We start from the raw sequence: 46,504 nt of genomic DNA on the forward strand, positions 1-46,504 counted from the left end.
ACTTTTGAGTGTTTTTCCATTAAGCCCTCCAAATAAGTTGATAATTTCGACGTTCGTAGTATATCACATTTGCCAAGAAGTTTAATACTCTCTTATTTGTGTCCAGAAACGACTGTTTACAGGCTCCTTTTTTGAATAGAGGTATTAAACTTCTTGGCAAATGTGATATACTACGAACGTCGAAATTATCAACTTATTTGGAGGGCTTAATGGAAAAACACTCAAAAGTAATTCAAAAAATGGCACAAGTAATTCCATTTTCGCAAACGGGTGACTTCTATTTCGAAAAAGCGCTGCAGGCGTTTGAAGAAGAGGAGTCGGATAAAGCGCTCAAGTATTTAACGCGTGCAAACAAAGAAAATGCCCGTAATCCACAGCTTCTTACAAACGTTGGAGTAGCTTTAACGGAGCAGGGAGATTATCAAGATGCCAACGAGCTTTTTCTCCATGTGATTCATCATATGGACGATACATTAGGAAGCTGTTACTACTATATAGCCAACAGCTATGCGCATCTTGGACTGTTTGAAGAATCAAAAAAATACGCGATGTATTACATTGAGCATTTTCCAAATGGTGACCTCTTTCGATCGGCTACAGATCTGTTAGATTTACTATCAATTGATGTGGATGAAGAAGATGAAGAGCCTAAAAATCAGCTAGGCGACATGCTGATTATAAAACAAGAACAAGCAAAACGACTGCTTGAAGCAACGAATTTTGAAGAAGCAGTGGATTTGTTAACTGAAATAATTGATGAGTATCCAGAATTCTGGTCTGCATATAATAATTTAGCGTTAGCTTATTTTTATTTAAATAAAATTGATGAGGCAATGGATTTGCTGAATGAAGTATTGGAGAAAAACCCTGGAAATCTTCATGCGTTATGCAATCAGCTAATTTTCTATTATTATTGCCATAAGCATAAAGAAGTAGAGGAGCTTACAGACGGGCTTAGCCGCGTTTATCCAATGTCATTTGAACACCGCTATAAGCTTGGAGCAACATTTGCATTGATTGGTCAATACAAACTATCATACAGATGGTTAAAAAAGCTTTATACACAAGGATTTCAAGGAGACAACTCATTTCATTATTGGCTCTCATATGCCTCTTACTATACCGGACGTGAAGCGTTCGCTAAAGAAATGTGGAAGCTGGCATTGGAAGACGTTCCTGATAAAGAAGGAGAGGAGCCTTGGCGCATCAGTCAAAAAGCTGCGAAGGTTTTTCAATCGAAAGTGGATGTTACAGCGAAAAAGAAGTGTGCAACAAAAAATGTTCACGATCAGCTTTACAGCTTGTATATGGCGAAGAAGCTTCCTGAACAGCAGCGTCTGCTCCTTTTAGAAGAAATCAAGTCGTCCATACATATGAGTACACTTTTGGATGAAGTATATACGTATGTATGGCAGGATAAACAACATGTGATTTTTGAGGTGGCAGATGTTATTGAACTGGAGATGGAATCGCACAATGAAAGTGATACCCAGGATCTTTTAAGCTTTTGGTTTTATGTATATGTACAGGTATATAAACAATCCTATGATTTTCAGCATGTGAACGTAAATGCATGGGCCGCAGCCGTCACATATATATGGGCGAAAGAACAAAACCAGTCTATTACTCAAGCCGATGCGGCAAAACAATATTCCATTTCCGCTGCCACAGTGAGAAAGTACAGTAAAATTGTGAATACGTTATTAAATTGAGCAAAAAAATAGACGGTAATAGGAAGAACATATTAGGATAGTGGTAACGAAATAATTATCCATAAATTTGGAATCAACTACGAAGGAATTTCCTAAAAGGAGTGTAAAGCAATGACAGAAGAAAAAATTTATGATGTCATTATTATTGGGGCAGGTCCAGCAGGTATGACTGCTGCTGTATATACATCTCGTGGAGATTTATCAACACTAATGATTGAACGCGGAATTCCAGGCGGTCAAATGGCTAATACGGAAGATGTAGAAAACTATCCAGGTTATGATCATATCCTTGGTCCTGACCTTTCTAACAAAATGTTTGAGCATGCAAAAAAATTCGGTGCGGAATATGCGTACGGTGATATTAAAGAAATCATCGACGGAGAAGAATACAAGACAGTTCGTGCAGGCAGCAAAGAATATAAAACACGTTCAGTAATCGTTGCTACGGGTGCTGAATATAAAAAATTAGGCGCGCCAGGAGAAAAAGAACTAGGCGGCCGCGGCGTATCTTATTGTGCTGTATGTGACGGTGCATTCTTTAAAGGTAAAGAGCTAGTTGTTGTAGGCGGTGGAGACTCTGCGGTTGAAGAAGGCGTATATTTAACACGCTTCGCAACAAAAGTAACAATTATTCACCGACGCGATGAGCTTCGCGCGCAGAAAATCCTACAGCAGCGTGCATTTGATAACGAAAAAGTTGACTTTATTTGGAATACGACGGTCAAAGAAGTAAATGAAAAAGACGGTAAAGTAGGAAGCGTAACGTTGGTAGACACAAAAACAGGTGAAGAGCGCGAGTTCGGTGCGGACGGCGTATTCATTTATGTTGGAATGGTTCCACTAACAAAACCATTCGAAAGCCTAAACATCACGAATAAAGAAGGATATATTGAAACGAACGAGCAAATGGAAACAAAAGTACCAGGTGTGTTCGCAGCTGGAGACGTTCGTGAAAAGGCTCTTCGTCAAATTGTAACAGCTACAGGCGATGGCAGCATTGCTGCTCAAGCGGCTCAGCACTATGTAGAAGAGTTAAAAGAAAAGTTAAAAGCTATTCAGCAATAAGGCTGAAATCAATCTTTTACAAAACGTAATTCGGTTTTAACTGTTCTGTAACACCTGTGAAACATTGATGGGGTACTATATAGATAGTAATTGACCCCCTTTTATAAAATATATGTATGTCGGGCATAGGACGTGTTCCTATGCCTCTTTTTTGTGACTATAACAGATTGAATTTACGTATATAACAGCAATGGATTATTTTCAGAAAATTTAGTAATAGTTAGTTCATCTTCGTTGTGAGAGAAGTTTGTTTCGTAGTATAATAAAAGAAAATGTCAGTATACATATGATGAGGTGGAAAACATGCAAAGGGTCACAAATTGTGTATTAATGAAAGATGATAAAGTATTGTTGCTTCAAAAGCCACGAAGAAACTGGTGGGTGGCCCCGGGTGGGAAAATGGAGCAAGGAGAATCTGTAAAAGACTCTGTTGTAAGAGAATTTCGTGAAGAAACGGGAATTTATTTGAAAAATCCCACTGTAAAAGGTATCTTTACTTTTACGATGAAAGAAAACGATCAAATTTCATCTGAATGGATGATGTTTACTTTTTTTGCTACAGATTTTGATGGGACAAATGTGCTAGAATCAGAAGAAGGCAAACTCGGTTGGCATAATTTGAGTGAAGTAAGTGAATTGCCGATGGCACCGGGAGATCATCACATTATCGATTATGTAGCAAAAGGGTCGGGTGTTATTTATGGCAACTTTACGTATACAACGGATTTCGAGTTATTATCTTATCGAATTGATCCTTGTTAATGATAAATAGACATGTATGCATAGATTGAGGGGGATGGAAAATGAGTACTGGGTCTGTAAGCGATATTCAATTAGTGATTATTACTGGAATGTCAGGTGCAGGAAAAACAGTAGCAATTCAGAGTTTTGAAGATTTAGGGTTCTTTTGTGTAGATAATTTACCCCCTACATTGCTACCGAAATTTTTAGAACTCATGAAAGAGTCAGGGAATAAAATGAATAAAGTTGCTCTTGTTATGGACTTGYGAGGCAGAGAGTTTTTTGAAAGCCTGTTTGAAGCATTAGATAACATGAGTGAAACAACGTGGGTCACGCCACAAATTTTATTTTTAGATGCAAAAGATTCTGTATTGGTGACGCGCTATAAAGAAACGAGACGTTCACATCCGCTAGCTCCTTCGGGTTTACCTTTAGAAGGAATTGGTATGGAACGTGAGCTTCTTGAGGAGTTAAAGGGAAGAGCTCAGCTTATTTATGAGACGTCAGAGTTAAAACCAAGAGAGCTTAGAGAAAAGATTTTAACTCAGTTTTCGTCGCACGCTTCACAGGTTTTTACTGTTAATGTGATGTCGTTTGGTTTTAAATATGGTGTACCTATTGACGCTGATTTAGTCTTTGATGTGCGCTTTTTGCCAAACCCTCACTACATTGACCATATGCGCCCTAAAACAGGGCTTGAAGAAGAGGTTTCTTCTTACGTATTAAAATGGACGGAAACTCAAAAGTTCATTGAAAAAGTAGTAGACTTACTTTCGTTTATGCTTCCACAGTACAAGCGAGAAGGTAAAAGCCAGCTGGTCATTGCTATAGGATGCACAGGCGGACAGCATCGCTCCGTCACATTAGCTGAATATTTAGGTCACCATTTCCAGAATGAATACAAAACTCATATTTCTCATCGTGACATTGAGAGGAGAAAGGAAAATCATAGATGAGCAGTGAACAGCTTCCAAAAGTTGTCGTCATTGGGGGAGGAACGGGTTTACCAGTGCTGTTAAGAGGGTTGAAGGAATACCCTCTTGATCTTACAGCCATCGTAACCGTAGCAGACGACGGGGGAAGTTCTGGCCGATTGCGTGATGAACTTGAAATCCCTGCTCCTGGTGATATTCGAAATGTGCTAGTTGCTTTATCAGATGTAGAGCCACTAGTTGAAGAGCTTTTTCAGCATCGATTTGATACAGGAAATGAGCTTACAGGCCATTCTCTTGGCAATTTGTTGCTTGCAGCTATGACGTCTATTACTGGCGATTTTGTGCATGCTATACGAGAAATGAGCAAAGTACTAAACGTCAGAGGGAAAGTACTTCCAGCAGCTAATCAAAGTGTTGTGCTGCATGCGGAGATGCAAGATGGATCCATCGTAACAGGTGAATCTAAAATCCCAGAAGTTAATAAAAAAATTAATAAAGTATTTTTATCTCCCGCCGATGTGAAACCGCTTGTCGAGACAATAAAAGCGATTCGACGCGCTGATTTAATTGTGTTGGGGCCCGGAAGTCTTTATACAAGTATTTTGCCGAATTTACTGGTGCAGGATATTTGTAACGAGCTTTGTTCGACAAAAGCAAAGAAAGTGTACGTATGCAACGTGATGACGCAGCCGGGTGAGACATTGGGTTTTAAGGCAAGTGATCATATTAAAGCGCTTTACAATCATATGCCGTGTGCATTTTTAGATGCGATTATCGTCAATAATGCACCTATTCCAGCGCCTTTGAAAAAGAAATATCAAGTAGAGCAGGCTCAGCCTGTAGAATATGATCGTGAAGTATTGCTAAAATTAGGGTTAGAAGTGATTGAAGATCAAATTATTCAGTATGACGGCAGCGTAATTAGGCATGATACAAAAAAAGTAGCAAAGCTTGTGTATTCTATGCTGACATCGCTGCAAGGTAAAGCGAATACGGGTGTTTAACACTATTTCCGTATGTAGATTGGAGGTGAAGTTATGTCATTTGCATCAGAAACAAAAAAAGAGTTAACGAATTTAGAAGTCAAAGATTGCTGTGCAAAAGCAGAGCTTTCTGCATTAATTCGAATGAATGGTTCACTTTCTTTTTCGAATAAAAAATTCACGGTTGATGTTCAAACAGAAAACGCAGCGATTGCTCGGCGCATTTATGTCCTGCTTAAGAAAAATTATGATGTGTCAGTAGAACTGCTTGTGCGTAAGAAAATGCGGTTGAAAAAAAACAATGTGTATATTGTTCGATTAGTAGAGAAAACGAGAATGCTTTTGGAAGACTTAAAAATTGTAGAAGAAGGATTCACGTTTACACATCGTATTTCACCAGAGCTAGTACAAAAAAAATGCTGTAAACGATCCTACTTAAGAGGCGCATTTTTAGCCGGCGGTTCTATTAATAACCCAGAGACATCATCGTACCATCTTGAAATCTTTTCATTGTATGAAGAGCACAACGAAGCTTTATGCAATTTAATGAACGAGTTTCAATTGAATAGTAAAACATTAGAACGGAAAAAAGGCTATATTAACTATTTGAAAGAAGCTGAAAAAATTACGGAGTTTCTAAATATCATTGGAGCCCATAACGCTCTGTTACGGTTTGAGGATGTAAGAATCGTCCGAGATATGCGAAATTCCGTTAATCGCTTAGTTAATTGTGAAACAGCTAACTTAAATAAAACGATCGGAGCGGCTATTCGTCAAGTGGAAAACATTCGTTATATTGATGAAACAGCTGGCTTAGACATCTTACCAGAAAAGCTAAGAGAAATTGCTCGTTTACGTGTGGAATACCAAGACGTTACGTTAAAGGAGCTGGGTGAGATGGTATCGGGAGGTCAAATTAGCAAATCGGGCATTAACCATCGGTTGCGTAAAATTGACCAAATAGCAGACAAGCTTCGCGCCGGTCAGCCAGTCACATAAGGGGAATTGCAAGGGGGAGGATTTTATCATGGAAAAACAAGTAGAAGTAAAATTAAAAACGGGATTACAAGCTCGTGTTGCCGCACTATTTGTGCAAGAAGCAACTCGTTTTACATCTGATGTGTACTTGAAGAAAGATGAGAAAGTGGTCAACGCTAAAAGTATCATGGGGTTAATGAGCTTAGCGATTAATAACGGTTCTCTTATTACGCTCATCGTTGAAGGGGTAGATGAAAAAGAAGCAATGGATGCGTTAGTAGCTTACGTAGAGAACGATGCATAAAAAAGCCTTTCCCGCTGCGGGAAAGGCTTTTTTTTATTTAGGGTCGCTTTCTAATACTTTGTCAATTAGACCGTATTCTAAAGCGCGTTCAGCAGTCATGAAATTATCACGATCTGTATCACGTTGTAGCACTTCTAACGGTTGACCTGTACGCTCAGCTAAAATTGAATTTAGTTTTTCGCGTAAGAATAGAATACGTTTTGCCGCAATTTCGATTTCAGTAGCTTGTCCTTGAGCACCACCAAGAGGTTGATGAATCATTACTTCGCTGTTTGGAAGAGCAAAACGTTTGCCCTTTTCACCAGCAGCCAGTAAGAAAGCACCCATTGATGCAGCCATACCGATACAAATTGTAGAAACTTTTGGCTTAATGAATTGCATCGTATCATAGATAGCCATTCCAGCTGTAATAGAGCCACCTGGACTGTTGATATAAAGTGAGATATCTTTTTCTGGGTCTTCAGCAGCTAAGAATAGAAGCTGAGAAACGATTGAGTTAGCTACATTATCATCAATAGCACTACCTAAAATAATAATGCGGTCTTTTAACAAACGTGAATAAATGTCATAAGCACGTTCACCACGGTTTGTTTGTTCAATAACTGTAGGAATTAAGTTCATATTAAATTCCTCCTTAACAAGAATAATTTGTTATGTACCTATAATACACGTATGGTCAATAAAGGTCAAACAAAAGAACCTCTACTACACATATTCGCTTAAAAGACTATGTATTCCTCTTTGACATTATTAAAATTTTTCCCCCTTCTAAAAAAAATAAACGTAGTATTCTATTGAAAAGAGAAGTTTTCTCTCCTATAATGGAAGTTGTGACAAATATGCCCTCGTAGTGTAGTGGATAGCACAAGAGATTCCGGTTCTCTTAGGGTGGGTTCGAATCCTGTCGAGGGCGTCTTAAAACGTTGCGGATTACGCAACGTTTTTTAGTTTGAGTAAAAAGGCTCATCTTCTCAAAAAATAATATTTATTTTTCTCCTCCAACCCTTTATACGCGCAAAGAAGCAAGAAATTAATTCCATTGTACCGGTTGCGGAATTTGTCAGAATACTATAAAACAGTATATAAGGAAAAGAAACACGGAGGAGGAATAAATATGAAATATATGAACAAACTTTTCATTGTCAGTGCATCGGTAGCATTATTGCTGTCTGCATGCGGGACGAACGAAGATTCTGCTCAGCCGAAGTCTAATGATCAAGCAGAAAATGTTCAGCAGGACACAGCTTCTAAATCTGATCAAACATCAGGCGCTGCAAAAGAAGATTCGAAAAAAGATGCGGATTCTTCCGAGGTCTCAGCCAAACCTTCAGGAAGTCAATCATCAACTAGCGAAACAGCGGAAGATGGACAGTCAACGTCTTCTTCAGAAACAAAACTAACAAAAAGCCCAGAACAAGATTATTCTATTCAAGTAATGGACGGTTATAAACTAACGGGTGAAGAACCAGGAAAAGATGCGTTAGTATTAACTTCAGATGATTCTCAATTTATGCGTATTGAAATGCTTTCATCAGAAGTATCGATGGATGACGCTGCTCAATCTGTTAAACAAACGGCAACAGCAGTTAATAAAAATGCAGCAGAGAAAAAGAATCTTGAAGAGAATGGAATCTTCAAAGATTCTGTTTGGTATGAAGCCACATCTGGCGATCATACGGTAAACGCCGTGTTGGTTAAAGGAAAGAAACCAATGAAGCTAACCATCTTCACGAAAAATGAAGAAGAAAACTTGGACAAGTTTATGCAAATGGCACAAACCATTCAATAAGCAATTTTTCTATATATTATACACATGCAGAAAATTCGACATGACGAAGAAAACGTCATGTCGGATTATTACTCGGATCATGTGGTTGGTGCGAATTATAATGAAAAGTTATAAAGGTGCATAGCTCTATTACTTTTTTGATGGTTAATAATTAAAAATAGGATGAACCGCTTCGTTAACAAAGGTTGACGAAGATTTTTTGATGAAAAAATTACATATAAAAAATAGTTACATGCTCTTTGAAAGCGTTTTTATAGTAAAATAGATGAAGGGGAGGGGAGAAATAATGGAGATTGGATTATTTCAGCAGCAGTCGTTAAAGCTGACGATGTCAAAAGAATTATCACAAGCTATTTCTCTTTTACAATATTCATCGATGGATATTGTAGCGTTTTTACATGAGCAGGCGCTTCAAAATCCGCTTATAGATTTTTCAGAGCTGCCCGTCTATACATCTCACAATCAAAAAAATCATGCAACTTCTGATTCAACAGATTATATGAGCAGTATACCAGCTCCTAAAGAAACGCTGTACGAACATTTAATGAATCAATCCGCATTATTAAAGTTAGATGAATGTGAGCAGGCAGCCGTTGAGTTTGTTATTAATAGCCTGGATGATGCTGGCTATTTGCACGATGAGTTAATCATACTTGCTAACCAGCTTGGCCAAGATCAGGAGCAGGTTGAAAAGGCTCTCCAGCTTGTGCAGCAGATGGACCCGGCAGGAGTAGGGGCAAGAAGTTTACAAGAGTGCTTAATGCTTCAATTAAAAAGGAATAATCAATGGACAGAAAAAATAGAGCAAATTTTGACACATCACTTTGAGGAATTCGCGTATAAAAAATGGATGAAAATCTCAAAGTTATGTCAAATCTCACTTGAAGCTCTTCAACACTTACATGAACAGATTAAGAAATTAAATCCTCGTCCTGGATCGTTTTATATGAAGTCCAATGAACGATTCATTGTACCGGATTTTATTGTGAAAATTGAAGATGGAAATGTCGTTGCTTATGCAAATGAGGATTTGGAGCCTCGACTTTCAGTGAATGAACAATACAAACTTCAGCTGAAAAATAGGCAGAACCAAGAAATGTTTTCTTATTTGCAAGAGAAATATCGTGAATTCCAATGGATTATGAAAAGTTTACACACACGCAAAGATACATTAAACGCATTAATGAATACCTTACTCGTTGAACAAGAAGCATTTTTTAAAAAAGGTCCTTCGTATTTGAAGCCGTTAACAATGAAGGAAGTAGCGGAACAAACGTCTGTGCATGAATCAACGATTAGCCGTGCTACTCGGCACAAATATATTCAAACGCCTTTTGGCACCTTTTCAATGAAATCTTTTTTTTCAACTAGTATTCAACTGGGCAACAACGAAGCGACTTCTACAACTCACGTAAAAGAACTGCTTAAAAAGCTAGTAGCAGAAGAAAACAAACAGCGTCCGCTTTCAGATCAGCAGTTGGCTAACGTTTTGCAAAGCAATTATAACGTTACTATTTCAAGAAGAACGGTAGCCAAATATCGAGATCAATTAAACGTTCTACCATCCAGTCAACGAAAACTTTTTGTCACGCAGTAAAGGAGTGGGAATGTGGAGGTCGTACTGTATACTAAAAATGGCTGTCACTTATGCGATGATGCAAAGAAGCTGCTTGCAGAGCTGCAGTCGGAGTTTCCCTTTCAGCTTATTGAACGAGATATTTACAAAAACGATGAGTGGCTGGAAAAGTATCACCTTGCCATTCCTGTAGTAGAAATGGATGGAGAAGAAGTAGAATATGGAAAAATAACAGGTATTCTGTTAAGAAAACGCTTACTTTTAAAAATAGGCAACACATGAGTTGAATAAAGGATTCACTCCTGTTAGAATAGATTTTGTAGCAGGGTGAATTTTTTTTGCGCAAGGTGGGACATAATATGTCTATACGGGACAAAAAATGTCCAGCGAGTTTATGCCTTAAGGGGATTTTAACATGCGTTCTTTAATAGAAGTACAACGAAAATTATTACCTGAACTTCTCTCAGTTATGCAAAAGCGCTATCAAATCTTGCAATACATACGTTTAATGCAGCCGATTGGCCGCAGAAACTTAGCTGTAAGCCTTGGGCTAACAGAGCGTGTGTTACGAAGCGAAGTAACATTCTTAAAAGAACAAGATTTGATTGCCATTTACCCTAGTGGAATGACGCTTACAAATGAGGGAGAGCTCCTTCTGGCTGAATTAGAAGAAGTAATGAAGGAAGTTTCAGGACTTCGGTTATTGGAAACAACATTAAAAGAGGCGTTTTCTTTATCAGAAGTTGTTGTTGTATCTGGAGATAGTGATCAGTCTCCTTGGGTCAAAAATGAAATGGGTCGAGCATCTGTTTCGTGTATCAAGGAGCGCCTTGTTGGTCAAAAAAATACCGTTGCTGTTACAGGTGGTACGACGCTTGCCGCCGTTGCCGAAATGATGACACCTGATTTAAAACACCCTGATGTACTTTTTGTACCTGCTCGCGGAGGGCTAGGGGAAAATGTACAAAACCAAGCAAATACGATTTGTGCTAAGATGGCTGAAAAGTCCATGAGTCACTATCGCTTGCTTCATGTTCCAGATCAGCTTAGTGATGAAGCATACCGATCTATTATCGGTGAACCATCTATTAAAGACATGCTTCATTTAATTAAGTCCGCTGGTATGGTTGTTCACGGAATAGGAGACGCTATGACAATGGCAGAACGCCGTAAAACACCACAAGCAGACTTAGAAAAAGTGAAAAATGGACATGCTGTAGGTGAGGCATTTGGATACTATTTTAATCATCAAGGCGAAGTTGTTCATAAAGTTAAAACAGTTGGCATACAACTCGATGATTTAAAGAACAATAAATGTGTTATTGCTGTTGCAGGAGGTTCATCAAAAGCAAAGGCAATTAAAGCGTTTATGCAACAAGCGCATGATTCGATTCTCATTACAGATGAAGGCGCCGCAAAAGAGTTAGTAAGGGATTTTAATTAATCCCTCATATAAAAAATACTTTTTACATTCAAGGAGGAAATACCCATGGCAGTAAAAATTGGTATTAACGGATTTGGTCGTATCGGCCGTAATGTATTCCGCGCAGCTTTAAAAAATGATAACGTTGAAGTAGTAGCAATCAACGACTTAACAGATGCTAACATGCTTGCTCACCTTTTAAAATATGATTCTGTACACGGAAAATTAGATGCAGAAGTAGTAGTAGATGGTAGCAACTTAGTAGTAAACGGTAAAACAATCGAAATCTCTGCTGAACGTGACCCAGCTCAATTATCTTGGGGCAAACAAGGCGTAGAAATCGTTGTTGAATCTACTGGATTCTTCACAAAACGCGCTGACGCTGCAAAACACTTAGAAGCAGGAGCTAAAAAAGTAATCATCTCTGCTCCAGCATCTGACGAAGATATCACAATCGTAATGGGTGTTAACGAAGACAAATACGATGCGTCTAACCACAACGTAATTTCAAACGCTTCTTGTACAACTAACTGCTTAGCGCCATTTGCTAAAGTGTTAAATGACAAGTTCGGTCTTAAACGCGGAATGATGACAACAGTTCACTCTTACACAAACGACCAACAAATCTTAGACTTACCACACAAAGATTACCGTCGTGCTCGTGCAGCTGCTGAAAACATCATCCCAACTTCAACTGGTGCTGCTAAAGCTGTATCTCTAGTATTACCTGAATTAAAAGGTAAATTAAACGGTGGAGCTATGCGTGTTCCAACTCCAAACGTTTCTTTAGTAGACTTAGTTGCTGAACTTGACAAAGAAGTAACTGTTGAAGATGTAAACAACGCTCTTAAAGAAGCTGCTGAAGGCGATCTTAAAGGTATCCTTGGTTACAGCGAAGAGCCACTAGTATCTGGTGACTACAATGGTAACATCAACTCTTCTACAATCGATGCATTATCTACAATGGTAATGGAAGGTAACATGGTTAAAGTTATCTCTTGGTACGATAACGAGAGCGGATATTCTAACCGTGTAGTAGACCTTGCTCAATACATCGCTGCTAAAGGACTATAAGAATAACTTAAAATTCGCTTCTATTTTATTCAATAAGACAGAAATCGACTAGACTTTCCTTTTTTATTGGATATCTGAAAATAGAACGACTATAATAAGACTTGCTAAGGAAGAGAGGGGCATACCCCCTCTTCCTTGATTTATGTATTGGCTTCTACATGAAAAAGCGTCATAAGCAGCTAACTGGAGTTTCACTTTATATAGAAAGGCGCCAATATATAAAATGAAATCTACGGTGGTTTGTGGATTGATGATTACATAGAAGCCTACTTGCTTAGTACCATAAATACTTAAGGAGGCCTTTTAACGATGAACAAAAAAACGTTGAAAGACATCGATGTAAAAGGAAAGCGAGTATTTTGTCGCGTAGACTTTAACGTACCAATGAAAGACGGAAAAGTAACAGATGAAACTCGTATTCGTGCAGCTATTCCTACTATTCAATATTTAGTAGAACAAGGTGCAAAAGTAATTTTAGCTAGCCATCTTGGACGTCCAAAAGGCGAAGTTGTTGAAGAGTTACGTCTAAATGCTGTTGCAGAACGTTTACAAGCTCTTCTTGGTAAAGACGTTGCAAAAGCTGACGAAGCTTTTGGCGAAGAGGTAAAGAAAACAATCGACGGCATGAGCGAAGGCGATGTTTTAGTACTTGAAAACGTACGTTTTTACCCAGGTGAAGAGAAAAACGATCCTGAATTAGCAAAAGCATTTGCTGAATTAGCAGACGTGTACGTAAACGATGCATTCGGTGCAGCTCACCGTGCGCATGCTTCAACAGAAGGAATTGCACAACATATTCCAGCAGTAGCAGGTTTCTTAATGGAAAAAGAGCTTGATGTGCTTTCAAAAGCATTATCAAACCCAGAACGTCCATTTACTGCAATCGTTGGTGGAGCAAAAGTTAAAGACAAAATCGGTGTAATTGACCACTTGCTTGATAAAGTAGATAACTTAATCATCGGTGGAGGACTTTCTTACACATTTATTAAGGCACTAGGCCATGAAGTAGGTAAATCACTTCTTGAAGAAGACAAGATTGAACTTGCAAAATCTTTCATGGAAAAAGCTAAGAAAAACGGAGTAAACTTCTACATGCCAGTGGACGTGGTAGTAGCAGATGACTTCTCAAATGATGCTAATATTCAAGTTGTATCAATTGAAGATATTCCAAGCGATTGGGAAGGCTTAGACGCAGGACCGAAAACGCGTGAAATCTATGCTGACGTAATCAAAAACTCTAAGTTAGTTATTTGGAATGGACCAATGGGTGTATTTGAATTAGACGCATTTGCTAACGGAACAAAAGCAGTAGCAGAAGCTTTAGCAGAAGCAACTGACACATATTCAGTAATCGGCGGAGGAGACTCTGCAGCAGCTGTTGAAAAATTCAACTTAGCTGATAAAATGAGCCATATTTCTACAGGTGGCGGTGCGTCACTAGAGTTTATGGAAGGTAAAGAACTTCCAGGCGTAGTTGCATTAAACGATAAGTAAGTTTATGTTTCAGTAAGACGGAGGACCGACCTGACGACTGATAATATAAAAAATTATCAAGCAGCGAAGATGGATGACCAAGAGATAAAAGGGACCGAATCACTTTTAACAGCACCCTCTTGGACATCTAACGCGTGAAGGGAAAACCCACAATAAACAAAGGACGGTGTTATACATGCGTAAACCAATTATTGCAGGAAACTGGAAAATGAACAAAGTACTTTCTGAAGCAACTAGCTTTGTTGAAGAAGTAAAAGGAGCAGTACCATCTCCTGAAAGCGTAGAATCAGTAGTATGTGCACCTGCACTATTTTTAGATCGTTTAGTAGAAGCGACTAAAGGCACAGACTTAAAAATTGGTGCACAAAACATGCACTTTGAAGAAAACGGTGCGTTCACTGGAGAAGTGAGCCCTGTTGCTTTAGCAGACTTAGGTGTGAACTATGTCATTTTAGGACACTCTGAGCGTCGTGAAATGTTTGCTGAAACGGACGAAACAGTAAACCAAAAAACAATTTCCGCATTCAAACACGGTTTAACACCAATCGTGTGCTGCGGTGAAACAAACGAAGAGTACGAACAAGATCAAACAAAAACAGTTGTAGCTAACCAAGTACAAAAAGCATTAGCTGGTCTAACTGATGAGCAAGTAAAACAAACAGTTATCGCATATGAGCCAATCTGGGCAATCGGTACAGGTAAATCTTCAACTGCTGAAGGTGCAAACGAAGTTTGTGCATACATCCGTAGCGTTGTTGCAGAACAATTCTCTCAAGATGTTGCAGATGCTGTACGTATTCAATACGGCGGTAGCGTAAAACCTGCTAATATTAAAGAATATATGTCTCAATCAGACATTGACGGAGCTTTAGTAGGTGGAGCAAGCTTAGAAGCAGATTCTTTCTTACAGMTTTTGGAGGCTGGTAAGTAATGAGTAAAAAGCCAGTAGCATTAATCATCTTAGATGGTTTTGCATTACGCGATGAAGATAAAGGTAATGCGGTAACACATGCAAAAAAACCAAACTTCGACCGTTTCTGGAACGAGTATCCTCATGCTACACTTGAGGCGTCTGGAGAAGCTGTAGGCTTACCAGAAGGCCAAATGGGTAACTCTGAAGTAGGTCACTTAAACATCGGCGCAGGCCGAATTGTGTACCAAAGCTTAACTCGTGTAAACGTAGCAATTCGTGAAGGCGAGTTTGAACAAAACGAAACGCTTCTAGCAGCTGTAAAGCACGCAAAAGAAAAGGGTACAAATCTTCATCTTTTCGGGCTTTTATCTGATGGCGGTGTACACAGTCATATCGAACATCTATATGCATTATTGCGTCTAGCTAAGAGTGAAGGCTTAGAAAAAGTCTACATTCATGGCTTCTTAGATGGTCGTGACGTAGCACCTCAATCTGCTGAAACGTATTTAAAAGAACTTAATGAAAAAATTGAAGAGTATGGCGTTGGTGAAATTGCAACACTTTCAGGACGTTACTACTCAATGGACCGCGACAAACGTTGGGAGCGCGTAGAGAAATCATACCGCGCAATGGTGTACGGCGAAGGTCCATCATATACAAGCGCTGAAGAGTGCGTAAAAGATTCGTATGAAAATGGAATCTATGACGAATTCGTTTTACCTTCTGTTATTACAAAAGAAGACGGATCGCCAGTTGCGACAATTCAAGACGAAGATGCAGTTATTTTCTACAACTTCCGTCCGGATCGCGCAATTCAAATTTCAAATACGTTCGCAAACGAAGATTTCCGTTCATTTGATCGTGGTGAAAAACATCCGAAAAACTTACATTTTGTATGTTTAACTCACTTCAGCGAAACAGTTGACGGATATGTAGCCTTTAAGCCAATTAACTTGGATAACACGCTTGGTGAAGTATTATCTCAAAATAACTTAAAGCAGCTTCGTATTGCCGAGACAGAAAAATATCCTCACGTAACGTTCTTTATGAGCGGTGGACGTGAAGCAGAGTTTCCTGGTGAAACACGTATCTTAATCGATTCACCAAAAGTAGCAACATATGACTTGAAACCTGAGATGAGTGCTTATGAAGTGACGGACGCGTTGCTTGCAGAAATCGAAGGCGATAAGCAAGACGCTATTTTATTAAACTTTGCAAATCCTGATATGGTAGGCCATTCAGGTATGTTAGAACCAACGGTAAAAGCGATTGAAACAGTAGATGAGTGCTTAGGCAAAATTGTAGATGCAATTTTAGCTAAAGGCGGTACAGCAATCATCACAGCAGACCATGGTAATGCTGATGAAGTGATTACGCTTGAAGGTAATCCAATGACGGCTCATACAACGAATCCTGTTCCAGTAATCGTAACCAAACAAGGCTTAGAGCTTCGTGAAGACGGTATTCTAGGAGATCTAGCTCCTACGATGCTTACTCTTCTAGATGTAGCACAGCCAAAAGAAATGACAGGTAAAACATTAATTAAATAATTAATTATAAAGGAGAGTTTTAAAATGCCAGCAATTCTTGACATTTATGCACGCGAAGTATTAGATTCTCGCGGTAACCCAACAGTTGAAGTTGAAGTATATACTGAATCAGGCGCTTTCGGACGCGCTTTAGTACCAAGTGGTGCTTCTACTGGTGAATACGAAGCAGTAGAATTACGCGATGGTGACAAATCTCGCTACCTAGGTAAAGGTGTATTAAAAGCAGTAGAAAACGTAAACGAAATTATCGCTCCTGAATTAGTAGGTATGGACGTAACTGATCAAATCGGTATCGACCGACTTATGATCGAGTTAGACGGTACTGAAAACAAAGGTAAATTAGGTGCCAATGCTATTCTTGGTGTATCTATGGCAGTAGCTCACGCAGCAGCTGATTTCGTAGGTCTTCCATTATACCGTTACCTTGGTGGATTCAACGCTAAGCAATTACCAACTCCAATGATGAACATCATCAACGGTGGTTCTCATGCTGATAACAACGTTGACTTCCAAGAATTCATGATCTTACCTGTAGGAGCTCCTACATTCAAAGAAGCAATCCGTATGGGTGCTGAAGTATTCCACGCGTTAAAATCTGTTTTATCTGCTAAAGGCTTAAACACAGCTGTAGGTGACGAAGGTGGTTTCGCTCCTAACTTAGGTTCTAACCGTGAAGCATTAGAAGTAATCGTAGAAGCAATCACAAAAGCTGGTTACGAAGCTGGTAAAGACATCCAATTAGGTATGGACGTAGCTTCTTCTGAGTTCTTCAACAAAGAAACTGGTAAATATGATTTAGCAGGCGAAGGCCGTACAGGCGTAACTTCTGCTGAAATGGTAGATTTCTACGAGCAGTTAGTTAACGAATTCCCAATCGTTTCAATCGAAGACGGTTTAGACGAAAATGACTGGGATGGTCACAAGCTATTAACTGAGCGCATTGGCGGAAAAGTACAGCTTGTTGGTGACGATCTATTCGTAACAAACACGAAAAAACTTGCTCAAGGTATCGAACAAGGCGTAGGTAACTCTATCCTTATCAAAGTTAACCAAATCGGTACATTAACTGAAACGTTCGAAGCTATCGAAATGGCTAAACGTGCTGGTTACACAGCAGTAGTTTCTCACCGTTCTGGTGAAACTGAAGATGCAACAATCGCTGATATCGCTGTTGCAACAAACGCTGGTCAAATCAAAACTGGTTCTATGAGCCGTACAGATCGTATTGCGAAATACAACCAATTACTACGCATCGAAGACGAGCTAGGTGTTCTAGCTGTATACGATGGCGCTAAATCTTTCTACAACTTAAAAAAATAAGTTGAAAGTATAAAAAACGGATGACGATTGTCATCCGTTTTTTTACGTTAAAATCCGTTGTATTTCACTGCCATTACTTGTACGAGAGGGTTTTTTATGATAAATTAACCTTAGCGTAGTGCGCGTACTTTATCCCCGGTAATGCCAATCAGAAGGGATGAAGAAACCCCGCTGATTGACTATTACTTGGTGTAGGAGGTGTGTCTTAGTGCATACATTGCTGATTACTTTGCTAGTGATTGTTTCAATTGCTTTGATTGTTGTGGTCGTTTTACAATCAAGTAAAACTACTGGATTATCTGGAGCTATTTCCGGTGGAGCTGAAACGTTATTTGGGAAACAAAAAGCACGTGGAATTGACTTAGTTTTACACCGTTTGACAGTAGTGTTATCTATCTTATTCTTTGTGTTAACACTTGCTGTATCTTATTTCAAACTTTAATATGTTACTGGATAGACTGCCACCTAATGCATATGTACTTGGTGTATACCAACTTATGTATTAGGTGGTTTTTTAATGGGCGTGTTGAATACTTTAATTTCATTTTTAAGTAATGATATAATATAGCTTTAGAAAAAAGTACTAAATATAGTATAAAAGCGTAAAAGTTGATGGCTACATCTCTTGTTATGTGATGACCGTCACATAAATACATGTTTTTTTCTATTAGGACTGCAGATATTATAACTAAAAGGAGTTAAATGATATATGAAAATTGCACAACCAAAGCCATTTACATTTGAAGGCGGCGAAAAAGCTGTTTTATTACTTCATGGTTTTACCGGAAATTCTGCTGATGTTCGTATGTTAGGTCGTTTTTTAGAGAAAAAAGGATACACATGCCACGCACCTCATTACAAAGGACATGGCGTAGCGCCTGAAGAACTTGTTCATACTGGTCCAAAAGATTGGTGGAAAGATGTCATGGACGGCTATGAGTTTTTGAAAAGCAAAGGTCATGAAAGTATTGCCGCTGTAGGTCTTTCACTAGGTGGCGTATTTTCACTGAAATTAGGTTACACTGTACCTATAAAGGGTATTGTGCCTATGTGCGCCCCTATGTATATAAAGAGTGAAGAAGTCATGTATGAAGGTGTTTTAGCGTATGCACGCGAATATAAAAAGCGTGAAGGTAAATTGTCTGAACAGATTGAACAAGAAATGGAAGAGTTCAAGCAAACACCAATGAACACATTAAAGTCTTTACAGGAATTAATCGCTGAAGTGCGAAATTCAGTTGATATGATTTATGCACCGACATTTGTTGTACAAGGTCGTCATGATCATATGATTAATACAGACAGCGCCAATATTATTTATAATAGCGTCGAGTCTCCTACAAAAGATATAAAATGGTACGAAGAATCTGGTCATACCATTACCTTTGATAAAGAGCGTGATCAGCTTCACGAGGATGTATATGCATTTTTGGAATCACTTGATTGGTGATAGAGATAATACGAATAAAGAAAAAGGAGGGACATGATGTGAAAGAAGAAAATCAGCCCTATATAAATGAAATATTGGATTTTATGAAAAGGGATAATTACAAACCTTTGACTGTCCAAGAGCTTGCAAAAGAATTTAATACTGAGGATGCAGAGTCATTCAAAGAGTTTGTGAAGGCACTTGTTATTATGGAAGAGAAGGGTTTAATTATCCGAGCAAGAAACGATCGCTACGGGCTGCCGGAACAAATGAATTTTGTCAAAGGGAAAGTAAGCGGACATGCAAAAGGGTTTGCGTTCGTAGTTCCTGAAGAAAAAGATGCGGGTGATGTATTTATTCCCCCTACTGAAACAAACAATGCTATGCACGGAGATATTGTGCTTGCAAGAGTGTCATCAGAATCATCAGGTGCTCGTCGTGAAGGAACCATTGTAAAAATCTTAGAACGAGGTACCCAGCAAATTGTAGGTACGTATACGCAAAGCAAAAATTTTGGCTTTGTGATTGCGGATGACAAAAAAATTGCAGGTGATATTTTTATTCCCAAAGCAGCAAGAAACGGTGCGGTTGAAGGCCATAAAGTAGTAGTAGAACTGACAACCTATCCGGAAGGCCGCATGAATGCAGAAGGAAAAGTTGTTCAAATTCTTGGACATAAAAACGATCCGGGGATCGATATCATTTCTGTTATCCATAAGCACGGTCTTCCTCAAGAATTTCCTGCTGATGCTTTAACACAAGCAATTGATACACCTGAAACGATTGACGAAAAAGATATTGGCAACCGCCGCGATCTTCGTGATCAAGTTATTGTAACCATTGACGGAGCAGATGCAAAAGATTTGGATGACGCCGTAACGGTTACAGAGCTTGAAAATGGAAACTACAAATTAGGCGTCCATATTGCAGATGTAAGTCACTACGTTAAAGAAGGTTCTCCGATTGATGTAGAAGCAGCAGAGCGCGGAACAAGCGTCTATTTAGTAGACCGAGTTATTCCGATGATTCCTCACCGTTTATCTAATGGAATTTGCTCATTAAATCCAAAAGTTAACCGTTTTACGCTTTCTTGTGAGATGGAAATCGATCCACAGGGTGAAGTAGTGAAACATGAGATTTTTGAAAGTGTCATCAAAACGACAGAACGAATGACGTATTCAGACGTTAACAAAATCTTAGTGGATAAAGATGAAGAAGTGTTAGAACGCTACGAGCCAATCGTTCCGATGTTTGAGCGTATGGAAAAGCTGGCAGCTATTCTTCGTAAAAAGAGAATGGATCGCGGGGCCATTGATTTTGATTTCAAAGAAGCAAAAGTATTAGTAGATGATGATGGCCATCCTCACGATGTTATTTTGCGTGAACGTTCGGTTGCTGAAAAGCTAATTGAAGAATTTATGCTAGCGGCGAATGAAACAGTAGCAGAACATTTTCACTGGATGAACGTACCGTTCATTTATCGTATTCATGAAGATCCAGATGCAGAGAAGCTTACTCGTTTCTTAGAGTTCATTACAAACTTTGGTTACACGGTGAAAGGAACAGGAAACGATATTCATCCGCGTGCGCTACAGGATATTTTAGAAGAAGTAAAAGGCACGCCTGAAGAGATGGTTATTTCAACTGTTATGCTTCGTTCGATGAAACAAGCGAAATATGAAGCAGAAAGTTTAGGCCACTTTGGTTTATCAGCTGAGTTCTATACGCATTTTACGTCTCCAATCCGTCGTTATCCGGATTTAATCGTTCATCGTCTCATTCGCACGTATTTAATTGAAGGAAAAACAGATCAGCAAACGCAAGAAAAATGGCGCGAGCTTCTGCCTGATGTTGCTGAGCATTCTTCTAATATGGAACGTCGTTCAGTTGACGCTGAGCGGGAAACGGACGATATGAAAAAAGCTGAGTTTATGGCTGATAAAGTTGGGGAAGTATTTAATGGTATTATTAGCTCTGTTACTAACTTTGGAATGTTCGTGGAGCTAGAAAATACGATTGAAGGTTTAGTTCACGTCAGTGACTTAACAGATGACTATTATCGTTACGACGAACGTCACTATGCGATGATTGGAGAAAAAACGGGCAATGTCTTCCGAATTGGAGACGAAATTGAAGTGAAAGTGGCCGATGTGAATAAAGACGAGCGTTCGGTTGACTTTATTATTGTAGGAATGAAAGAAAGTCGCAAACGCTTATCTAAAGACCGTCCTAAAGTGATTAAAGCAAAACAAAAGTCACGCAAAGATGATAAAGGAAAAGGTCGCGAGGGCAGCCGAAGCAAAAATGAAGAGTGGTCTACTCAAAAGCCAAAGAAGAAAAAGAAAAAGAGATTCTTCGAGGGTGCCCCAAATGTTAAGCGCAAAAAGAAAAAGCGTAAATAATCGAAATCGACAGCAGTGAAGCAGAAGGGTATTCCTTCTGCTTCAAAACAGCTCCATTAAACGTTTTAGTTGTTGTTTAGATTTCCATACAGTAAAATGATACATAATATCATACATATACGTAAGTACGGCTGAAGGGAAGGAACGTTTTATGCCAAAAGGTGAAGGGAAATTAATTGCACAAAACAAAAAAGCCCGCCACGACTTTTTTATTGAAGAAACATATGAGACGGGTATTGTTCTACAAGGAACGGAAATTAAATCAATTCGTAATGGGCGTGTAAATTTAAAGGACTCTTTTGCTCGTGTGCAAAACGGAGAAGTATTTCTACACAATATGCACGTTAGTCCTTACGAACAAGGAAATCGATACAATCATGAGCCGTTGCGTACACGAAAGCTATTGCTGCATAAGCGTGAAATCAGCAAGCTAATTGGCTATTCAAAAGAAACGGGTTATTCATTAGTTCCTTTAAAAGTGTATTTAAAAAATGGATACGCAAAGGTTTTACTAGGGCTTGGTAAGGGTAAAAAGAAATATGACAAGCGTGAAGACTTAAAGCAAAAAGAAGCGAAGCGCGATATCGAACGAGCATTTCGTGATCGTCAAAAGATGTAACATTACAAAATCTTACAATTGCAAAATGCTCATTTTGTGATATAATAAGTATTGTTATCAGTTAGATTTCATTTTGCACACTGAAGTCGCTATCTGATGTAAGATTTTTTCTTACACATTCCGACTCCCTTTTATATGGGGACGTTACGGATTCGACAGGGGTAGTTCGAGCTTAGGTTGCGAGTCGAGGAGATGGCCTCGTTAAAACATCAACGCCAATAATAACTGGCAAATCTAACAATAACTTCGCTTTAGCTGCATAATAGTAGCTTAGCGGTTCCTCCCTCCATCGCCCATGTGGTAGGGTAAGGGACTCACTTTAAGTGGGCTACGCCGGAGTTCGCCGTCTGAGGACGAAGGAAGAGAATAATCAGACTAGCGACTGGGACGCCTGTTGGTAGGCAGAACAGCTCGCGAATGATCAATATGCCAACTACACTCGTAGACGCTTAAGTGGCGATATTTCTGGACGTGGGTTCGACTCCCACCGTCTCCACCAATACATATTGTATGGTGGCTTACCTTACTTATAAAAGGAGTTAATCAAATGTATGCTCTTCATTTGATTAGCTCCTTTTTAATTTATAATTTATGTAAAATTGAAAAAAGCAGGAAAGAAATAAAAGGATGCCTGTTACACAAAGAGGCATCCTTTTATTTTTGTTTAAGCTGAACAAAAAGCAGCATAAGAAAGGAAAGAAAGACGATTGAAATAACCCATAGCCAAGCGAGATTCATGTTTCCAGAGTCAATCGCTACGTAGATAGCGGTAGGCACAGTTTGAGTTTCACCTGGAATATTGCCGGCAAACATCAAAGTGGCTCCAAACTCTCCGAGTGCTCTTGCCAGACTTAGCACTCCTCCTGTTACGATGGCTTTAGAAGCTAAAGGGATAGAAATAAAGAAAAAGACTTTCCATTCGCTTGCACCATCTACTCGAGCTGCGTCTTCAATTTCGTAATCAACGCCTTGAAAGCCTGTTTTGGCAGATTGATACATAAGCGGAAACGCAACGACAACGGAGGCAATAACAGCTGCCCACCATGTGAAAATAACGGGTTGTTGAAAGACCCATTCAATTGCCTGGCCGAGCAGGCTGTGTTTCCCGAATATGACAATCAATAAAAATCCAACAACGGACGGAGGGAGCACCAACGGGAGCATTAACGCCGTTTCAATCATCACTTTTCCCTTAAAGTGTTTCCTAGATAACAGTTTTCCTATAACAGTGCCTAAAATAATAACGACAAATCCTGCTACTAATGCAATTTTAAGCGATAGCTGAAGAGGAGATAAAAATTCTTGAATCATAGCGGCCTCAATTTGCAGTGAAACCGTATTTCTTTAAAGTGTCAAGAGCCGTCTTACTTTGTAAAAATTGATAAAAAGCTTTTGCTTCTTGTGGATGTTTCGAATCCTTAATAACGCCTACAGGATATACAATTGGTTTGTGAGTGCTATTATCTGCAGTAGCGACAATCTTCACCTTTTTTGAAATCAAGGCATCGGTTTTATAAACCACCCCAGCTTCAACGTTTCCTGTCTCTACATAGGAAAGCACCTGGCGTACGTCTTTCGCATAGACGGTTTTTGGCTCAATGTTTTTCCAGAGGTTCATGTGTTCAAAAGTCTCCTTCGCATACTGTCCGGCAGGAACGGATTCTGGTATTCCAAGTGCAATTTTTTGAACAGTCGGCTTTGATAGATCTTCAAAATTTGTGATAGCAGACGTATTATTCTTTGGCACGATAAGCACAAGGTCATTGCCAACCAAGTCAGCACCATTCTCTTTGGAGATAGCTCCTGCTTTTACTAGTGCATCAAACTTGTCTTCCGCTGCTGAAAAAAATAAATCAACAGGTGCGCCGTTTGTAACTTGCTGTTGCAGCGAGCCTGAAGCTCCAAAATTAAATTTCAAGTCTATATTTGGATGCTTTTTTTCATATTGCTTTTGAATATCAGTGAGCGCATCTTTTAAGCTGGCCGCAGCGGATATCGTTAAGCTGATGTTTTTGTGCTGAGCTGCGGATTGATCGGTATTTGTTTCGTTCGAACAAGCAGCAGTAAACATAATTAAAAATAATAGTGCGAATAAGGGTTTAAAGTATTGTTGCATCGTGTCACCTCAGTTAGTTGTAGTAAAGCAATTTAGTATAACTATATCACGTTCATTTTAAATTTGACTTCCTAAAAAGAAAACAGCGACTTGAAAGGGGGAAAACTTTCAAGTCGCTGCTTCATTTATTCTTCCAACGCTTTGCCCATTCCTTTTAAAAAGTGAAGCCCAAATCCAATTGCACGATTGACATCTGGATCGTTTAGCGCTTTTATAAGAGCTAATGCACTTACTTTTTTTCCGGTTTTTACATATTCATTCGCTTCGTTCATACCAGCTGTTGCGCTATTTACAAGTTTAGCAGTTACCTCTGGATCTGCCTTCATCAAACCGCTGCTTGCACCCATAAGAGTATTAATTAAATTGGTTACCGGTTCTCTGGAAATTTGATGAAGCGCAATTTTTGAGATTTTTTCTTTTGCTTGAATCATTGAATCAGCAGCTTCAAGAACACCCATGTCGTTAAGTTCGCCAACAATACCGAGAATACGGTTCAATGCTTCTTCATTATCTGCCAGCAGAGAAGTTAAATCTTCTAATTTTTGTTGTTTTTCTTCTTCCTCGCTTAGAAGAGGTTTCTTAATTTCTGTAATAGGTTGTGCCATCTTTTCTCCTCCTATTTACTTGTTAAATGGACGTAGCCAGGACGGTTCCATTTACGCTGAACCTCGACCCCATTTTGAGGATGACGTTTTTTGTTACGCGGATTTGTAGACGGTAAAGGCGTTTCTCCACCTTTACTTAATACTTCCATCCGTACTTTTGTTTGTTTGTAAGCCGGCGTATTTGTTCGTTGGTCGACTGCAGGTCCGGTCAAGAAGTTAATAGCCGAATCTTTATGAACAGAGTGCATTGGAAGATACAGCTCATTTGCTTTTACTCGCTCTGTAATTAATGCCTGTACTTTTACTGCTCCAAATGGTGAGATTAATCTGACAAGCGAACCTTCTTCAATTTCACGCTCCTTGGCAAGCTGAGGTGAAATTTCTACAAATACTTCCGGTACTTTTGATTGGATGCCGCTCGATTTATTGGTCATATTCCCTTCATGAAAATGTTCTAACATTCTTCCATTATTAATGTGTAGATCATATTCTTCTGGGAATTCGGCAGGAAGTACCCAATGTGATAAAGCAAAGCGCGCTTTTTTATCTGGGAAATTAAACCCATCGACGTAAAGTAACGGCGTGCTTTTTCCCTCTAAGCTCCCCCATAAGAAGCTATTCCAGCCTTCAAGGTTTTCGTAGCTGGCTTGGCTGAATAAAGGTGATAGACTAGCCATTTCTGCAAAGATATCACCAGGATGTGTATACGTCCAGTTCGCACCTAAGCGGTTGGCAATCTCTTGAACAATCCACCAATCCGGCTTTGAATCCCCGAGCGTTGGTAATGCTTGATACAATCTTTGGACACGTCGCTCCGTATTGGTAAATGTTCCGTCTTTTTCAAGAGAAGGAACAGCAGGAAGTACAACATCAGCATATTGAGCCGTTCTCGAAAGGAAAATGTCTTGGACGACAAAAAAATCTAAATTTGATAATATTTCGTGTACATGGTTAGCATTTGAATCAACAAGAGCCATATCTTCTCCGACAAGGTACATGGCCTTCATTTTTCCTTCATCAATTGAATGCAGCATTTGAATATTATCAAGCCCTGGCTTATCTTTAATTTTTACACCGTATGCTTTTTCAAATTTCGCTCGGGCGACTGAGTCTGTGACGTGCTGATAGCCTGGAAGCCAAGCAGGAAGAGTTCCCATATCACATGCTCCTTGGACGTTATTGTGGCCTCGGAGCGGATAAGCGCCTGCTCCAGGGCGTCGATAGTTTCCAGTAGCAAGCAACAGGTTTGAGATAGCCGCTGATGTATCAGAGCCTCCCGTATTTTGCGTTACGCCCATGCCCCACAGCACACAGGTTCCATCGGCGTCTCGAATCATTTCAGCTATTTGAATGAGCGTTGCTGCTGGAATACCCGTAATTTGTTTAGCATATTCAAGCGTGTACTTTTCAAGCAAAGAGTGAAAGTCTTCAAAATAGTTGACGTTTTCTTGGATGAATTTTTCATTGTGCCATCCTTGGTCAATCATGTATTTTGTTACAGCCATTAGCCATACTTGGTCCGTACCTTGTTTTGGACTGATGAAAATGTCAGAGCGTTCAGCCATTTCGTTTTTGCGCAAATCTGCGACGATTAGTTTTTGGTCATGAAGCTTGTGCGCGCGTTTGATGCGAGTTGCTAATACAGGATGACCTTCAGCAGGGTTAGCTCCAACGATGATAACCAGTCCAGCTTTTGCGATGTCTTTTATCGTGCCGGCATCGCCTCCCATTCCCACTGTTCGAAATAATCCATCAGTTGCAGGAGACTGACAGTAGCGAGAGCAGTTGTCTACGTCATTTGTTTCAAACATTTGGCGAGCCAGCTTTTGAATAACATAGTTTTCTTCGTTTGTAATCTTAGAAGAAGAAATAAAACCAACTGATCCATGTCCATACTGCTGATTAATAGAGCTTAACCTGCTTGCTACTAAGTCGAGGGCTTCTTCCCATGACGACTCTACAAATGCACCATTTTTTCGGATTAAAGGCTTAGTAATACGTTTTTCAGAGTTTACAAAATCCCAGCCGAATTTTCCTTTCACACAGGTTGAAATGGCATTTGCGGGAGCATCAGAGCTAGGCTGAACTTTAAGGATTTCACGGCCTTTTGTCCATACTTCAAATGAACATCCAACTCCGCAAAATGTACAGACAGTTTTTGTTTTTTTCGTGCGTGTTTCGCGCATAGCGGCTTCCACTTCTGAAACAGCAAAAATTCCGCTGTATCCAGGTTCTACTTCTTTAACTAAATCAATCATTGGATTTAAAACGTCTTTTGGAAGCCCAGTCATAAATCCAGCTTCTCCAAGCATGGATTTTTCCATCAAGGCATTACACGGGCATACGGTTACACATTGACCGCAGCTCACACAAGAAGATTCATTGATTGCTACACCGTCATCCCAGAGAACGCGGGGGCGTTTCGCTTCCCAGTCGATAGAGAGTGTTTCATTAACTTGAAGATTTTGACAAACCTCTACGCATTGGCCACAAGCGATGCATTGATTAGGGTCATAACGGTAGAACGGATGAGACATATCGACTTCATTCTCTGAGGCCTTTGGCGTATAGGGGTATTTTTGATGTTCAATCTCCATCATTTCGGCTGTGTTATGTAATTTACAGTTTCCGTTGTTATTGTCGCAAACGGTGCAGTATAGCAAATGATTTTCTAATAAACGATCCATTGCTTCCGTCTGTGCCGCTTTTGCGGGTGCTGATTGTAATTCAATCTTCATGCCGTTTTCAGCTTTTGTAGAACAAGAACGAACTAACTCGCCATTCATTTCAACGATACATGTGTCACAAGTTTGAATAGGATCCACTTCAGGAACATAACAAATCTGAGGGTGCTCAATGCTTTGCTGATTAATAATTTCGAGTATGGTAGAGCCTGAAGCTGCCTTGTATTCGTTACCATTTATATGAACAGTGATGATTTCACGACTCATTTGTYTTCCTCCTTTATATAAAAACAAAAAACCACCATGAATACACACGCCTAATTAAATAAGGGAAGTGCAATCATGGTGGAATAGTTTACTAGCAGGTCTTACTAATATGCCAATCCAGCCCATTTATATCGTTAAGAAAAAGTGATAGAGTAATAACAATTCATTATTATTATTCCATCTCGGTTATTTATAATTATATCGCTACGTTTTTAAATGCACAACTTTTTTAAATACCCAACTCTCTTCAAAAGTTTTGCTGCAAAGATTTTGGGCTTTTATTTTTTGAAGTGTTGATTTATGATAAAAAAACTGTAGGAATAAAATGCACAATTTAATTTTAATCGGTGGGAGAGCGTTGATTATGTCAAAAACTATTCATGAATTTAATGATATTATTCGGAAGCTTCGAAAAGATTTATTTGGAAAAGGACCGGAAAGAATACATACGGTTTTTGTTGAAAATATGGCTGTCTCAACACTGTATGGAAATTTAACTCCGACAGAAACATTTATTGCAAGCACTGCTGAAGGATGTGACATGGTTCATCTAGCTCGAACAAAAATGATCCAAGATGTATATGCATCGAATCCGCCGGAAGGGTTAGAAGAATTGGTAGGAGCAAAGTTGGTTAATTTATTTTCAGATATGAAAATAAAAGAAAATATAGCGGTTTCCGTATTCGTTTTTGATAAAAACATTATTTAAAAAAGGAGACATCACATGAACTCGACCGTTAAGAAGCGTACAGTTCTTAGATTTAAAAATGGTCAAATGAAAAGCGTGGAAGATAAAATTGTAACGGAGTTTCCTGTGACTGTGAAAATTAATGAAGAAGAGTTTGTCACGATGGTATGTAGCCCACAATACATTGAAGATATGGTAATTGGCTATTTAGCATCTGAAGGGGTTATCCGAGCATACACAGACATTAAAAACATATGGGTTCAAGAAAAAGAAGGGTATGTTCATGTTACAATAGATAAATTAAACCCGTATTTTCGAAACCTTCAAAATAAACGATATATCACGTCTTGCTGCGGGGCGAGCAGACAAGGGTTTGTCTTTATAAATGATGCACTGACTGCTAAAAAAATGAACGATATATCGGTAGAACTTTCAATTAAGGATTGTTTTCAATTGATGAATAAGCTGCAGCAATCTGCTGCTACGTTTCAAGAAACGGGTGGCGTTCATAACGCTGCTATTTGTGATAAAAATGGCTTTATGCTTAGCAGAATGGACATTGGTAGGCATAATGCTCTAGATAAACTATACGGGTATTGCTTAAAACACCATATTTCAATTAGAGATAAAGTAGTCGTTTTCAGCGGCCGTATTTCTTCAGAAATTTTGTTGAAAGTAGCGAAGATCGGGTGTGAAGTGGTTCTTTCAAAATCCGCCCCGACTGAACTTGCTTTAAATCTAGCAGAAGAATTGGGAATTACAACGGTAGGGTTTATTCGAAATGATTCGTTGAATATTTATACATGCCCGGAAAGAATTTTAAGAGAGAGTTAATCTGCTGTGGAGAAGCTGACAGCTAGAGAGAGGAGAGATGAGGCAGATGTCATACGCTATAGTTGATACTTTAAAGCGTCCTTTACGAGACTTGCGTTTGTCAGTAACAGATCGCTGTAACTTTCGCTGTCGATATTGTATGCCTGAAGAAATTTTTGGGGCAGACTATCCATTTTTACCTGCCGAAAACATTCTTTCGTTTGATGAATTAGAGAGACTCACTAGATTATTCGCATCGCTAGGAGTAAAAAAAGTGCGTATAACGGGAGGAGAGCCGCTGCTAAGAAAAGGCTTGCCAGATCTAATCAATCGTCTGAAGCAAATTGAGGGTATAGATGATATTGCCATAACAACAAACGGCTCACTGTTAAAGAAGCATGCAGAAGCCTTATCAAAAGCGGGATTATCAAGAGTAACTGTTAGCTTAGACTCGCTTGATGAAGTGAGATTTCAAGAGTTGAATGGAAACCGAGGAAGCGTAAAACGAGTATTAGAAGGAATAGAAGCAGCAGCTCTTGCGGGGATTTCAGTCAAAATAAACATGGTTGTCCAAAAAGGCAAGAATGAGCAGGATATTCTTCCGATGGCCCACTATTTTAAAGACAAAAAACATACGCTGCGTTTTATTGAATATATGGATGTTGGAAATTCAAACGGATGGAAAATGGATGAGGTTATAACAAAGAAACAAATTCTTGATATAGTTGGACAAGAAATGCCTCTTGAAGAAATTACACCTCATTATACGGGAGAAGTAGCCACCAGGTATCGATACGTCGGGACAGAAGAGGAAATTGGTATCATTTCATCTGTCACAGATTCATTCTGTTCCACTTGTTCACGCGCAAGAGTATCGGCTGAAGGAAAGCTCTATACCTGTTTGTTCGCGTCAAAAGGATATGACCTCCGCACACTGATACGGTCAGAAGCCTCTGATCATACTGTTTGTGACACCATTTCTGATATCTGGAATCATCGGAAAGATCGTTACTCAGACGAACGAGCTAATGGAAGACAGGTCCAAGGCGCTGAAAAAGTGGAAATGTCTCATATTGGTGGATAATTCAAAGAAGCTTTATACTTCCCAATCACTGCGATGATTCACATTTATAAAAGTGGGATCTTCCGCTGAAAAAGGCACGCGAAGGACGTTTGTCTGATTCAACAATTGCGTAAGCCTTCTTTCACCTTGTGTAACGAGTTGTTCAATAAGAGGAAGCGTTCTACGGTGATAGAGTGCTAGAAGCGGGTGAATGTGATCAGGCTGAACAGGAAGAACAATGTCAGGTGAGTCCGTTTGGGTCAGTGTGATCATGTGATGAACAAACTCAGCATTAATAAAAGGAATATCGCAAGAAAGAATAAAGAACCATTCAGCGCAGCAATCGATCGCAGTTAAAGCGTGATGAATTGCATACAAAGGACCTTGATACGGGCATTTTTCAACTGCAAATGCAACATCCTTTCTTTGAAAATAAGGGAGTAAATCTTGGTTGGTAGACACAAGTATAGGTGTGACGTGATTTTCTTTTAATGCATCTATACTATATTCGTAAAATGATTTCTTGTTATAGGTTTCAAACATTTTTGGTTTACCGTAGCGAGAAGATTTTCCTCCTGCTAATACAATGCCTGCAATGGACATTTATTAAATACCTCCATCAAAATATATTTGTATATTTATGCAAAAAAGTCTCTGTAAAGCAGCGTAGCTTTATGTGTATAATAGCATGTTTCTAAAGAAATATCTTTGACGAAGGAATAGATAGTGAAGTCAGAGATTGAATGAGAAAGGGAGAGAAAAGAGTGACAGAACGTTATTCACGTCAGCAGCTTTTCCAGCCCATTGGAAACAAAGGGCAGCAGCAAATTAGAAGTAAGCATGTTTTAGTTGTAGGTGCAGGGGCTCTAGGCAGCGCTAGCGCAGAAGCCCTCGTGCGTGCTGGAATTGGAAAATTGACTCTTGTAGATCGTGATTATGTAGAATGGAGTAATCTACAGCGTCAGCAGCTTTATACAGAACAAGATGCGCAAAACAAACTACCTAAAGCTGTAGCAGCAAAAAATCGTTTGCGTCAAATAAACACGGAAGTGAAGATTGAAGCGCTGGTGATGGATGCTCAGCCTGCTAATTTAGAAAGTATCGTCCAAACAGCCGATGTGATCATCGATGCGACAGACAACTTCGACATCCGTTTTATTTTAAATGATTTGTCACATAAGTATGAAGTTCCTTGGATATACGGCTCATGTGTAGGGAGTTATGGCGCCACTTATACTGTTATCCCAAATGTAACCCCTTGTCTGCACTGCATATTGAAAAAAGTGCCTGTCGGAGGAGCAACCTGTGAGACAGCAGGAATTATTAGTCCCGCTGTTCAAATTGTGGCAGCCTATCAAATAACCGAAGCATTAAAAATTTTAGTCGAAGATGTTGAAGCTTTGCGCCACACATTTCTAACCTTTGATGCCTGGAATAATCAGCATGCTGAATTTAAGACGGGCAAAATGAAAAGTGATAAATGTTCTTCTTGCGGATCAACCCAAACTTATCCGTACTTAGCGTATGAAAATCAGCTTAAAACAGACGTTCTGTGCGGCAGAGAGACGGTTCAAATCAGGCCCTCGCAGCGCCATTTGTACAACTTCGATGAATTGGAAAAACGGTTAAAAAAACAGGGGGAAGTGGACCGCAATCCATATCTTCTGTCATGTCAGCTTCCAGAGCAGCGCTTTGTAATTTTTCAAGATGGCCGTGTATTTATTCATGGAACGAATGATATTCAATTTGCGAGAAGCTTATATTATCGTTTACTAGGATGAGTAAAGGAGTGAAAAGAATGAGAGAAAAGCGAACTCCTATCCCTGTCGGAGAATGCGTTGGACGAGTGATGCAGTATGCAAAAAACAGAAAGCAAGAAATCATTGCGCTTGAAGAAGCTCACGGCAGATTTTTAGCTGAAGATTTAATAGCAGATCATGATATTCCTGCTTTTGATCGTTCTCCATATGATGGTTTTGCCGTTCGGTCACAAGATACGAAAGAAGCATCATCACTTCATCCAGTAGAACTGGCTGTTCGAGGAGAAATAGGAGCGGGTTCTGTTTTTGAACATACAGTCAGCGCGATGCAGGCTGTGCGTATTATGACAGGAGCTCCTATTCCTAAAGGCTGCGATGCGGTTGCAATGCTTGAAGTAACAAAAGAATATACGAAAGACAATCAGCCGATCGTTCAAATCAAGCGTTCGTTTAACAGCGGAGATAACATTTCTTTTCAAGGAGAAGAAACAACAAAAGACACTGTGTTAGCTTCAAAAGGAACGTATATCACTCCGGGAGTAGCAGCTCTTTTAGCCACATTTGGCTATAGTGACGTAGCTGTCTTCAAAAAACCTGTAGTTGGATTACTTGCAACTGGAAGTGAACTAGTGGAAGTGAGTGATCCTGTTGAACGGGGCAAAATTCGTAATAGCAATGCTCATATGCTGCGTGCGCAAATTGAAAAAGCTGGAGGCGAAGTGAACTATTTTGGTATTATGCCTGATGATTTAAGTCAGTGCTACAATGCGGTAAAAGCTGCACTATCAGAAGTGGACATGCTGATTACAACGGGCGGCGTTTCAGTAGGAGACTATGATTATCTACCAGATGTTTATAAACAATTACAAGCCGAAGTTCTTTTTAATAAAATAGCAATGAGACCAGGCAGTGTAACAACGGTTGCTCGTATGGAAGAAAAGCTTTTATTTGGCCTCTCGGGAAATCCTACAGCGTGCTATGTCGGTTTTGAACTTCTGGCTCGTCCGGTAATCAGTACATATGCGGGTAAGAGCGCCCCTCATCTTCGGAAAGAAAAAGCTTTGTTAGGAAAAGACTTTTTAAAGCCAAATCCTTTTATGCGATTTGTATCTGGCAGGCTTTCATACAGGGAAGGACAGCTCATTGCTTCTCCATTAAGCTTTACAAAATCTAGTGCTGTTTCTTCTTTAGCTCATGCAGATACATTAATTATATTTCCTGGAGGGACGAGAGGATACAAAGAAGGAATGCTGGTTGACGTCTTATTGCTAGATGACGTGCGGGGAAGTGAATGGCCTTGGTAGCTTGTTGTACCGTTTTACAAGTAGTTGGATTTCAAAACAGCGGAAAAACTACTTTAGTGGAAGAGCTCATTAAAAGAGCGAAACAATTCAATCTATGTGTAGGTTCTATTAAGCATCATGGACACGGCGGACCTCCAGATAGCAGCAGTGAGCTAAAAGACAGTCATCGCCACCAGCAAGCAGGTGCCGATGTGGCAGGTGTAGAGGGAGGTGGAATCCTTCAGCTTACGGCAGCTAGTAAAGACTGGAGCCTAAAAAAGCTGATTGATTTTTATCAATTTTTCTCGCCAGATGTCATTTTTGTTGAAGGATATAAAAAAGAATCCTATCCAAAAGCAGTCTTGATTCGAAGTGAAGAAGATCTTGTTCTGCTTTCCTCTCTAACCAATATTATATGCGTGATCAGTCACGTTCCGCTAAAAAAAGAAGTGCAGCGAGCATATCCAATATTTCACTTACAAGAAGACGAACTTTATCTTAATTTTTTATTGAAAGAAGTGGGGGAAAGAAGATGAACCAGCACTTATTTGAAGTAGTAAATCAGCCAATTGCCGTAGATGAAATAATTAAAAAAGTTTCTAGAAGAGACGCGGGAGCTATTACGACATTTATTGGAACGGTAAGAGAATTTACAAAAGGCAAGAAGACGCTCTCTCTTGAATATCAAGCCTATGTGCCAATGGCAGTGAAAATGCTTAGCCAAATTGGTGACGAAATTCAGGAAAAGTGGCCCGATGCTTTGACAGCTATTACTCACCGAATCGGGAAGCTTGATATAACAGAAGTCGCAGTAGTTATTGCCGTTTCTTCTCCGCATCGCAAAACAGCTTATGAAGCAAACGAGTATGCTATTGAACGTATTAAGCAAATTGTGCCAATTTGGAAAAAGGAATTTTGGGAAGACGGAACAAAATGGATTGGAGATCAGTTAGAAACGAAAGAATATCCTGAAGGAAAGCCAATGAAGGAGATGTAAAAATGATTAACGTCTTATTTTTCGCTGCTATACGTGAAGAGGCTGGAGTGGAACAAGTAACAGTTGATAAGCAAGATATAACAGTGAAGGAATTAAAGGAATATGTGCAAAAAACGTATAAGTTGTCCTCTCTGAAGCAAACGATGACCGCAGTCAACGAAGAGTTTGTAACAGATGAAGAAACCATTGGAACGGGAGATACCGTCGCATTTATTCCGCCCGTTAGTGGAGGATAAAAAAAGGTGCTGAATATACAGCACCTTTTTTTATTATCTAAATTGAGCTACTTTTTCGATTGGTAAACGTACAGACGGGTAACCGCTATTTGCTGCTTTGCCGATTGAAAGTAACATAACCGGCGCATAGCGCTCTTTGTCTAAACCGAATGCCTCGGCAATTTGATCTTTTTCATAACCGCCAATAGCGTTTGTATCATAACCGTGAGCACGTGCAGCAAGCATTAACTGCATAGATACTAAACCGCCGTCAATTAATACTGTTTCTTTATTTAATTCTTCAGAAGCAGCTGCGTAGTGCGCTTTGATTTTAGGAATTTGCATATCTCTAATTTCTTGTGGCATATAGCCTAGTTCAACAGCTTTATCGTAAATTTCATCTAAATTTTCTTCACTTTTTAAATCGCCGAAAATCGCAATAACAGCTGCTGATGTTTCTACTTGTGATTGATTAAATTTAGCAAGCGGAGCTAATGTTGCCTTTCCTTCAGGGCTATCAATTACTAGAAAGCGCCAAGGCTGTGCATTAACAGAAGATGGAGCTAGCGTCGCTTCGGTTAAAATTTCTTTCATTTCTTCACGGCTGATTTTGACAGATGGGTCGTAATAACGAATAGATCTGCGCCCTGTAATAATATCTTGGAAATCATTGTTTAGTGTTTTTGTTTGCGTCATGATGAACTCTCCTTTATGTTAAAAATGTTATGACCGTTCAATGGCCGAAATGTTTACTTTTAAACGCTCAAGCATTTTGGAAAGCAGCAGCTGTTCTTCTTCGCTGAAATCTTTAAATGCTTCATCAATAAAGCGAGCTTTTTCGTTTCGAAATGCACCGATTTTTTCATGTCCGCTTTTCGTAAGCTTTACAAATGTTACGCGGTTGTCATCAGGGTTTTTACGGCGTGATACAACATCTCTTTCTTCGAGCTGCTTTAAATGCCTTGTAATTGCAGCATTGTCAATGTTTACTTGCTGTTGAAGCGCCTTTTGACTCATTTCACCTGTTTCATAAAGCTGATGTAAAATATCAAGACGTGATTGGCTAACACCGGTACAATGCTCAAACTTTTGATTAATTTGTTTATTAACTTCTTGCAGAGCATACAGAACATTTGCTTTTTTAGAACATGAATGTGACAAGAAAGTCGCTCCCTTTTTCTATGATATTTATTGATGAATTAATATTTGATACATCAATGTTTGATACATCAACTAATATAAAATAAATAAAAGTGAAAGTCAAGAAAGTGAACTTTGTTTTTTAAAAATAATAAAAAAAGAGGCTGAGACGTAACGAAATGAATCCCATTCAAAGGTGAACAATCTGGATATGTAATCTGGACTGCTTGCTCGACCGCAGTTGATTTCCGTGCAAGGCTTCGCTTTCCGCGAGCGGCCGCTGAGCCTCCTCGTCGCTTGAGCTCCTGCGGGGTTCTCACCTGTTCCACTGTTCCCGCAAGAGTCTTCGCCTTGCCCTCCAATCAACTGCTRGAAGGAACRAAACAGATAAAWTYTACGTTMACCATAACAAAAAAAACGAACCACTAATCAAACAGTTTGATTAGTGGTTCGTTTTTCAYTTCRGCTAAACTATTTTTGCCTCAGCCTCTTTAAGCTGAATGATTTTTTTTGCTAATTTGTTCATGCGTATAGGAAGATAGAAACGGAATACGCTTGATAATCAAATCGTGAATCCAGAATAATCGCTGAATAAGAGGAGTTGTTTTAGCTGAAACGTATATAATAAAGCATCCGATAGCTCCCGCAATCACCATGCCTCCAAGTACATCTGCTGGATAGTGAACGCCTACGTAAATACGTGAAAGGCCAGAAATGACAGCCCATATAAAAATGATGCTTCTCCATTTGTTTTTTCGTAACCACATGATCCAAGCAGCAGAAAAGACTAAAATCGAATGATCACTCACAAAAGATGAATTAGCCGGGTGCGGAATCAGCTTATGAACGTGATGAGTCACAAACGGACGCGGGTGGTAATACACCAGGTGAATGACCTCATTGATACATAGAGAAAGTACAATTGTAAACAACATGTATAAAGCCGTATAACGGTGATAAATTGTTCTTTCTGTTTTTCCGCTAAACCAAAGCAAAAGCAAACAAGCCATTATAAAATAAGGAACGCTATTCGTGATGATAATCATTACAGAATCCATTGCGCTGGATTCACCAGCAAACGAGTTAATCCATTGAAATACTTCGTAATTGAGGTTCATTTGTTTTCTCCTTATGCAGTACTTTTCACTCTTAGTTTAGATTGACACTCTAAAAAAACGATGAATTTCACATTAAAAATCAATTAAAATCCGAAATTTAAGGGCATTTAATGATATAAAAAGGAGAGGAAGAAACTGCTTTTAGAATAGGAGATGAAACAGTTGAAAAAGGTTTTATTTTTACCTCTTCTAAAAATGCCTTCTGGCCATCATCAAGTGGCAGAGGCGTTAATGGATATATTGGAAAGAAGAACAACAAATATTTGTTATAAAAAAATAGATTTATTAAGCTATACAAACGAACTATTAGAAAAAGTGGTCACAGGCACATATTTGAAATGGATTCGTTATGCTCCAGAAACGTACAATATGGCATACAAACATCTCTTTTATGAACCGCCTGTTCATTCATTCAAATGGTATCATCACGTATTCGCAAAAAAAATGGAGCACTTAGTTAAAGAAGAAAATCCGGATTTAATTATATGCACACATGGTTTTCCTTCTTATTTGCTCAGTCAATTAAAAGCAAAAGGCAAGTGCGATGTACCTATTATAAATGTCTACACGGATTTCTTTATTAATAATTTATGGGGAAAAGAAGAGATTGATTTTCACTTTCTCCCTAGTGAAGAAGTAAAAAAAGGACTTCGTGCTCAAAGTGAAATTCCACTTCAAAATATGATGGTCACAGGAATACCGGTACATGAAGAAATAACAAAAACAAGAACATTTAAGCATCCTGGTAATCGAAATATTTTAATTGCTGGAGGCAGCAGCGGTTTAGGCAATATTATGGATTTCTACAATGATTTAAAAGATGCGAGCCATTTTCATTACTTTGTCTTATGCGGCAAAAATCAAAAGCTATATGAAGAAATCAAGGGATGGGAATTACAGCACGTTACACCGATTCCGTACATTTCATCACGCACAGAAATGAATGAACTGTATGAACAAGTGGATGCTATTGTAACAAAGCCAGGTGGTATCACGGTCAGTGAAGCTCTTCGCAAGAATTTACCGATTTTTGTTCATTCTGCTTTACCAGGTCAAGAAGAAGTGAATTTACGCTATTTAACAGAACGAAACTTAGTTCAAGAACTAAAGGCGGATCAATCGTTAGAAAGTCAGCTGCAGGCAGTGCTGCAGGATGCTGATAAAATGAGCACATTATATAACGCGATTGCTGCTTACCATAAAGAAATCGAAGCACAAACGCCTGAAGAACTTTTAGCAGTAGTCAATTGGATTTTAGGGGAAAAGCAAACGATTGGTCTTCATGCGTAAAACATTCATGTTTACAAACAATAAGGATAAGCTAAAAGACAAGTATGTTGAAAAAGTAGGGTTTAGATAAAAAAACAAACATCTTTTGAAAAAGGTGTTGTTTTTTTATCTAAAGAAGCTATTCTTTCACTTAAGACATGTGGTGAGAGGTGTATAACATGAAAGAGAAAATTTTAATTGTGGAAGATGAAGCGCAAATTGCGAAAGTGTTAAAGATTGAATTGGAATTTGAAGATTATGAAGTAGATGTTGAGTACGACGGGAAAGCGGGGTTAGAGACGGCAACATCCGCTCAATATGACCTCATTTTGCTAGACGTGATGCTTCCAAGTCTGAGTGGTATTGAGGTGTTAAGAAGACTTCGGAAAGCGGAAGTATTTACGCCAGTTATTTTATTAACTGCCAGAAATACGACGCTGGATAAGGTAATGGGCTTAGACCAAGGGGCTAATGATTATGTTACAAAACCGTTTGAAATTGAAGAACTGTTAGCACGGGTTCGCTCTTGTATTCGCTATCGTTCGCTCGTAGAAGCATCAGGAACGAAAGAAGCTGAAGCGGAGCTCTTAACGATAAGTGATTTGACCATTAATCTTGAAACAAGGGAAGTCCTAAGAAACAATGAATCCATTACGTTGACACCGAAAGAGTATGATTTAGTCGTGTATTTGCTTACGAATAAAAATAAAATTGTCACGAGAGAAGGAATTCTCACAAACGTTTGGGGCTATGAATATGAAGGAGAAACGAACGTAATTGATGTGTATATTCGCCACTTAAGAAAAAAAGTAGATGAAGGTTTTTCTACTTCTCTCATTCATACGGTGCGGGGCGTAGGATATATGATGAAAGAGGAGAAACATGAAGATCACGACGAAGATTAATTTACTGACAACAGCATGGCTAGTGGTTATTTTATTAATCATGAACATCGTTGTTTTTTTCTCCTTTACTAAATCTACCGTGAATATGGAACAGGACATTTTATTCGAAAAAGCACGCGAGATTATTCAAAAAGGTCAGCAAGATCATTCCGTGGAGCTCTCGCCGGAGTTACTAAAATTTTATTTGACCAACCATTCATTTATCCGAACAGTCTCAGAAAATTCTACGGTCATTAACCAGGTATCAAATGACCCTCATCTGGTGAAAATTAAGCCCGAATTTTCAAAGAAAAAAAAGGTGAAACTTCGCAAAATCAGAGAAAAGCAAGTATTGGTTATTCGCATGCCTGTCAAAGTCAATAATCAAGTCGTTGAAACGCTTGAGATTGGTGAGCTCCTGACTGGTTTTGAAACCCGTAAAGATATTTTGCTATCAATTTTGATTTTTTGTTCGCTTGTGTCCATTTTACTGTCTCTTTTAGGAGGAAGATGGTTATCACGCGTCATTATGCATCCTATTAAAAATATGGTCACAACGATGAAAGAGATCGAAGAGAGCGGTGTTCCTAAAAAAGTCCTCATTCAAACCGAAACGAGAGATGAACTGCAGGGGATGACCGTTACCTTTAATCATATGATTGACCGCTTGCGAGAAAATATTGAAAAGCAAAATCAGTTTGTTTCCGATGCTTCTCATGAATTAAAAACCCCTCTAACCGTTATTCGCAGTTATTCTAATTTATTAAGAAGAAGAGGGATTAAAAATGAAGAAATTACGCTCGATGCGATCGACACTATCTATGCCGAAGCAACCAAAATGCAAAAAATGATTGAAACGCTGCTTGATCTGGCAAGTGTGGAAAAAGAACAAACGCTTGATCTGAAGCAAACAGATCTTGTTCTTATTTTTGAACAAATCGTTAAGCAGCTGCAGCAGGTATACAAAAGAGAATTAGTTCTTCATTATGATCAAACGCCCATTATGATTGAAGTGGATGAACTAAAAATGAAGCAAGTATTGATTATTTTGCTTGATAATGCAATTAAATACAGTACGGATAAAATTGAAGTGACCGTTGAAAAAAAGCAGGAAGATGTCATTATCAAAGTAAAAGACTATGGAATTGGCATTCCAAAAGAAGATCTTGCACATATTTTTGAACGTTTCTATCGAGTCGATAAAGCCAGAAGCAGAGCTACGGGAGGAACGGGGCTTGGACTGTCGATTRCACAAACTATTGTCCGTCAGCATAAAGGCGAGATTTTTATTAAAAGTGAAGAAGAACAAGGGACGGAAGTTGTGATTCACCTTCCCGTTTCATCTGCAAACTGAGAAAGCCGCCGTTAGGCGGCTTTTGTGTGATTATGATGCTGATTTTTGTTTTCTTACTCTTAATTTTTTTAACTCCGTTTGGAAGAATAGATACAGTGATGCAACTGTAAATACACTAAATCCAATTATTTCAAGTGGTTCTCCACCAGCTTCAAATAGCTTAACCAAACCTTCACCGCATAACTCTCCTCCAATAAAAATAAGGAAAACACCAAGCGCTTTAAAAATAATCCACAGGTTCAGCTTAATAGCTGTTTTGAACAGAATGTATGTAATAACGATGGCCAGCAAAATGCCACTTATACTGCCGAATACAATAGAAGAGGCGTGTTGATTCACTTGTGTCAGATTAAAAATAATTAGTTCTGTTCCTTCACGAAAGACAGATAAAAAGGCTAAAACGATTAATCCCCATTTGGAAGAGCTTCTGGAAATTTTTGATGTAACCGAAGATGTCATTTCTTTGCTCCGATGCAACCACAGAATAAAGTAAGCGATAAGACCTGCAGCTAAAAGCATCATGACTCCTTCAAAAATTTCTTCTGACTTTTCTTCTAACTCTCTCGCCTCATTAAAGCCAATAAAGCCAAATACTAAGCTGAAAATAAGGCCAGCAGCAGCGCCAATGAAGACGGAATACTTTAAGTCTTTTCGGCCAATTTTTGTAACATGAGCTAAAATAATTCCAATAATAAGTGACGCTTCTAAACCTTCACGAAGCGACAAAGCCAAACTCGACCACATAAAAAGCTCCCCTTACTTTAAATGATAGTAATAATTAAATTCTCTCTAATTTTAATGATAATGATTATCGTTGTCAATTTGTTTTTTTGCTCTTTAATAAAAATCTAATATAGGATTTTTCAGACTAAAGTATGAAGGTATTTCATTATAAAGTCGTTCGAAATGCACGAAAAAAGCGAATAAAATAAGAGTATGAACAATCAGTGGAGGTTTTAGTATGAGTTATACTCTTTTTATAAAAGCAAATGACAGATCGGCAAGTGAAGCGGTTAGCATGAAATTATATGATGCATTTTTAAAAAGCTATCAACAATCGCATCAAGATGAAGAAATACTAGAGCTAAATTTGTTTAAAGAAGAACTTCCTTATTTAGATGCCGACATGATAAACGGTCAGTTTAAATTAGCAAGAGGGCTAGAAGTGACGGCAGCGGAAAACAAAGCAGCAGAAACTGCTAATTCCTACTTAGAACAATTTGTGAGAGCAGATAAAATTGTTATTGCCTTTCCGCTTTGGAATTTTACTGTGCCAGCCGTGCTTCATACGTACCTTGATTATTTAAATCAAGCAGGCAAAACGTTTAAGTATACGCCCGAAGGTCCGGTGGGATTACTAGGCGATAAAAAAGTGATGTTATTAAACGCGCGAGGCGGAGTGTATTCAGAAGGTCCAGCAGCTGAGGTCGAAATGGCCGTTAAATATGTCAGCAGCGTACTTCAATTCTTTGGAATCACGGATGTGAACTCTGTTATTATTGAGGGACATAATCAGTTTCCAGATCGTGGGCAAGAAATTATTGAAAGTGGTCTAGAACAAGCAGCACAAGCAGCCAAAGCATTTTAAATCATATTCGTAAAAGAAGACGGGACAAAAGTATTTTAGGTGAAGGTATATCCGAACGATGAATCGTTCGGATTTTTTGATGTTATGGTAAGCGTAGGTTTCATGCATGTAGTAGCTTCTAGATGTTGATTGGAGGGCAAGGCGAAGACTCCTGCCGGAAAAGCGGAACAGGTGAGACACCGCAGGAGCGCAAGTGAAGAGGAGGCTCAGCGGTCGCCCTCGGAAAGCAACAGCGGTGTCACAAGCGGTCCATACCAGCGCCTTTATCCCAATTGTCCTTATTTAGATTAAATTGATTTATTATGTGTCCATCTTCTCTTTATATTTTTACTGTATATCCTAAAAAATAATAGGTAAAATGAATAAAAAATATAAAAGATATTCGCCTTATCTATAGGAGGAGCAGAGATGGATATTCGTCAGCTTAATTATTTTTTAGAAGTCGCTAAATTAAGGAGCTTTACTAAAGCATCTCAAAGTCTCCATATTTCACAGCCGACCTTGAGCAAAATGGTGAAAAACTTAGAAGAAGAATTGGAAGTAGAATTAATTGATCGGTCCGCACGACAGATTGATTTAACGGATGCCGGGGAAGTGGTGTATGCGCAAGGACAAAAAGTCATGGCATCCATTGATGAGCTATCGACTTATTTATATGATGTGATGAATCTGAAGAAAGGGATGATTAAAATTGGAATTCCTCCATTGATTGGAGTTCTGTTCTTTCCAAAGATTATCAAAGGGTTTCAGCAGCTCTATCCAGATATTACGATTAAACTTATTGAATACGGAGCCAATCGTGTTCAAAAAGCAGTAGAAAAAGGAGAGTTAGACTTAGGTGTAGCGGTGCTTCCGGTAAATGAACATCTTTTTGATATTAATCCTTTTATCTCTGAAAAAATGCTTTTATATGTTCACCGTTCCCATCTTTTAGCCTCTAAAACTCATGTGGAAATTAATGAATTGGCCCAAGAGAAATTTATTTTATTTAATGAAGATTTTACGCTTCACGACCGGCTTATTCATGCATGTCAACAAGCAGGATTTGAACCTAACGTAGCTTACGAGAGCTCTCAGTGGGATTTTATTGGTGAAATGATTGCCGAAAACTTAGGAGTATCTATCTTTCCACAGTCCATTGCGGCAAAAGTAGATTCCTCTATTGTAAAAGCAGTTCCTATTACTAACCCTTCTATTTCATGGGATTTAGGATTGATTTTAAAAAAAGATAAATATATTTCATATGCCTCTAAGCAATTTCTTCACTATATGAATGAACAGCATTCTGCTTTATATAGATAAAATGCATATGTTGTATTGAATATATGTATTTTACGAAAGAGAGAACGTGCGTTAAAGTAGATAGTGTAGAAAACATACAAGAAAACAAACATTGATTCCGCGCGGTGTCAGTAAAAAATACGGAGGTTGATTTTACATGGCACAAGATAGTTATCAAAAAGGTTTAGATAAATTAATGGAATATACATTAACGAGTAACGATGATATTTCAACTCATTTAAAAATTACAGAAGACTTAAAAGACCTAGCTCCTGACGTTGGGAAATATATTATTGAATTTGCCTATGGAGACATTTATTCACGACCGGGTCTAACCAATAAGCAACGAGCATTAGTTACCATTTCATCATTAGTCACTCAGGGTACAGAGCCTCAGCTTGAGCTGCATTTAAATACAGGTTTAACAGCTGGACTAGAGCCGAAGGAGATTGTGGAGAGCATTATTCAATTAATCCCATACACAGGCTTCCCTCGCGTGTTAAATGCTTTAAGCGTAGCCAAGAAAGTATTCGCTCAGCGTGACGTGGAAGTAGAGGCAGATGAAAAAGAGCTGGTAGAAAATAAATAATAAGCACAACAAAGACGCTCTAAAAGAGCGTCTTTGTTTATGCGAGCTGCTTTTGTTTGGTTTCTTTTCCTAGAAAAACAACCGAACCAACACCGATTAAAATAGCTCCACAAAAGATTGAGAACGTAACGGTTAAAGACGTACCTTGCGTTGACATATATCCAACTAACAGCGGCCCTAAAATTCCTCCAATTCGTCCAAAAGAAGCAGCCATTCCAGCTCCTGTGCCTCGGATAGATGTCGGATATTGCTCAGGTGTATATGCGTATAAAGCACCCCAAGCACCTAAGTTGAAGAAAGACAACAGCATACCTGCTGTTAGCAGCAGCCAAAGTGACTCCGCATTTCCGAAGATATATGCGCTGGCAGCCGTACCTAACAGATATGTGACCAATACGAATTTTCGGCCCATGCGTTCAATAAACCAAGCAGCCGTATAATAGCCAGGCAGTTGAGCTAATGTCATAATCAATACGTATTCAAAGCTTTTGATCAAGCTAAAACCTTTAATGACCATGACGCTAGGTAGCCATAAAAACATGCCGTAATATGAAAATACAACGCAAAACCACAGAACCCAGAGCATAATGGTAGATTGACGATAAGGCTTAGACCACACGCTTCTTACATTGTCCGCAATCGACGGTTTCTTTTCTTTTGTCGCTTCCACAAACTGAGGAGAATCGGGCAGTTTAATGCGCAAATAAATGGCATAAAACGCTGGAATAGCCGTTAGGATAAGCGCTAGCTGCCACCCGTAAGCTGGGATTACAAAATAAGAAATAAGCGCTGCCAGTAGCCAACCGAACGCCCAAAAACTTTCTAACAGCACGACCACTTTACCGCGTTTTTCCGGCGCCACGGTCTCAGAAACAAGTGTAGAAGCAACAGGCAGCTCTCCTCCTAAACCCATTCCAATTAAAAATCGAAATACTAAAAAAGCAGCAAGGGTAGTAGTAAGAGCCGAAAGGCCGCTTGCCACTGAAAAAAGAACAAGAGTTACAATAAAAACAGTTTTTCGCCCAATTCGATCAGCCAGTAACCCAAACACCAAAGCTCCAACCGCCATTCCGATCGAGTTAACGCTGCCTATCCAACTCATTTCAGTAGGGGAAAGTCCCCATTCAGCGTGAAGAGCTGCAATGATAAAAGACAAAATGCCAACATCCATTGCATCGAAGAGCCACCCGAGCCCTGCGATGCCAAGAAGCTGACGTTCTGATAATTGTTTTGTTTTCATGTCTTCCTCCTAGAAGCAAAGAATTTTGCTTTAAGTTTACACCTGTCTTGACATAATGTCACGTCTATTTTAAAGAAAAAATTCAAACGGAAAAGCTCTATACCTACTAGTATAGAGCTAATTTTATTCTCACATTTYATCGTAAAGCATTTTTCCAGGCCACGTATACGCCATATGACCGCCGTCTACAGTAATGCAATCACCTGTCACATATGAGCTGTCATCAGATGCTAAAAATAATACAGCACCGGCTACTTCTTCCGGTTTTCCTAGACGCCCCATCGGATCGACCCATTCATATGCTTTTCTGAATTTTTTTCCTTCTTCAGCGCCTGATAAATCATCAAGAAGAGGTGTTTCGATTGTTCCAGGAGCAATTGAGTTAACGCGAATACCTTCACGAGCGTAGTCAATTGCCATGGTTCTTGTTAGGTTGGTAATAGCACCTTTCGCCGCGTTATAGCCAGAACGATCTAAGTCTGCTGCCAGTCCGGACACAGATGAATTATTAATAATCGATCCGCCATTTTCTAACATCAGCGGAATAACGTATTTGCTTACAAGAAACGTTCCGCGTAAATCTACCGACATTAAGCGATCCCAAAGTTCTACTGGATATTCGTGAAGCTTGCCGCCTTCTGTGTCTGTACCGGCATTATTAAAAAGAATGTCTACTTTACCAAATTTCTTTTCAATTTCTGCTGTGAATTCTTTTACTTTTTCTTCTTCAGCTACATCGATATAGTAGGCGTAGGCTTCACCGCCAGCATCTTTAATTTCTTGTGCTACTTTTTTCACACCGTCTAAATTAATATCGGCACAAATAACAACCGCGCCTTCTTTCGCGAAGCGCTCAGCGGTTGCTTTTCCTATGCCAGAGCTTGACCCTGTAATAACAGCAATTTTTGATTCTAAACGTCCCAATTGTATCCCTCCGAAAAAATAAATATATAAGTATGTATGTTCATGTACCCATCTATTATTTTGATAAAACGTCGCTAGTTTATACGTATGTGAATAAGAATAAAGAGGGGCAGCGAAAATAAATCCATTGTATAATGAACAGCAGTATGTTAGAAAAAATGAGGTGTTTGCATGAAAGCAATCATAAAAATTTTTATTAATGGGCTCTTAACGACTGTTCCTATTATCCTCGTTATTTATATTTTGGTAAGAGTGTTTAATTTTTTAGACAGCATTTTAGGAAACGTATTGAAGCCCTACATGAAGCAGGATTATATAC

The 46,504-nt window shown here is 39.0% G+C and carries 47 protein-coding genes, 1 tRNA gene, 1 other RNA gene and 1 pseudogene; 37 read left to right on the top strand and 13 right to left on the bottom strand.

Annotation, left to right across the window (positions count from 1 at the left end):
* The first annotated feature begins 209 nt into the window (after positions 1 to 209).
* The 7 genes from AC1DRF_RS01360 (at position 210) to AC1DRF_RS01390 (ending at position 6,718) form a co-directional block, all read left to right on the top strand.
* The gene (locus tag AC1DRF_RS01360; protein ID WP_230184004.1) at positions 210 to 1,712 is read left to right on the top strand and encodes a tetratricopeptide repeat protein; all 1,503 of its coding nucleotides are present in this window, start codon (positions 210 to 212) and stop codon (positions 1,710 to 1,712) included.
* 111 nt (positions 1,713 to 1,823) lie between these two features.
* Entirely contained in the window at positions 1,824 to 2,777 is a 954-nt protein-coding gene (gene trxB / locus AC1DRF_RS01365; RefSeq protein WP_477740258.1) for a thioredoxin-disulfide reductase, read from the top strand.
* 303 nt (positions 2,778 to 3,080) lie between these two features.
* Positions 3,081 to 3,539: an 8-oxo-dGTP diphosphatase gene (locus AC1DRF_RS01370; protein ID WP_013059712.1), complete on the top strand. Its 459-nt coding sequence runs from the start codon at positions 3,081 to 3,083 to the stop codon at positions 3,537 to 3,539.
* A 41-nt stretch (positions 3,540 to 3,580) separates the two neighbouring features.
* The gene (gene rapZ, locus AC1DRF_RS01375; protein WP_477740259.1) at positions 3,581 to 4,474 is read left to right on the top strand and encodes an RNase adapter RapZ; all 894 of its coding nucleotides are present in this window, start codon (positions 3,581 to 3,583) and stop codon (positions 4,472 to 4,474) included.
* On the top strand, positions 4,471 to 5,457 hold the full coding sequence (locus AC1DRF_RS01380; protein ID WP_013085391.1) for a gluconeogenesis factor YvcK family protein: 987 nt from the start codon (positions 4,471 to 4,473) through the stop codon (positions 5,455 to 5,457). Before rapZ ends, AC1DRF_RS01380 begins: the two co-directional genes overlap by 4 nt.
* 33 nt (positions 5,458 to 5,490) lie before the next feature.
* Entirely contained in the window at positions 5,491 to 6,435 is a 945-nt protein-coding gene (whiA, locus tag AC1DRF_RS01385; protein ID WP_013085390.1) for a DNA-binding protein WhiA, read from the top strand.
* Between the two features lie 28 nt (positions 6,436 to 6,463).
* Entirely contained in the window at positions 6,464 to 6,718 is a 255-nt protein-coding gene (locus AC1DRF_RS01390; RefSeq protein WP_013059708.1) for an HPr family phosphocarrier protein, read from the top strand.
* Between the two features lie 33 nt (positions 6,719 to 6,751).
* Here AC1DRF_RS01390 and clpP read toward each other — a convergent pair whose 3' ends face one another.
* Positions 6,752 to 7,339, bottom strand: a complete 588-nt coding sequence (gene clpP / locus AC1DRF_RS01395) for an ATP-dependent Clp endopeptidase proteolytic subunit ClpP (protein ID WP_162215081.1) — start codon at positions 7,337 to 7,339, stop codon at positions 6,752 to 6,754.
* A gap of 220 nt (positions 7,340 to 7,559) precedes the next feature.
* Between clpP and AC1DRF_RS01400 the strand changes: the two genes are divergently transcribed.
* The 15 genes from AC1DRF_RS01400 (at position 7,560) to ssrA (ending at position 22,806) form a co-directional block, all read left to right on the top strand.
* Positions 7,560 to 7,631, top strand: a tRNA-Arg gene (locus AC1DRF_RS01400).
* Between the two features lie 201 nt (positions 7,632 to 7,832).
* Positions 7,833 to 8,507, top strand: a complete 675-nt coding sequence (locus AC1DRF_RS01405; RefSeq protein ID WP_427076607.1) for a hypothetical protein — start codon at positions 7,833 to 7,835, stop codon at positions 8,505 to 8,507.
* A 286-nt stretch (positions 8,508 to 8,793) separates the two neighbouring features.
* Complete coding sequence (gene rpoN / locus AC1DRF_RS01410) at positions 8,794 to 10,104, top strand: RNA polymerase factor sigma-54 (protein WP_043977325.1); 1,311 nt, start codon at positions 8,794 to 8,796, stop codon at positions 10,102 to 10,104.
* Positions 10,105 to 10,116: 12 nt separating this feature from the next.
* Positions 10,117 to 10,365: a glutaredoxin family protein gene (locus AC1DRF_RS01415; protein WP_097824884.1), complete on the top strand. Its 249-nt coding sequence runs from the start codon at positions 10,117 to 10,119 to the stop codon at positions 10,363 to 10,365.
* A gap of 133 nt (positions 10,366 to 10,498) precedes the next feature.
* Positions 10,499 to 11,527, top strand: coding sequence for a sugar-binding transcriptional regulator (locus tag AC1DRF_RS01420; protein WP_230184001.1), 1,029 nt, complete (start codon positions 10,499 to 10,501; stop codon positions 11,525 to 11,527).
* Between the two features lie 45 nt (positions 11,528 to 11,572).
* Positions 11,573 to 12,580, top strand: coding sequence for a type I glyceraldehyde-3-phosphate dehydrogenase (gene gap, locus AC1DRF_RS01425; RefSeq protein WP_230184000.1), 1,008 nt, complete (start codon positions 11,573 to 11,575; stop codon positions 12,578 to 12,580).
* 309 nt (positions 12,581 to 12,889) lie between these two features.
* Positions 12,890 to 14,074 carry a phosphoglycerate kinase gene (locus AC1DRF_RS01430; protein ID WP_013059701.1) on the top strand — a complete coding sequence of 395 codons (1,185 nt, stop codon included), beginning with the start codon at positions 12,890 to 12,892 and terminating at the stop codon, positions 14,072 to 14,074.
* 175 nt (positions 14,075 to 14,249) lie between these two features.
* The gene (gene tpiA, locus AC1DRF_RS01435; protein WP_477740260.1) at positions 14,250 to 15,005 is read left to right on the top strand and encodes a triose-phosphate isomerase; all 756 of its coding nucleotides are present in this window, start codon (positions 14,250 to 14,252) and stop codon (positions 15,003 to 15,005) included.
* Positions 15,005 to 16,537 carry a 2,3-bisphosphoglycerate-independent phosphoglycerate mutase gene (gene gpmI / locus AC1DRF_RS01440; RefSeq protein ID WP_097824882.1) on the top strand — a complete coding sequence of 511 codons (1,533 nt, stop codon included), beginning with the start codon at positions 15,005 to 15,007 and terminating at the stop codon, positions 16,535 to 16,537. Before tpiA ends, gpmI begins: the two co-directional genes overlap by 1 nt.
* 24 nt (positions 16,538 to 16,561) lie before the next feature.
* Entirely contained in the window at positions 16,562 to 17,857 is a 1,296-nt protein-coding gene (gene eno / locus AC1DRF_RS01445; RefSeq protein ID WP_013059698.1) for a phosphopyruvate hydratase, read from the top strand.
* Between the two features lie 208 nt (positions 17,858 to 18,065).
* Positions 18,066 to 18,299, top strand: a complete 234-nt coding sequence (secG, locus tag AC1DRF_RS01450; protein ID WP_013059697.1) for a preprotein translocase subunit SecG — start codon at positions 18,066 to 18,068, stop codon at positions 18,297 to 18,299.
* Between the two features lie 267 nt (positions 18,300 to 18,566).
* Complete coding sequence (locus AC1DRF_RS01455) at positions 18,567 to 19,307, top strand: alpha/beta hydrolase (RefSeq protein ID WP_164796703.1); 741 nt, start codon at positions 18,567 to 18,569, stop codon at positions 19,305 to 19,307.
* Between the two features lie 38 nt (positions 19,308 to 19,345).
* Positions 19,346 to 21,688, top strand: coding sequence for a ribonuclease R (gene rnr / locus AC1DRF_RS01460; RefSeq protein ID WP_013059695.1), 2,343 nt, complete (start codon positions 19,346 to 19,348; stop codon positions 21,686 to 21,688).
* A gap of 151 nt (positions 21,689 to 21,839) precedes the next feature.
* Entirely contained in the window at positions 21,840 to 22,307 is a 468-nt protein-coding gene (gene smpB / locus AC1DRF_RS01465) for an SsrA-binding protein SmpB (RefSeq protein WP_034648422.1), read from the top strand.
* A gap of 137 nt (positions 22,308 to 22,444) precedes the next feature.
* Positions 22,445 to 22,806: a transfer-messenger RNA gene (gene ssrA, locus AC1DRF_RS01470) on the top strand.
* A 155-nt stretch (positions 22,807 to 22,961) separates the two neighbouring features.
* On the opposite strand, the gene modB is transcribed toward ssrA, so the two are convergent.
* The 4 genes from modB to fdhF all read right to left on the bottom strand — a co-directional run bounded on the left by modB (position 22,962) and on the right by fdhF (position 27,979).
* A complete protein-coding gene (modB, locus tag AC1DRF_RS01475) occupies positions 22,962 to 23,618 on the bottom strand; it encodes a molybdate ABC transporter permease subunit (protein WP_128821387.1) in 657 nt (218 codons plus the stop codon).
* Positions 23,619 to 23,625: 7 nt separating this feature from the next.
* A complete protein-coding gene (gene modA, locus AC1DRF_RS01480) occupies positions 23,626 to 24,423 on the bottom strand; it encodes a molybdate ABC transporter substrate-binding protein (RefSeq protein ID WP_034648423.1) in 798 nt (265 codons plus the stop codon).
* Between the two features lie 125 nt (positions 24,424 to 24,548).
* A complete protein-coding gene (locus tag AC1DRF_RS01485) occupies positions 24,549 to 25,028 on the bottom strand; it encodes a helical membrane plugin domain-containing protein (RefSeq protein WP_013085382.1) in 480 nt (159 codons plus the stop codon).
* A gap of 11 nt (positions 25,029 to 25,039) precedes the next feature.
* Positions 25,040 to 27,979, bottom strand: coding sequence for a formate dehydrogenase subunit alpha (gene fdhF, locus AC1DRF_RS01490; RefSeq protein ID WP_427076605.1), 2,940 nt, complete (start codon positions 27,977 to 27,979; stop codon positions 25,040 to 25,042).
* 364 nt (positions 27,980 to 28,343) lie between these two features.
* Between fdhF and AC1DRF_RS01495 the strand changes: the two genes are divergently transcribed.
* From AC1DRF_RS01495 to moaA, 3 genes are read left to right on the top strand one after another with little or no spacing between them, the layout of a single operon-like run.
* Positions 28,344 to 28,688, top strand: coding sequence for a Na-translocating system protein MpsC family protein (locus AC1DRF_RS01495; protein ID WP_013085380.1), 345 nt, complete (start codon positions 28,344 to 28,346; stop codon positions 28,686 to 28,688).
* A 15-nt stretch (positions 28,689 to 28,703) separates the two neighbouring features.
* A complete protein-coding gene (fdhD, locus tag AC1DRF_RS01500) occupies positions 28,704 to 29,501 on the top strand; it encodes a formate dehydrogenase accessory sulfurtransferase FdhD (RefSeq protein WP_477740261.1) in 798 nt (265 codons plus the stop codon).
* A gap of 46 nt (positions 29,502 to 29,547) precedes the next feature.
* Complete coding sequence (moaA, locus tag AC1DRF_RS01505; protein ID WP_013085378.1) at positions 29,548 to 30,564, top strand: GTP 3',8-cyclase MoaA; 1,017 nt, start codon at positions 29,548 to 29,550, stop codon at positions 30,562 to 30,564.
* A gap of 12 nt (positions 30,565 to 30,576) precedes the next feature.
* On the opposite strand, the gene mobA is transcribed toward moaA, so the two are convergent.
* Positions 30,577 to 31,146, bottom strand: a complete 570-nt coding sequence (mobA, locus tag AC1DRF_RS01510; protein WP_098333930.1) for a molybdenum cofactor guanylyltransferase — start codon at positions 31,144 to 31,146, stop codon at positions 30,577 to 30,579.
* 161 nt (positions 31,147 to 31,307) lie between these two features.
* On the opposite strand from mobA, the gene AC1DRF_RS01515 reads away from it, so the two are divergent.
* Genes AC1DRF_RS01515 through moaD form a run of 5 tightly spaced genes read left to right on the top strand, consistent with a single transcriptional unit; the run spans position 31,308 to position 34,819 of the window.
* Positions 31,308 to 32,324 (top strand): molybdopterin-synthase adenylyltransferase MoeB, encoded by a 1,017-nt coding sequence (locus AC1DRF_RS01515; protein WP_477740262.1) that lies wholly within the window; start codon positions 31,308 to 31,310, stop codon positions 32,322 to 32,324.
* A 17-nt stretch (positions 32,325 to 32,341) separates the two neighbouring features.
* Positions 32,342 to 33,607, top strand: coding sequence for a molybdopterin molybdotransferase MoeA (locus tag AC1DRF_RS01520; protein ID WP_098967039.1), 1,266 nt, complete (start codon positions 32,342 to 32,344; stop codon positions 33,605 to 33,607).
* A complete protein-coding gene (gene mobB, locus AC1DRF_RS01525) occupies positions 33,595 to 34,122 on the top strand; it encodes a molybdopterin-guanine dinucleotide biosynthesis protein B (RefSeq protein ID WP_477740263.1) in 528 nt (175 codons plus the stop codon). Before AC1DRF_RS01520 ends, mobB begins: the two co-directional genes overlap by 13 nt.
* A complete protein-coding gene (locus AC1DRF_RS01530; protein WP_013059682.1) occupies positions 34,119 to 34,583 on the top strand; it encodes a molybdenum cofactor biosynthesis protein MoaE in 465 nt (154 codons plus the stop codon). The genes mobB and AC1DRF_RS01530 overlap by 4 nt, the downstream gene beginning before the upstream one ends.
* 2 nt (positions 34,584 to 34,585) lie before the next feature.
* Positions 34,586 to 34,819 carry a molybdopterin converting factor subunit 1 gene (moaD, locus tag AC1DRF_RS01535; RefSeq protein WP_013085372.1) on the top strand — a complete coding sequence of 78 codons (234 nt, stop codon included), beginning with the start codon at positions 34,586 to 34,588 and terminating at the stop codon, positions 34,817 to 34,819.
* 33 nt (positions 34,820 to 34,852) lie between these two features.
* Here the strand turns inward: moaD and AC1DRF_RS01540 are convergent, their stop codons facing one another.
* From AC1DRF_RS01540 to AC1DRF_RS01555, 4 genes are all read right to left on the bottom strand, one after another.
* Complete coding sequence (locus AC1DRF_RS01540) at positions 34,853 to 35,494, bottom strand: nitroreductase family protein (RefSeq protein ID WP_013059680.1); 642 nt, start codon at positions 35,492 to 35,494, stop codon at positions 34,853 to 34,855.
* A 27-nt stretch (positions 35,495 to 35,521) separates the two neighbouring features.
* Complete coding sequence (locus tag AC1DRF_RS01545; protein WP_016765850.1) at positions 35,522 to 35,959, bottom strand: MarR family winged helix-turn-helix transcriptional regulator; 438 nt, start codon at positions 35,957 to 35,959, stop codon at positions 35,522 to 35,524.
* 68 nt (positions 35,960 to 36,027) lie between these two features.
* Positions 36,028 to 36,267: a hypothetical protein gene (locus AC1DRF_RS01550; RefSeq protein WP_477740266.1), complete on the bottom strand. Its 240-nt coding sequence runs from the start codon at positions 36,265 to 36,267 to the stop codon at positions 36,028 to 36,030.
* A gap of 162 nt (positions 36,268 to 36,429) precedes the next feature.
* The gene (locus tag AC1DRF_RS01555; RefSeq protein WP_043977288.1) at positions 36,430 to 37,056 is read right to left on the bottom strand and encodes an undecaprenyl-diphosphatase; all 627 of its coding nucleotides are present in this window, start codon (positions 37,054 to 37,056) and stop codon (positions 36,430 to 36,432) included.
* Between the two features lie 153 nt (positions 37,057 to 37,209).
* Here AC1DRF_RS01555 and AC1DRF_RS01560 point away from each other — a divergent pair, with 153 nt between their 5' ends.
* The 3 genes from AC1DRF_RS01560 (at position 37,210) to AC1DRF_RS01570 (ending at position 40,563) form a co-directional block, all read left to right on the top strand.
* The gene (locus AC1DRF_RS01560; RefSeq protein ID WP_230586501.1) at positions 37,210 to 38,346 is read left to right on the top strand and encodes an MGDG synthase family glycosyltransferase; all 1,137 of its coding nucleotides are present in this window, start codon (positions 37,210 to 37,212) and stop codon (positions 38,344 to 38,346) included.
* Between the two features lie 158 nt (positions 38,347 to 38,504).
* On the top strand, positions 38,505 to 39,230 hold the full coding sequence (locus tag AC1DRF_RS01565; RefSeq protein WP_013059676.1) for a response regulator transcription factor: 726 nt from the start codon (positions 38,505 to 38,507) through the stop codon (positions 39,228 to 39,230).
* Complete coding sequence (locus tag AC1DRF_RS01570; protein WP_477740264.1) at positions 39,208 to 40,563, top strand: sensor histidine kinase; 1,356 nt, start codon at positions 39,208 to 39,210, stop codon at positions 40,561 to 40,563. The genes AC1DRF_RS01565 and AC1DRF_RS01570 overlap by 23 nt, the downstream gene beginning before the upstream one ends.
* 30 nt (positions 40,564 to 40,593) lie before the next feature.
* Here AC1DRF_RS01570 and AC1DRF_RS01575 read toward each other — a convergent pair whose 3' ends face one another.
* Complete coding sequence (locus AC1DRF_RS01575) at positions 40,594 to 41,307, bottom strand: FTR1 family iron permease (RefSeq protein ID WP_427076601.1); 714 nt, start codon at positions 41,305 to 41,307, stop codon at positions 40,594 to 40,596.
* A 217-nt stretch (positions 41,308 to 41,524) separates the two neighbouring features.
* Between AC1DRF_RS01575 and AC1DRF_RS01580 the strand changes: the two genes are divergently transcribed.
* The 3 genes from AC1DRF_RS01580 (at position 41,525) to AC1DRF_RS01590 (ending at position 44,021) form a co-directional block, all read left to right on the top strand.
* The gene (locus AC1DRF_RS01580; RefSeq protein WP_427076600.1) at positions 41,525 to 42,151 is read left to right on the top strand and encodes an FMN-dependent NADH-azoreductase; all 627 of its coding nucleotides are present in this window, start codon (positions 41,525 to 41,527) and stop codon (positions 42,149 to 42,151) included.
* A 408-nt stretch (positions 42,152 to 42,559) separates the two neighbouring features.
* Complete coding sequence (locus AC1DRF_RS01585; protein ID WP_427076599.1) at positions 42,560 to 43,453, top strand: LysR family transcriptional regulator; 894 nt, start codon at positions 42,560 to 42,562, stop codon at positions 43,451 to 43,453.
* Between the two features lie 136 nt (positions 43,454 to 43,589).
* Positions 43,590 to 44,021 (top strand): carboxymuconolactone decarboxylase family protein, encoded by a 432-nt coding sequence (locus AC1DRF_RS01590; protein WP_016765843.1) that lies wholly within the window; start codon positions 43,590 to 43,592, stop codon positions 44,019 to 44,021.
* 37 nt (positions 44,022 to 44,058) lie between these two features.
* On the opposite strand, the gene AC1DRF_RS01595 is transcribed toward AC1DRF_RS01590, so the two are convergent.
* Entirely contained in the window at positions 44,059 to 45,261 is a 1,203-nt protein-coding gene (locus AC1DRF_RS01595; protein WP_025752638.1) for an MFS transporter, read from the bottom strand.
* Between the two features lie 129 nt (positions 45,262 to 45,390).
* On the bottom strand, positions 45,391 to 46,185 hold the full coding sequence (locus AC1DRF_RS01600) for an SDR family oxidoreductase (protein ID WP_477740265.1): 795 nt from the start codon (positions 46,183 to 46,185) through the stop codon (positions 45,391 to 45,393).
* Positions 46,186 to 46,356: 171 nt separating this feature from the next.
* Between AC1DRF_RS01600 and AC1DRF_RS01605 the strand changes: the two are divergent.
* Positions 46,357 to 46,504 (top strand): annotated as a pseudogene (locus tag AC1DRF_RS01605) (DUF502 domain-containing protein); the annotation flags it as partial.

It is taken from the genome of Priestia sp. P5_B4 (assembly GCF_056400385.1).

What these genes read in the sequence shown, in the direction of transcription:
- AC1DRF_RS01360 (WP_230184004.1), top strand. Translation starts at nt 210, where the DNA reads ATGGAAAAACACTCAAAAGTAATTCAAAAAATGGCACAAGTAATTCCA.
- trxB (WP_477740258.1), top strand. Translation starts at nt 1,824, where the DNA reads ATGACAGAAGAAAAAATTTATGATGTCATTATTATTGGGGCAGGTCCA.
- AC1DRF_RS01370 (WP_013059712.1), top strand. Translation starts at nt 3,081, where the DNA reads ATGCAAAGGGTCACAAATTGTGTATTAATGAAAGATGATAAAGTATTG.
- AC1DRF_RS01380 (WP_013085391.1), top strand. Translation starts at nt 4,471, where the DNA reads ATGAGCAGTGAACAGCTTCCAAAAGTTGTCGTCATTGGGGGAGGAACG.
- whiA (WP_013085390.1), top strand. Translation starts at nt 5,491, where the DNA reads ATGTCATTTGCATCAGAAACAAAAAAAGAGTTAACGAATTTAGAAGTC.
- AC1DRF_RS01390 (WP_013059708.1), top strand. Translation starts at nt 6,464, where the DNA reads ATGGAAAAACAAGTAGAAGTAAAATTAAAAACGGGATTACAAGCTCGT.
- clpP (WP_162215081.1), bottom strand. Translation starts at nt 7,339, where the DNA reads ATGAACTTAATTCCTACAGTTATTGAACAAACAAACCGTGGTGAACGT.
- AC1DRF_RS01405 (WP_427076607.1), top strand. Translation starts at nt 7,833, where the DNA reads ATGAAATATATGAACAAACTTTTCATTGTCAGTGCATCGGTAGCATTA.
- rpoN (WP_043977325.1), top strand. Translation starts at nt 8,794, where the DNA reads ATGGAGATTGGATTATTTCAGCAGCAGTCGTTAAAGCTGACGATGTCA.
- AC1DRF_RS01420 (WP_230184001.1), top strand. Translation starts at nt 10,499, where the DNA reads ATGCGTTCTTTAATAGAAGTACAACGAAAATTATTACCTGAACTTCTC.
- gap (WP_230184000.1), top strand. Translation starts at nt 11,573, where the DNA reads ATGGCAGTAAAAATTGGTATTAACGGATTTGGTCGTATCGGCCGTAAT.
- AC1DRF_RS01430 (WP_013059701.1), top strand. Translation starts at nt 12,890, where the DNA reads ATGAACAAAAAAACGTTGAAAGACATCGATGTAAAAGGAAAGCGAGTA.
- gpmI (WP_097824882.1), top strand. Translation starts at nt 15,005, where the DNA reads ATGAGTAAAAAGCCAGTAGCATTAATCATCTTAGATGGTTTTGCATTA.
- eno (WP_013059698.1), top strand. Translation starts at nt 16,562, where the DNA reads ATGCCAGCAATTCTTGACATTTATGCACGCGAAGTATTAGATTCTCGC.
- AC1DRF_RS01455 (WP_164796703.1), top strand. Translation starts at nt 18,567, where the DNA reads ATGAAAATTGCACAACCAAAGCCATTTACATTTGAAGGCGGCGAAAAA.
- smpB (WP_034648422.1), top strand. Translation starts at nt 21,840, where the DNA reads ATGCCAAAAGGTGAAGGGAAATTAATTGCACAAAACAAAAAAGCCCGC.
- modB (WP_128821387.1), bottom strand. Translation starts at nt 23,618, where the DNA reads ATGATTCAAGAATTTTTATCTCCTCTTCAGCTATCGCTTAAAATTGCA.
- modA (WP_034648423.1), bottom strand. Translation starts at nt 24,423, where the DNA reads ATGCAACAATACTTTAAACCCTTATTCGCACTATTATTTTTAATTATG.
- AC1DRF_RS01485 (WP_013085382.1), bottom strand. Translation starts at nt 25,028, where the DNA reads ATGGCACAACCTATTACAGAAATTAAGAAACCTCTTCTAAGCGAGGAA.
- fdhF (WP_427076605.1), bottom strand. Translation starts at nt 27,979, where the DNA reads ATGAGTCGTGAAATCATCACTGTTCATATAAATGGTAACGAATACAAG.
- AC1DRF_RS01495 (WP_013085380.1), top strand. Translation starts at nt 28,344, where the DNA reads ATGTCAAAAACTATTCATGAATTTAATGATATTATTCGGAAGCTTCGA.
- fdhD (WP_477740261.1), top strand. Translation starts at nt 28,704, where the DNA reads ATGAACTCGACCGTTAAGAAGCGTACAGTTCTTAGATTTAAAAATGGT.
- moaA (WP_013085378.1), top strand. Translation starts at nt 29,548, where the DNA reads ATGTCATACGCTATAGTTGATACTTTAAAGCGTCCTTTACGAGACTTG.
- mobA (WP_098333930.1), bottom strand. Translation starts at nt 31,146, where the DNA reads ATGTCCATTGCAGGCATTGTATTAGCAGGAGGAAAATCTTCTCGCTAC.
- AC1DRF_RS01520 (WP_098967039.1), top strand. Translation starts at nt 32,342, where the DNA reads ATGAGAGAAAAGCGAACTCCTATCCCTGTCGGAGAATGCGTTGGACGA.
- mobB (WP_477740263.1), top strand. Translation starts at nt 33,595, where the DNA reads ATGGCCTTGGTAGCTTGTTGTACCGTTTTACAAGTAGTTGGATTTCAA.
- AC1DRF_RS01530 (WP_013059682.1), top strand. Translation starts at nt 34,119, where the DNA reads ATGAACCAGCACTTATTTGAAGTAGTAAATCAGCCAATTGCCGTAGAT.
- moaD (WP_013085372.1), top strand. Translation starts at nt 34,586, where the DNA reads ATGATTAACGTCTTATTTTTCGCTGCTATACGTGAAGAGGCTGGAGTG.
- AC1DRF_RS01540 (WP_013059680.1), bottom strand. Translation starts at nt 35,494, where the DNA reads ATGACGCAAACAAAAACACTAAACAATGATTTCCAAGATATTATTACA.
- AC1DRF_RS01555 (WP_043977288.1), bottom strand. Translation starts at nt 37,056, where the DNA reads ATGAACCTCAATTACGAAGTATTTCAATGGATTAACTCGTTTGCTGGT.
- AC1DRF_RS01560 (WP_230586501.1), top strand. Translation starts at nt 37,210, where the DNA reads ATGAAACAGTTGAAAAAGGTTTTATTTTTACCTCTTCTAAAAATGCCT.
- AC1DRF_RS01565 (WP_013059676.1), top strand. Translation starts at nt 38,505, where the DNA reads ATGAAAGAGAAAATTTTAATTGTGGAAGATGAAGCGCAAATTGCGAAA.
- AC1DRF_RS01575 (WP_427076601.1), bottom strand. Translation starts at nt 41,307, where the DNA reads ATGTGGTCGAGTTTGGCTTTGTCGCTTCGTGAAGGTTTAGAAGCGTCA.
- AC1DRF_RS01580 (WP_427076600.1), top strand. Translation starts at nt 41,525, where the DNA reads ATGAGTTATACTCTTTTTATAAAAGCAAATGACAGATCGGCAAGTGAA.
- AC1DRF_RS01585 (WP_427076599.1), top strand. Translation starts at nt 42,560, where the DNA reads ATGGATATTCGTCAGCTTAATTATTTTTTAGAAGTCGCTAAATTAAGG.
- AC1DRF_RS01590 (WP_016765843.1), top strand. Translation starts at nt 43,590, where the DNA reads ATGGCACAAGATAGTTATCAAAAAGGTTTAGATAAATTAATGGAATAT.
- AC1DRF_RS01595 (WP_025752638.1), bottom strand. Translation starts at nt 45,261, where the DNA reads ATGAAAACAAAACAATTATCAGAACGTCAGCTTCTTGGCATCGCAGGG.